This is a genomic window from Paenibacillus sp. PAMC21692 (genome assembly GCF_014303795.1).
In the GTDB taxonomy this organism is placed as follows: Bacteria; Bacillota; Bacilli; order Paenibacillales; family Paenibacillaceae; genus Pristimantibacillus; species Pristimantibacillus agaridevorans.
Map to the genome: position 1 here is coordinate 1087501 of NZ_CP060293.1, position 57671 is coordinate 1145171.

The window sequence follows — 57671 nt, forward strand, 5'->3', positions numbered from 1 at the left end:
GCGTTCCCATACCGAACACGACCGTTAAGCCCTCCAGCGCCGATGGTACTTGGACCGCAGGGTCCTGGGAGAGTAGGACGTCGCCAAGCGGGTATGTTCAATACCTAGTTGTTGCGTTTTTGACGCAGCGGCGAATTTGCACCTTGAAAACTGGATAACGAAAGTAAAAAGAAGATGAAAATCTTCTGCTGAACATCCTTTAGCTGGATTAACAGATGGCTGCAGCAATGCAGTTCGTCGAAAATACTAGGTTAAGCTAGTAAGAGCGCACGGAGGATGCCTAGGCACCAGGAGCCGAAGAAGGACGTGGCGAACAACGATACCGCCTCGGGGAGCCGTAAGCAGGCTTTGATCCGGGGATTTCCGAATGGGGAAACCCAGCTGGAGTAATGTCCAGTTACTCTCAACTGAATACATAGGTTGGGTAGAGGCATACCGGGGGAACTGAAACATCTAAGTACCCCGAGGAAGAGAAAACAAAAGTGATTCCGTCAGTAGCGGCGAGCGAACGCGGATTAGCCCAAACCAAGGAGCTTGCTCCTTGGGGTTGTAGGACATCTCACATGGAGTTACAAAGGAATGGATTAGGCGAAGAGGTCTGGAAAGGCCCGCCATAGCAGGTAAAAGCCCTGTAACCAAAAGTCCATTCTCTCCGAGGTGTATCCTGAGTACGGCGGGACACGTGAAACCCCGTCGGAATCCGGCAGGACCATCTGCCAAGGCTAAATACTCCCTGGTGACCGATAGTGAAGCAGTACCGTGAGGGAAAGGTGAAAAGCACCGCGGGAGCGGAGTGAAAAAGAACCTGAAACCGTGCGCTTACAAGAAGTCAGAGCCCGATCAATGGGTGATGGCGTGCCTTTTGTAGAATGAACCGGCGAGTTACGATTACGTGCAAGGTTAAGGTGGAAAGCCGGAGCCGCAGCGAAAGCGAGTCTGAATAGGGCGTCTTGAGTACGTGGTCGTAGACCCGAAACCGTGTGATCTACCCCTGTCCAGGGTGAAGGTGCGGTAACACGCACTGGAGGCCCGAACCCACGCACGTTGAAAAGTGCGGGGATGAGGTGGGGGTAGCGGAGAAATTCCAATCGAACTCGGAGATAGCTGGTTCTCCCCGAAATAGCTTTAGGGCTAGCCTCGGTTATGAGTGTCGTGGAGGTAGAGCACTGATTGGGTGCGGGGCCCGCCAAGGGTTACCAAGTCTAGTCAAACTCCGAATGCCATTGACATGCTTACCGGGAGTCAGACAGTGAGTGCTAAGATCCATTGTCAAGAGGGAAACAGCCCAGATCATCAGCTAAGGTCCCCAAGTGTGTGTTAAGTGGGAAAGGATGTGGAGTTGCACAGACAACCAGGATGTTGGCTTAGAAGCAGCCACCATTTAAAGAGTGCGTAATAGCTCACTGGTCGAGTGACTCTGCGCCGAAAATGTAACGGGGCTAAACACACCACCGAAGCTATGACATTGCAGCTTGCTGCATTGGGTAGGGGAGCGTTGTATATAGGTTGAAGTTGGACCGTGAGGACTGGTGGACTGTATACAAGTGAGAATGCCGGTATGAGTAACGAAAAGACAAGTGAGAATCTTGTCCGCCGAAAGCCTAAGGGTTCCTGAGGAAGGCTCGTCCACTCAGGGTAAGTCGGGACCTAACGCGAGGCCGAAAGGCGTAGTGGAAGGACAACAGGTTGAAATTCCTGTACCACCGTAAGCCGTTATGAGCAATGGGGTGACACAGAAGGGCAGTGACGCGGACTGATGGAATAGTCCGTCCAAGCAGTGAGGCTAGTCGGTAGGCAAATCCGCCGACTATTAGGCTGGGCTGTGATGGGGAGCGAAAATTGCAGTAGCGAAGGTCATGTACTCCGGCTGTCAAGAAAAGCCTCTAGCCAGGTGATGGTGCCCGTACCGCAAACCGACACAGGTAGGCGAGCAGAGCATGCTAAGGCGCGCGGAAGAACTCTCGTTAAGGAACTCGGCAAAATGACCCCGTAACTTCGGGAGAAGGGGTGCCTCGGTAGGGTGAATAGCCCGAGGGGGCCGCAGTGAAAAGGCCCAATCGACTGTTTAGCAAAAACACAGGTCTGTGCGAAGCCGTAAGGCGAAGTATACGGGCTGACGCCTGCCCGGTGCTGGAAGGTTAAGGGGAGCGGTTAGGGGCAACCCGAAGCTGTGAACCGAAGCCCCAGTAAACGGCGGCCGTAACTATAACGGTCCTAAGGTAGCGAAATTCCTTGTCAGGTAAATTCTGACCCGCACGAATGGCGTAACGAATTGGGCGCTGTCTCAACGAGAGATCCGGTGAAATTTTAATACCTGTGAAGATGCAGGTTACCCGCGACAAGACGGAAAGACCCCATGGAGCTTTACTGCAGCTTGATATTGGACTTTGGTACGATCTGTACAGGATAGGTGGGAGCCTAGGAAGCCGGAGCGCCAGCTTCGGTGGAGGCGCCGTTGGGATACCACCCTGATCGTATCGGAGTTCTAACCTGGTACCGTGAATCCGGTACGGGGACCGTGTCAGGCGGGCAGTTTGACTGGGGCGGTCGCCTCCTAAAATGTAACGGAGGCGCCCAAAGGTTCCCTCAGAATGGTTGGAAATCATTCGAAGAGTGCAAAGGCATAAGGGAGCTTGACTGCGAGACCTACAAGTCGAGCAGGGACGAAAGTCGGGCTTAGTGATCCGGTGGTACCGAATGGAAGGGCCATCGCTCAACGGATAAAAGCTACCCTGGGGATAACAGGCTTATCTCCCCCAAGAGTCCACATCGACGGGGAGGTTTGGCACCTCGATGTCGGCTCATCGCATCCTGGGGCTGAAGTAGGTCCCAAGGGTTGGGCTGTTCGCCCATTAAAGCGGTACGCGAGCTGGGTTCAGAACGTCGTGAGACAGTTCGGTCCCTATCTGTCGCGGGCGTAGGAAATTTGAGAGGAGCTGTCCTTAGTACGAGAGGACCGGGATGGACGTACCGCTGGTGTACCAGTTGTTCCGCCAGGAGCACCGCTGGGTAGCCAAGTACGGACGGGATAAGCGCTGAAAGCATCTAAGCGTGAAGCCCCCCTCAAGATGAGATTTCCCAGTATGTAAGACCCCTTGAAGACGACGAGGTTGATAGGTTCGGGGTGGAAGCACAGCAATGTGTGGAGCTGACGAATACTAATCGGTCGAGGGCTTATCCTAATCGCTTACTTGGTCATACAACCGGTAAGCAAGCTAAAGATTCAGCACACTTTCGTATCCAGTTTTCAGCGTGCAATCCACGCTACGTTTGGTGGCGATGGCGGAGGGGAACCACGCGTTCCCATACCGAACACGACCGTTAAGCCCTCCAGCGCCGATGGTACTTGGACCGCAGGGTCCTGGGAGAGTAGGACGTCGCCAAGCACAAAACGACCTGCCGCAGATTAATGCGGCAGGTTTTTTGTGCGTTCAGGGACGGTTGGATGGAGGCTGTGCCTATCCAACCGTCCCTGGGCGACGTTCCTCTCCCTATAGCTGGGAGAGTGTCCGAACCCTCTGATCGATGCAACTCGACGATGCTGGCCCGGCTTTAGAGGTAGGTTCAGACGCCGACCGGGGATGCGATTGCTTCGAAGCTAATTCACTCCCGGTGCGGAATGGTCATCGCCAAGCAGAAGTTGTCGCTCACGCCGACAACCTGCCAACTAAACACACTAACTTCTGCGACTACGTCGGCGACACCGACATACTGCCTCCAAAAACCTATGATTACTCGAAAATAAGTCGGCGACACCGACATACTTTCTTCTAGATGCATCATTTCCTGCAAATAAGTCTGCGACACCGACCTACAGAGCTCCAAACACACCATTTCTCTTAAATAAGTCGGCGAGACCGGCCTATGGAGCTTCAACCGCACCATGTCCCGCTAATAAGTCGGTGAGACCGACCTACTGAACTCCAAAAGCACCATTTCTCTTAAATAAGTCGGCGACAGCGACTTACTGAGCTCCAAACACACCATTTCTCTTAAATAAGTCGGTGAGACCGACCTACTGAGCTCCAAACGCACCATGTCCCGCTAATAAGTCGGTGAGACCGACCTACTGAACTCCAAAAGCACCATTTCTCTTAAATAAGTCGGCGACAGCGACTTACTGAGCTCCAAACACACCATTTCTCTTAAATAAGTCGGTGAGACCGACCTACTGAGCTCCAAACCCACCATTTCTCTTAAAAAAGTCGGTGAGACCGATTTACTGAGCTCCAAACGCATCATTTCCTGCAAATAAGTCGGTGAGACCGATTTACTGAGCTCCAAACGCATCATTTCCTGCAAATAAGTCGGCGAGACCGGCCTATGGAGCTTCAACCGCACCATTTCTCGCAAATAAGTCGGCCACACCGGCATACTGAACTCCTACCGCACCATTTTCTGCAAATAAGTCGGCGAGACCGACATACTGTCCTCATAAACGTACTCTTCCTATTTCTGGATTTAAGTATATACTTAGATCTGTGTTCCAAACGATACGAAGGAGTAAAGTTACAATGATGGGAAGAACGGGCCTGCTGTTTATTTGTGTATTGTCGCTGTTAATGACTTCATTTTCTCAATTTGATGTGTTCCAATTATTCAATAATAGGGATTGTAGCTTGTCTCGAATCATGATGATGCATATCCAAATTCAAGAGCCCGGCGATCCTATTCAAGCGGAGCATCCGGAGAAATCATTCCGTATGAGTAAAGCTGAATTCAATCGGATACCTTTTGTATGCCCGGATGAAAGTGTAATGATTCTCGCAGATGTACCGGATGGCACGAAGGTGACGTTAGAGGAGTATATGATGACCCGGAAAGGCCGGTTGATTGATAAAGCACAAGCACCTCATACAATAGACATCACATTCCGGGGAGGAAGCGCCGAATTAATATTTAGAAGATACGAATTGCCTGCCGATCCCGAGAAAAGCCAGTTTGATCCCATTGACGTAATGGTCGGCTACAAATGGGTGGACGAGTCGGCTTCGCAGGAATTTGCTTTTGCGGTAAGGAGCAAGGCTTGGTATTTCAAACTTCCCCCTAATGAACGAGCTCAAAGCCCATGCATGCCTCAAGAGCCCAATTGCGATACGGACTTCGGCATGTTACATTAGCGAGTAGTTGAACTTTACATAGATGGAGGGACTGGGATGGAACAGGAAGTACGGATTGAACGACTCGGTTCGGATCGATTTGAAGAGAGCATGGAGCTGTCGCAATTTGCGTTTCAATATGTACGCTCGGAGCAAGAGCTGGAAGCAGCGAGGGAAAGAGTGGACAACCAGCCCTCGGACCGTTGGGCCGTTTACGTTGACGATGCCATTGCCGCGCAGGCAACGGTGCTGGAGCTGCATACCTATATAGCAGGCAAGCCATTCGCGATGGGAGGACTCGCAGGTGTCGCGACTTGGCCGGAGTATCGTCGGCAGGGCTTCGTCGGCAAGCTTCTGCTGCATTCGCTGGAAGCGATGAAGGAGAAGGGGCAGACGATCTCCTTTCTGCATCCGTTTGAATTCGGCTTCTACCGGAAGTTCGGCTGGGAGACGTACACGGAATACAAAACATACACACTGCTGCCGAACCAGTTGCCGCCACGTCTCGTAAGTCCGGGACGGGTGGAACGCGTGAACGGCAACGAGCTTCTTTACGAGGTGTATGAGGCCTACGCTGCCCGATACAACGGCTCGCTCAAGCGAGACGAGAAGTGGTGGAAGCACCGGATCAACGTTCAGAATCCAACGAAAAGGGTTATCTATCGAGATGGAGACGACATCGTCCAAGGGTATCTCATCTATTCGGTCGCGAACAAGGAGCTGAAGATCAAAGAGCTGATCTGCTTAAACGACGAAGCGAGGGACGCGCTATGGAGTTTTATTGCTCAGCATGACTCCATGATCGACAAAGTGACGCTGCAAGCGCCGGTCGACGACCAATTGATCGATCTGCTGCCCGATCCGAGGATCAAACAGGAGGTTATGCCATATTTTATGGCGCGGATCGTGGATCTGAAGGGGTTCGTCGAACAGTATCCGTTCATGCCGGGCGAGGAGTCGCTACGGGTGACGCTGGAGATCACGGACAAGCAGGTTTCTTGGAACGAAGGGACCTTCGAGCTTATCATCGACGAGACAGGGCAAGCGACAATTAACGATGCGACAAGAGGCGAAGCAGAGGGAATGAATGATGAACAATCAGAAAAAGACCTGATCAGAATCGGAATCGGAGCTTTTGCGATGCTGCTGTTAAGTTACCGCACCGGGGCGGAATTGTCGGGTTCCAAGCGCATACATGGATCGGCAGATGCAATAAATCGCTTACAAGCCAGAATACCCGAACGAACAACGTATCTTCCGGATTATTTCTGAAGATTGAGAACTTTCCGTATTCGGAAGATGAGTGGAATAGTGGGATTTATCGCCTCCTGACGAGCCTTGACAGCCCCTACCCCCTCTGCTAATATTGCAATAATATATTTGAGAGGCACTGAAAATAAGGGAGGAAATTACTCGTGTGGGAAACGAAATTCGCTAAAGAAGGGCTTACGTTCGACGACGTATTGCTTGTTCCGCGCAAATCAGAGGTACTGCCTAGAGAAGTCAACATCTCCGCTCGGTTAAGCGCAGGCATCAAGCTTAACATCCCGCTCATCAGCGCAGGCATGGATACCGTTACGGAAGCTGCTTTGGCGATTGCGATCGCTCGTGAAGGCGGAATCGGTATTATTCATAAGAATATGTCCGTAGCACAGCAAGCGGAAGAGGTAGATCGCGTTAAGCGCTCGGAGAGCGGCGTTATCACGAATCCGTTCTCTCTGACTCCCGATCATCATGTGTACGATGCGGAGGAGCTTATGGGCAAATACCGGATCTCCGGCGTACCGATCGTCGATGCAGACAAGAAGCTTGTCGGCATTTTGACGAACCGGGATCTGCGCTTTGTTCATGATTTTTCCATCAAGATCAGCGATGTGATGACCCGCGAGAACCTTGTGACAGCGCCAGTCGGAACAACACTGCAAGAAGCGGAAGGCATTCTGCAGAAGCATAAGATCGAGAAGCTTCCTCTCGTGGACGAGGAGAACACGCTAAAGGGTCTTATTACGATTAAGGATATCGAGAAGGCGATCCAGTTCCCTAACGCGGCAAAAGATTCGCATGGCAGATTGCTGTGCGGCGCAGCCGTCGGTATCTCCAAGGACACGATGGATCGCGCAGAAGCGCTTGTGAACGCGGGCATCGACGTTCTCGTAGTCGACTCGGCTCACGGCCATCATATTAATATTCTTGAAGCGGTACGCAAGCTGCGGGCTCAATACCCGGATCTGACGATCATTGCAGGTAACGTGGCTACCGGCGAAGCGACTCGCGACCTGATCGAAGCCGGCGCATCCGTAGTCAAGGTTGGCATCGGGCCGGGCTCCATCTGTACGACTCGCGTCATCGCGGGTATTGGCGTACCTCAAATTACGGCGATCTATGATTGCGCGACAGTGGCTCGCGAATACAACGTGCCGATTATCGCGGACGGCGGCATCAAGTACTCCGGCGATATTACGAAGGCTATCGCAGCCGGCGCCAGCGCCATCATGATCGGCAGCCTGTTTGCAGGCACGGCCGAAAGCCCGGGCGAGACGGAGATCTTCCAGGGCCGCAGCTTCAAGGTATACCGCGGCATGGGCTCCCTTGGCGCCATGAAGGAAGGCAGCAAGGACCGTTATTTCCAAGAGAACGAGAACAAGCTTGTTCCGGAAGGCATCGAAGGCCGCGTGCCTTACAAGGGACCGCTTGCCGATACGGTTCACCAGCTGCTCGGCGGACTTCGTTCCGGCATGGGCTATTGCGGAACATCTTCACTGGAAGAACTGAAGAACGATACGCAGTTCGTTCGCATTACAGGCTCCGGTCTTCGCGAGAGCCATCCACATGACGTTCAGATCACGAAGGAAGCGCCTAACTACTCCCTGTAAGGGGCGGTTATCGTCGTTCTACGATGTTAGGACGGTCAGCGCATCAACGTATTTATAACTGTTACGAACACCCGTCGAACGGGATTCTAACCAGGCAGCTTGGCCATTATGGCTGAGTTGTCTGGTTTATTTTTGTAATGGCGGTTTAGATGAAGGATTCCTCATTCTGCGGGCTGTAACAGAGGTTTAATTATGACGCTCTCCTATGTTACAATTATGAGCGGATAAACCAATGGGGAAATGGGGATACGAGTGTGAAAGTAATGGGAAGGCCGATTCGGTTGTTGTCTGTCGTCGCTGCTTGCCTTGCAATATGGATCACGGCGTTGTCGCTTGGCGCGTCCACGACGCTTGCCGTCGGGTTCGACAATAGGCCAAGCACGGAAAATTCACTTGGACTTCAAGTTAAGTCCGCTATTCTAATCGAAGCGGAGTCGGGCCAGGTGTTATACGAGGTCAATCCGGATCAACCTTTGCCGATTGCGAGTATGACTAAGCTCATGACGGAGTATATTGTGCTCGAGGAGATCTCTTCGGGTCGCCTGTCCTGGGATCAACCGGTTACGGTAAGTCCTGAGGCTGCCGATACTCATCCATCCGAATCACAAATTTATTTGGCCGCGGGCGATCAGCATACCGTAAAGGAATTATATCTGGCTATGGCCGTCGGTTCGGCCAATGATGCCACGAAGGCATTAGCTACGGTGATTGCGGGCAGTCTGCAAGCTTTCATAGCGAAGATGGAAGAGACAGCGGACAAGCTGGGCTTGGATAGCGCCGTCTTCACTAGCGTGACGGGCTTCGAGGATACGACGGTGATGTCGGCTAGCGATGTCGGCAAGCTGGCGCGCATTATTTTGCTCGAGCATCCGGAGTTTCTGGAATTTTCCAGCATGCAGAGCTACAAGTTCCGTGAGCGCGATAAGGATCCGATGATCAATATTAACTATATGCTGGGATCCAACGTCAATGTGCCAAGCTTCAAGAGTCTGGCGTACGAAGGCGTGGACGGCATGAAGACAGGCTTCATTAATGCGGCGGGTTATAACTTCACAGGCACGGTAAAGCGCGGCGATATGCGCTATATCAGCGTTGTTATGGATACAAGCACGAAGAACACGCGGTTCTATGAGACGGCGAAGCTGTACAATTACGCTTTTGCCACTTTTGAAAAGAAGACGGTGCTTCCTCCCAAGTCGGTGGTAGAAACGATCGAAACGGTCAAGATTAAGAAGGGCGTGCAGAAGTCGATCCCTGTCGTGACGGAGAAGGACATTACGTTTATGGTGCAGAAGGGCGTAGAGCCCGAGATTGCCATGACGAAGTCGGAGCTGACGCCGGAGAGCGAGCTGGTGGCGCCAATCGCCGCCGGGACTAAGGTCGGAACGGTGACGTACACGTACAAGGATAAGCTGACGGGCAACGACCTGAATTATACGGTTAATCTGATTACCGCGGAAGAGGCCGAGAAGGCGGGCTGGTTTAAGCTGTTCTTCCGTGCAATCGGCGAGTTTTTCGCGAATTTGTTCAACAGCATTCTGGATCTGTTCTAATGAACGAGGCTTTTCACTTTGACAAGGCTTAATCCGACCCGCTGGCAAGGAATAAAAGCTTGTCGATTGATCGGCATTCCTGTAAAATAAATGGTTAGTACGCTTCGGCATCATACATCCGGCAAGGATGACAAATAGGAGGAAGAAAACTGATGGAAACAGGCACTTCGCGCGTTAAGCGCGGTATGGCAGAGATGCAAAAAGGCGGCGTTATCATGGACGTCATGAACGCCGAGCAAGCTAAGGTCGCGGAAGCGGCCGGCGCTACGGCAGTCATGGCGCTTGAGCGCGTACCTTCGGATATTCGCGCGGCCGGCGGCGTAGCCCGTATGGCTGACCCGACCATTGTAGAAGAGGTTATGAAAGTTGTTTCTATTCCGGTCATGGCGAAGGCGCGGATCGGTCACATCGTAGAAGCAAGAGTACTGGAATCGATGGGCGTAGACTACATCGACGAGAGCGAAGTACTGACTCCTGCCGACGAAGTGTTCCACATCAGCAAAAACGAATTCACGATTCCGTTCGTTTGCGGAGCGAAGGACCTCGGCGAGGCGCTTCGCCGTATTCAGGAAGGCGCGGCTATGCTACGTACGAAGGGTGAGCCGGGAACAGGCAATATCGTAGAAGCTGTTCGCCATCTTCGTCTGATCAACGGTCAAATCCGCAAAGTACAAGCCCTGTCGAAAGACGAGCTGTACCACGAGGCGAAAGTGCTGGGCGTTCCTTACGAGCTTCTGCTCGGCGTACACGAGAGCGGCAAGTTGCCGGTCGTTAACTTCGCAGCAGGCGGCGTAGCGACGCCATCCGACGCGGCTCTGATGATGGAGCTGGGCGCTGACGGCGTATTCGTAGGCTCCGGTATCTTTAAGTCCGACAGCCCCGAGAAGTTCGCCCGCGCGATCGTCGAGGCAACGACCCACTATCAAGACTACAAGCTGATCGCGGAAGTGTCCAAGAATCTGGGCACGCCGATGAAAGGCATTGAGATCTCCAAGCTGGATGCTGCATCCCGTATGCAGGATCGCGGAATTTAATACTGTAACCGGCCAAGCCATCAGGCTTGGCTGGTTCTATAAAAGTGCGTGTTCAAAAAGGGGATTTTTTGAACAACCTCTAAAAGGAAGGCGAAGAAAGTGATGAAAATCGGCGTACTAGCGCTGCAGGGAGCTGTAGCGGAACATATACGCAGTCTGAAGGCGGCTGGCGCGGAAGCGGTGGCCGTCAAGCGCGCCCAGGAGTTGGACGAGTTGCAGGGCCTCGTCATTCCGGGCGGCGAAAGCACGACGATCGGCAAGCTGATGCGGAAGTATGGTTTCATGGATGCGATCCGCTCCTTCTCTGCGCAAGGCAAGCCCGTATTCGGCACTTGCGCGGGACTCATCGTACTGGCGGATGCCATTGAAGGACAAGAAGAAGCCCATCTCAGACTGATGGATATGACGGTAGCGCGCAATGCGTTCGGCCGTCAGCGCGAGAGCTTCGAGACGGATCTTCCCGTTAAGGGAATCGACGAGACGGTACGCGCCGTCTTCATTCGCGCCCCGCTCATCAAATCGGTCGGACCGGAGGTCGACGTGCTGTCGACGTACAACGGCGAGATCGTAACAGCAAGACAAGGCACGCTGTTGGCGGCCTCGTACCACCCCGAGCTGACGGACGACTACCGTCTGCACGCTTACTTCGTCGATATGGTGAAGGAAGCGGCGGCAGCCGGCTCCAGAGCTTAATCCTAAGTAAGACTTATGCAGCTAGACCCGACTGATAAACGAGACTACTCCTTATGAGGGGAGCAACACAACGTGTTAGATGTTAAAATATTGCGTTCCGACCTGGCCAAGGTGGAACAAGCTTTAAAAAATAGAGGGGCATCGCTTGAGCTCGTGGCCGGCTTTACCGAGCTGGACGTGAAGCGCCGCGAGATGATCGGGGAGACGGAGCAGCTGAAGAACCGACGGAATGTCGTCTCCGCGGAGGTTGCCAAACTGAAGAAGTCGGGCGGCGACGCGGAGGCGCTCATCCTGGAGATGCGCGAGGTAGGCGACCGGATCAAGGCGATCGACGAGGAGCTTCGCGAGATGGACAGCGCGGTCGAGGAGATCCTGCTGAACATTCCGAACATCCCGCACGAAAGCGTGCCGGTAGGCGCTTCGGAAGAAGAGAACGTGGAAGTGCGCCGCATTGGCGAGCTGCCGTCCTTCGGTTTCGAGCCCAAAGCCCATTACGATATCGCCGCCGATCTCGGCATTCTGGACTTTGAGCGCGCGGGCAAGGTAACAGGCTCAAGGTTCACGTTCTACCGCGGACTTGGTGCACGTCTGGAGCGCGCACTGATTAGCTTTATGATGGATCTGCACAGCGACCAGCACGGCTACGAGGAAGTGCTGCCTCCTTATATCGTAAACCGAGACAGCCTGATCGGAACGGGTCAGCTGCCGAAGTTCGAGGAGGACCTGTTCAAGATCAAGGATACGGAATATTACCTGATCCCGACGGCCGAAGTGCCGGTCACGAACATTCACCGCGACGAGATTCTGGACATCCAGGATCTGCCGAAGAATTTCGTGGCGTTCAGCGCATGCTTCCGCTCCGAGGCAGGCGCGGCGGGACGCGATACGCGCGGTCTGATCCGCCAGCATCAATTCAACAAGGTGGAGCTCGTGAAGCTGGTGAAACCCGAAGATTCCTACGACGAGCTTGAGAAGCTCACGAGCGAAGCCGAGAAGGTGCTGCAGCTGTTAGGACTGCCTTACCGCGTGCTGACGCTGTGCTCGGGCGATATGGGCTTTACATCGGCGAAGACTTACGATCTAGAAGTATGGATTCCTAGCGCGAACACATACCGTGAAATTTCCTCATGCTCGAACTTCGAGGACTTCCAGGCGCGCCGCGCGGCGATTCGGTTCCGCAGAGAACCTAAGAGCAAGCCGGAATTCGTGCATACGCTCAACGGCTCCGGCCTGGCGGTAGGACGCACGGTAGCGGCGTTGCTGGAGAATTATCAGCAGGCTGACGGTTCGGTGGCCATTCCTGAAGTGCTTCGTCCTTATATGGGCGGCGTAGCGGTTATTTCGAACGGTTAAGCAAGAAGGCGAGGCCATTCCCCTATTTGGCGGCCTCGGCGGTGAGGGCAGCGTTTATGAAGCTGCTGTCTTGCCGCCGTGGCCACCACTTCACGGGGATAGAATGCCATGGATGTATGACTGGGGCAAAATAGAAGTTGATTATGGATTTTGTCCTGTGGTACAATAGCTTTTGTTACGCTTATACGTGGAGAGGTACCGAAGCGGTCATAACGGGGCGGTCTTGAAAACCGTTAGGGCGCAAGCCCACATGGGTTCGAATCCCATCCTCTCCGCCAGTATGAAAAACAAATTACCAACCGATTCCTGTTCAACAGGGATCGGTTTTTTTCATACTGGCGGGATGGGATTCGAACGGGCCGTTAAGCGAAGATGCCAAAAGGCATGTTCGTAGGCCCAGGCGTGATAGTCGCGTTGCCATGACCGTTTATACGGTCATGGTGCGACGGAGCGAATCCCATCCTCTCCGCCAGTATGAAAAACGTCAACCGATTCCTGTTCAACAGGAATCGGTTTTTTTCATACTGGCGAGATGGGATTCGAACGGGCCGTTAAGCGAAGATGCCAAAAGGCATGTTCGTAAGCCCAGGCGTGATAGTCGCGTTGCCATGACCGGATTATACGGTCATGGCGCGACGGAGCGAATCCCATCCTCTCCGCCAGTATGAAAAATGTCAACCGATTCCTGTTCAACAGGAATCGGTTTTTTTCATACTGGCGAGATGGGATTCGAACGGACCGTTAAGCGAAGATGCCAAAAGGCACGTTCGTAGGCTCAGGCGTGATAGTCGCATTAGCATGACTGTCCATACGGTCATGGTGCGACGGAGCGAATCCCATCCTCTCCGCCAGTATGAAAAACAAATTACCAACCGATTCCTGTTCAACAGGATCGCTTTTTTTCATACTGGCGAGATGGGATTCGAACGGGCCGTTAAGCGAAGATGCCAAAAGGCATGTTCGTAGGCCCAGGCGTGATAGTCGCATTACCATGACCGTTTATCAGCTGTAGGCGTTAAAAACGTCGATGGACCGGAAAGTAACTCTGATTAACGCCCATAAGCGTTAATAACGCTTATGGCTCTCTAAAGTTAAAGCTTTGCAACCACAATGCTAGCAAAGCCAGTTGAACAAATGGTGGAGAAAAAAGGTGGAAAGGGAGCGTGTTTGGCGGCAGATCGCATATTTGAGCTTGCCGATCACCCGTCAGGGTGATCTTGTCCTTTTTCGGCGATCACCCATCAAGATAAGGCAAGACGCTCCGAACCCCTGTTAGGGTGGAACGCAGCGTCTTGCTTTGTTGTTCGGTCATTCCGGCGTGATGGGCGAAAAAGCGGCTGCGGCACATGGATTACTCGGTTTGCATATTTACAGGCCACCGGTTTTATTAGAGAATCTTGAGAGGAGCGTAGTTTTAACGGACATCAAAGTGCAGTCAAGAGACGGGGGCATACATGAAAATCTCAGCCAAAAGAACAAAGCTCTACTATAGTTTTGTGTTATCGCATATTGTCATCTTGCTTATACCGGTCTTTGTCATGTCGGCCATTAATTATTATCATACGAAGACTTTAAGGGAAGAAATAGATACCTCCAATTACTTCAATCTGAGGCAAGCGAAGGATATGATGGATTTGCAGCTCGAAGAGCTGAACAATATCGCCGCCCGGATCTCGATGGACCCCAAGCTTAAGAAGTTTTTCCTGACGCAGGATGCCTATTCGATTGCCGAAGGGGTTACGGAGTTGCGCAAGCATAAGACGAATAGCGTCATTGTGGAGGAGTTGTATCTTTATTTTAAAGGAGAAGACAAGCTGTATTCCTCGCAGGGGGTCAGCTCCTTCCGCACCGTTGCTGGTCGCAACTACGGACTGAATCCGGAAGAAGCGGCGCAGCTCAAAGCGCAGATGGAAGGGGATTTTGCGCCGTTGACCATGACGATCGGCAAGGTGGAGGGGATGAACGGCAATCAGTGGGTTGCGGTATTATATCCAGTTCCGCCTCAAAATGACAGCGCTTACGGAAATGTCCTGTTCCTGATTAAAAGCTCGGTGCTGACGCGGCAATTGGAGAACATTTTAGGTAGCTCCGAAGGGTATGTGTACATTACCGACGACAAAGATCAGGTGCTGGCATCGCAGAATAGCGGCGGATTCCGGATTCTGGAAAGCGATCAGCTGCGACAGGCGGAGCCCGGACGGCATATGTACGAAATCGAATATGAAGGCAATTCCTACTCCATAATCCGGGTTGTATCCGAGCGGATGGGGTGGGCGTATACGCTGGTGTTGCCGACCAAACAATATTTGGTCAGAGTATCCGAATTTCGGTTTCTGATGGTTGTAGCGCTTATTGTCATTGTGCTGACCGGTCTGGCCATTGCATTATATTTGGGGCTGCGCAATTATCGGCCGATTCGGGAGTTGTCGGAATACGCAAAAATATTTGCGGGCAAAGGGTCATGGGGCAAAGGCCAATCCAATGAAATCGGCCATATTAAGGAAACCATCGATGCGGTTGTCCAGAATAACCGACAATTGGAGCAGCAAATGCATGAGCAAAGGAATATGTTGCAGGAGCAGGTTGTTTATAGTCTGCTGACCGGACGTTATCATGACACGCAACAAACGAACGAACCGATTTGGGAGCAAATGTTGGCGGGAGACCGCTACTGTGTGTTTTACCTGACGGTGTCGGAGACGGACCGGGCGAAAAAAGGCCAGGCGATTGAACTGCTGGCGGAGGTGGATCTGACCGGCGGCCTGAAGGGCTACGGGATCGCTTTGACCCATGACCATGCGATCGGCATTATTGTATGCGCTCAGTCACGGGTGGCCGCCACGACGAACACGCAGAAGACGGCTGCTGCTTGTATTTTGCAGCTGCTGCACCAATCCTTGTCGCTGGAGGCCAGCATCAGTATCGGGCAATGGTGCCATGATACGGCGCAGATCAACCGTTCCTTCGTTGAGGCTGCTGTCGCCTCGGAATACCGGATAATCGCAGGGACGGGCAGCATTATCTTTTATGAGAATACCGTAAAAATTCAGAGCAAAAAATACGGCTACCCGCTGAAGGAGCTCGATATTTATATACAGAGCTTGAAACAGGGCAACGACAAGATTGCCTTGGAAACGTTAAGGTCGATTTTTCTATATATGCAGCAGAACACGGTGTCGATTACGATGCTCAGAAGTTTGTGCTTCGATATTATAAACTCCTTCTACAAAGCAGCGCTGGAAGCCGAGGTCGAAACGGATGTGTCAAGCCTGCTGGAATTTAGCGACATTCGGCAATTGGAAACAGAGCTGCTGCTGCGGACGCAGGAGGTATGCGAAGCGATCCGCGTCCGAATGGATACATGGGAAGATCGGCTGGTCCAGACTGCGCTCCAGTATATGAAGGAACAATACCATTCGCCCGATATGAGTCTGGAGCAAGCTGCCGAGCATGTCCATCTTTCCGCCTCTTATTTCGGCAGGTTGTTCAAGGAGCATGCGGGAGATACGTTTACGGAAGTTTTAGGCAAATTACGGCTGGATGCCATCAAGAAGGAATTGGTGCAAACGAACAAAAGCATTAATGCGATTATCGAGGACGCCGGTTATTTAAACGCCTCCAGTTTTATCCGCAAGTTCAAACAGCTTGAAGGGATTACGCCGGGCGAATACCGCAAGCGCAATGCGTTTAAACCGGAGACTCTCCAATCGGATTGATATGAATTTGGACACACAGAAGCCGTTCCCCCGCGGCTTCTGTGTTTTTGCGTGAAATGCATATGCCCGGCGTCGTCGGCATATTTACTTTGTTTCGCCCGCGTCGGTATACTTGCGGTGAAAAGGGGGTGAGACGGAATGATTAAAGCCATACAGAAATATTGGCAACTGTATTTGTTTATAATTCCGACGGTAATCTATTTTCTCGTATTTCATTATTATCCGATGTATGGCGTGCAGATCGCTTTCAAAAATTATGTTGCTACCAAGGGCATATGGGGGAGCGAATGGGTATTTTTCGAGCAGTTCCAGCGGTTCTTCCGCAGCTTTCACTTCTGGACCTTGCTCAAAAATACGCTGGAGATCAACGTATACCAGCTTGTGCTGTTTCCGGTATCGATTATTGTAGCGTTATCCTTTAACGAACTGAGGTCGATTCGTTACAAACGATTTGTGCAAACGGTTACGTATGCGCCGCATTTTATCTCTACCGTTGTAATGTCCGGCATGATCATCACATTTTTGAACCCTTCTACCGGCATCGTAAACAATTTGCTGAACCAGTTGGGCATGGAACCGATTCGTTTCCTGATGGAACCGAGCTGGTTCAAATCGATTTTTGTCCTGACCGGCGAGTGGCAGAACTTGGGCTGGGGCGCGATTATTTATTTGGCGGCATTGTCCGGTATCGATCCACATCAACATGAAGCCGCGGAGATCGACGGCGCCAGCAGACTGCAACGGATATGGCATATCAATTTGCCGGCGATTGCTCCCACCATTATTATTTTGTTCATTCTTAATATGGGCAATTTTATGACGATAGGCTTCGAGAAAATTTATTTGCTGCAAAACGAGTTAAACCTGCCGTCCTCCGATGTCATTCAGACCTATGTCTATCGCGTGGGCCTGTTGCAGGCGCAATACAGCTTTTCTGCCGCTGTAGGTTTATTTAACTCCATCATTAACTTCGTGTTGCTGCTGACCTTTAACTATGTCGCCAGGAAAACGACGGAAACGAGTCTTTGGTAAAGGAGGGCGATCCATGATATCTGAAACGGCACAGGATAAACTATTTCTGCTGGGCAATCGGATTTTCATATTGTTGTTAGTTGTCGTTGTGCTGTATCCGTTGGTCTACATCGTAAGCGCTTCAATAAGCAATCCGCAGCTTGTCAACTCCGGGCAAGTTGTGCTGCTGCCGAAGGAAATTACGTTTGAGGGATATCAGCGCGTTTTTCAAAACCGCGATATTTGGGTGGGCTACAGAAATACGGTGTTTTATACGGTAGCAGGTACATTTATTAACCTGTTGCTGACGCTGCCGTGCGCGTATGCGCTCTCGAGAAAAGGAGTGCCCGCCAAAAATGTGGCCATGGCGTTGTTTGTGTTTACGATGTTTTTCAACGGGGGATTGATTCCCACCTATTTGCTGGTACGCGACCTGAACATTTTGAACACGGTCTGGGCGATTCTGCTGCCGAACGCCGTGGCGGTATGGAATCTTATCGTATCGCGCACCTTCTTCCAGATGAATTTCCCATCCGAACTGGAGGAAGCGTCCCAGATCGACGGGGCATCCCACTTCGTTATCTTCTTCAAAGTGGCGCTGCCATTGTCGATGCCGCTTGTTGCTGTCATGGGGCTGTTCTATGCGGTGGGACATTGGAATCAATATTTTAATGCGATGATCTATTTGTCAGACCGCAATCTGTTTCCGTTGCAGGTGTTTCTGAGGGAAATTCTGGTGTTGCAAGAGATGATGACGCAGATGATGATGGACGGCGTGGACGAGAAAACATTGGCGGAGCAAGCGAGGGTGGCGGATATTATTAAATATGCGGTGATGGTAGTGTCCGCGTTGCCGCTGCTTCTAGTCTATCCCTTCGTCCAACGTTTTTTTGTCAAAGGCATTCTGATCGGTTCGCTTAAGGGCTGAATGTCAGTGAAAATGGTATAACATAAAAAGAGGAGGGCGATTGCAATGAAAAAGCTGCTGTTAATGACGATTGCCGGAACGATGATACTGGCGGGCTGTGCCCAGAATACGCCTGACGGAACAGGTTCGACGGGAGGCAGTACGGATGGATCCGGAAGCGCCGCCAATCAACCGCAGGAAAATTTCCAACAAACCGGTTACCCGATCGTAGACGAGCCGATCACCTTAAAGATGATGGGGCCGAAAGCGGCTATCCATGCGGAATGGAAAGACATGAACTTCTTTAAATATATGGAAGAAAAAACGAATATTCATTTTGAATTCGATACGCCTCCGGCAAGCGGTTATGCCGATAAAAAAAATCTAGTATTTGCAAGCATGGAGCTGCCTGATGTATTTTTTTCTGCAGGATTGACGGCGCTGGAGGAAGTGAACTATGGCAGCCAGGGCATTCTGGTGCCACTGGAGGATTTGATTGACCGGTATGCCCCGAATTTGAAAGCGATTATGGATGAACGTCCGGAGATTCGCAAAAGCATAACGACGCCGGACGGCCATATCTATGCGTTGCCGATGATTTTCGACGCGCCGCGCGCGCAAGTCAACCCGATGCTGTGGATAAACGGCAAATGGTTAGATAAGCTGAATGTGGCTACCCTGCCGAAGACAACCGATGAACTGGTCGATTTGCTGGTCCGCTTTAAGAATGAGGATCCAAACGACAACGGCAAGGCTGACGAAATTCCGGTTTCCGCCACCGATCTGATGACTCTCCGTCATAATTTCCTGCCGGCATTCGGCCTGGTAGAGGAGCAAGGTTTTTATGTGGAGGATGACAAGGTCAGCTATGCCTTGATGGAGGATGGATTCCGGGAGTATTTGCGCTTTATGAACCGACTCTACACGGAGAAGCTGCTCGATCAGGAAGTGATGACGCATACCGCTCAGGAGTTTAATGCCAAAGGCGCCGAGGTTGGCTACGGAATGTTTCCATACGCATTGCCATCGATTCCGCTTGGTCAGACAAACGTAGAGGAAATAATTAATAATCGGGTTCTGCCGCCCCTCACCAGTCCGTTTAACGACACGCCGCTGGCGAAGAAAAACAACACCATTACAAGGGGCACCTTTGCCATTACGAACATAAACAAACATCCGGAAGCGACGATGCGTTGGGTCGACTATTTGTATTCGGAGGAAGGCGCATATACGATATTTCAGGGAGTCGAAGGCGAGAACTGGGAGTGGGTTGACGCGGAGAAAACGCGTTGGGTATTCCTCGGCTCCGAGCAGGAGAGAGGACAAGCCACACCTGATCCGGGTACCGCTCCGCCACAGCATAGGAGAGAAGATATTATTCTGAAGAAAAATGCGGAGGATGAGCGTTACTTCGACCGTCAGCCGCAATTGCTGGAGCCCTACTTGAAAAGTCCTTTCCCGACCGTATACTTTACGCCGGAGGAGCAGACGCGGGTAAGCGCGTTGCAAACGGACATCGAAACGTATTACAAGCAGATGGAAGCCCAATTTATCGTAGGCAGAGCGTCGTTCGACAAATGGGATGAATATGTCTCCACCTTGAAACGGATGGGTATTGAAGACCTGATAGAGCTATATCAAGCGGCCTATGACCGTTGGAATCAATAAAAACAACATCCAATTGAAATAGGAAGAAGGTTGGTTACATATGACTCAATCCATATCAAAGCCGAACGTGATTTGGGTTTTTGGCGACCAACACAGGGCACAGGCATTAAGCTGCAATGGCGACCCCAATGTGCATACGCCGAATATTGACGCGCTTGCAGGTACGGGCGTCAACTTTACCAGGGCAGTATCGGGCTACCCGTTATGCTGCCCAACACGCGGATCGCTTTTGACAAGCATCTATCCTCATGCCTGTGTCCCTGCACATCAGGCGCAATTGCCGCCGGAGCAGCCGACCATTGCCAATGTATTTAATGATGCGGGGTACAAGACGGCGTATTTTGGCAAATGGCATCTGGACGGATTCGATGAGCGCGATGGGCGCGCCTCCCATCACATAGTACCCCCGTCGCGGCGCGGCGGGTTCCAGCATTGGATCGGCTATGAGAACAATAATAGCCAATACGATTGTTGGGTGCATGGAGGCGAAGGCGACTCCGCTTTTCAGTACAGATTGCCAGGCTTCGAGACCGATGAGATGACGAACCTGTTTATCGACTATATTAGGGAGCGGGGCAAAGAGGAAGAAGCGGGCAATGGCACTCCATTTTTTGCTGTCTTGTCGGTACAGCCGCCGCATAATCCTTATTATGCGCCTGAGGGTACGATGCGAAATCACTCCTATGCCAATGTGAAGCTGCGTCCCAATGTACCATCGATTCCGCGTATCGAGCATTCCGCGCGATCCACATTGCCCGGCTACTACGCGATGATCGAAAATTTGGACTGGAATGTGGGCAGGGTGCGCCAGGCATTGTTCGATGCGGGGCTTGCTTTCAACACGCATATTGTCTTTTTCAGCGATCATGGGGATATGCACGGCTCGCACGGCTGCGAGGGCAAAGTAGTTCCGTATGAGGAATCCATTCGCGTTCCGTTTATTATTAGCGGCGAACAGCCGCATTATGAAGGGCGGCGCAATGGGAATGTCACAGCTCCTGTTAATCATGTCGATATTGCGCCCACTACATTGGGGTTATGCGGCATCGAGAAGCCGGACTGGATGCAGGGGACCGATTATTCCCATTATCGGTTGGGTTGGCGCACTCCTTCCGCAGAGCCGGATTCCGCTTTTCTGCAATGTCTGGATGCCAGGGAATCGGCCGCGGAACCGTGGCGGGGCGTGACGACCCGGGACGGATGGAAATACGTCTGTGCGGAGGGACATGCTATCATGCTGTATAACTTGAACGAAGACCCGTATGAGCAAGTCAATCTCGTTTTTCAGGCCCAATACCGTAACAAAAGACGAGAATTAAACGAACGTCTCGCCGCCTGGATTCGAGAGACGGGGGACAGTTTTGCATTGCCGGATTAATGCGTGCATATCTGAAGTTTGCTCCAACCGTCTCAGCCTTTGCGGCTGGACGGTTTTTTTGTATGGCGACGGCGGATAAAAGGGGATGTTCCTTCGCATCTTAACGAGTGTGGAGGTGTTAGATCACAATGGCCAAATCAGACCAGCTTCGCATTGATCCGCAGCAGCTGGCGGACGCTTGGAGCCGCACGCTTCCGGAGACGATGAATGCTTCCGATCGCTGCGAGGTGCATAGGGACGAGTCGGACGCGACGGCATTGCGCGTAACGATTCATTCGGCAGGGCATGCGATGTACGAATTCGATTTCAAGGTGACGTATGTGGATAGTCGCGAGGTGCTTGTCGAGTTAATCGACGTGGAGAAGGACAACGTGTCGATCGACGAGAGACCGGATGCGATTCAGCAATTGATCCATGATTATAAGCGGCATATTCACGAGTGCGCTCAAGCATTGCAGTCATTAACACATGCATAGGAGTGATGGGGTATGTCCAAAGCAAAGGGCTCGGCGGACAAAAATTTGTCTAACGTCGTAGAGGCTCTGGAAGCAGAGCCGGTAAACAGCCATCATGCGCAGCAACTGCAGCAGGATAAAAACGATCGGCGGCATCAAGATTCGCTGAACTTCGATCAGCCGTCAGACTTGAGTCATCCGCGAAGCTAGGAGCTGTTCCAAGCAAGCGGCATTCCAACCTTGCAGGAGGTCAGACCATGTCCAAGCCGGATTCCTATCCTAACCCGGATAGCGTGCCTCATAACCAGAAGAATCGGAAAGACCATAACGAGAGCCTGCAGGCTCCTCTTTCGGGCTCCAAAAAGACGAAGCAGCGCAACCACGTTAGCCATAATAACCCGCAGGGGTAATGCTGCGAGCAGGTTGCGAAACGCTCGAAGAAACGATTGATGAAACGCATGAAGAAACGTTCGAAGGAACGCTTGAAAGAGACATATGCCCGGTTTGGCCATGAATGCCGAATCGGGTTTTTCTTGCGTCATGCGACCATTGACCCAGTGTCTTGGGAACGAATTAAGACCTGTTTGCTTCTAAAGCTTCCAATTTTCGTATAGAATGGAGGTGCTGTGAAAAAAATAGACGGAGGGGAACCATGAAGCTAGTACAACGAATGGGATTTACTGCACTTCTAATTCTTACATTGATCGTGGCAGGCTGCTCGAACAGTGCGCCGCCGAAAGCGGCCATGCAGGCAGCAATGGCCAAAACGACGGAGGCGGATGCCTTCAAGATGTCGATGAACATCCAGCTTGACGAGCTGGAGCTGCCATCGATTCCTGAAGCGGAGGCCAGCGGCCTGCCTGTTGCCAGCCTGACGGGCATGTTCCAGGACGCGACGATTAAGGTAGATGCCACCTACGCGAAAGAGCCCATGCGCATAGATATGAATATGGAATTCGTGCTGCCGGGCATGATGGAGATGAAGCTCGCGATTCCGATGATTATGACCAAAGAAATGCTGTACGTGAAGCCGCCGGAGATTCCGATGCTTCCACTGCCCGAGGAAACCAAAGGCAAGTATGTGGCCATCGACTTGAAGGAGCTGGCTGAGCAGCAGGGTACGGAATTAAACATGGATCCTGCCGCCCAGCAGAAGCTGATTCAGGATCTGTCCAAGACGCTGCTGGACAGCTTCGATGAGAAGACTTACTTTAGCGAAGTAAAAGCGGCGGATGCCGGCTTGCCGGAAGGCGTGAAGGCGGATCAAGTCGTGAAGTTCGCGATTACAGAAGAGAACTATCCTCAAACGGTAGAGACGATCGTGAACGACGTGCTGCCGAAGGTGCTTGATATTCTGCTAGCCAACGAAGGCGCGCTGGAGGCACTGCAAGTGCAGAAGTCCGACCTGGAGCAGGCCAAGGCGGATTGGGAGACGAACAAGACGGAGCTGCTTAACCTTCTCCAGAACGATCTGAAGGTGAATACGCTGGAGATGACAGGCGCGATCAAGGATGATTACATGGTGTATCAGAGCGGCAAGATCAGCATGGAAGTGAACGATGCGGAGAGCGGTCAGAAGGCGAAGTTCGGCGTTTCGTTCAACGGTCAATATTCGGACATCGGCAAGAAGCCGGAATTCGAGGCACTGCCGACCGATACGGTGACGCTTGAGCAACTGATGGGTTTATTCGGAGCTCCGGCTGGCCTGTAAGACGAGAAGCAATCAATTGAAATTCATCGTGTAGAGTTGAAAAAAGTCGTTTCCTCGTGAAACGGCTTTTTTTGTTGTACGGGGGATTCTTGCTCCTGCAACCCGAAAAAATCGGGTTGCAGTAGCCCCGCCAAAAGAATGCAGCCTGGCTCATCTAGTTGTGTATAGGAAAATAGACCCAATTAAGCGAGTCGAATGTCTGTCTTTAGTTCAAAAGTTCCTTTTCTTGAAAATGGATATATAGTCCCGCTAATAAAGGTCTATTATCTTTTATAATAGACAGAACTAGTTCGACAATTTCCTACATAATCCTTGAAAAGGTGATGATAACCTATGATTTCCCCTTTTTTTCGTAAGAAGGGTACCCAGGAGGGACAGGAGGATCGTTCGCAAGAACTAGCAAGTCAGGAGCCTGCTCCCCCAAGCTCCGAGGAAATCTCCGAGACTCCGGTTCAGTCACCCCAGGATTCCATCTTCATTCAGAAGTCCCGTATGGACAAAAAGTCGCTGGATCTCGTGCTTGCGGTAGAACAAATGATTCAGGCCAAACAGCATACGGAGCTCCAGAATAGCGAGCTGCAGGATCGCCTCGCGCACTCTGGCGGACATATCGATCGGTTAAACCGCGATGTAAAGCAATTGACGAGGGTGATCGAGGAGCGGGAGAAGAGCATCCTGGATCTGGAGCAGAAAATCGTCGACAAGAATATGAAGGTCGATCAGGTAGCCGAGGATTACCGCGAGCTGGAGAGACGGATGACGGCCGAGATCGAGGAGCTGAAGAGCGTAATCGAGCTGGAGAAGCAGAAGTACGGCTCGCTGCAGGTCAAACACAATGATGTGCTTGCGGAGAAGAACAAACGCATTCATGAGCTCGAGGAGAAAATTGGCAGACAGGATGTCGAGCATCAGCACTTGAAGCAGAAGTACGAGACGACGCATCAAGAGAAAGTGTATCTGGCCAACATGATCAGCGACTTCACGAACCGGATGTCCGCGCCGATCGGAAGAGAAGGTTGAGGATGAAAAGGGATTCCTTGCGAACGTTAGAGTTATTGTCGGTAGAGGACAAGCAGGGCCGCTACGTCATAAGGATAAGCGTTGACGCAGGCAGCGAGGCCAACGCGCCGAGAGAGCTCGAGCTTCAGCTGGACGAGTTGACTTACCAGGGGCTGGGGAGACTGGCTCCGCTATCGACGGGACGCGCTCGTCTGTCTCCTTATGCGCAATACGATCCGTTTAAGCTTACATACTTAAGTTCAATAGTTAAGATCGGCAAGCACGGCGGCGAATCGTATTACTTCGACTGCTCGGCCGAATATGCATCCATGCTGGAGTCCTTGCGTGCCGGCAAGCTGCCTGAGTCAGAGTCAGAGGTTGCCTGTACCTCTCCTTCGGCAGCGGTTATAGAGGAAGCGGGAAGCAGCAGCTTGTCGCTTGAAGCCATGGCCGCTAAAGTAGGAGCAGTCATAAGAGTCTCCTCTATCCGCCTTCGCCCATACCTGCCTGTTAACATGCGCAGGTATGCGCTGAAGTCGCTTCGTCTCTTAATGCTGACCTGCATGCTTCTCCTTGCTTGGTTCGAGCTGGAGGGTCAGATCTACATCGATGATGCGAAAGCATTAAGCGAGCATCAGACCGTTATCTTCGAAGGAACGGACAACGGGGTTCTGGGGGCCGGAGCAGCAAACGGACATGCCTCTCTGACGGAGGGGGCTAGCGGAGCCGCTTCCTTGGCAACCGTTGGAGCAGGAAGTGGTGGCTCGACGGAAGCGGATTTTACGTCGAATCAAGGGGATTCGGGGTCTGCGGGAACGGGCGATGACAGTTCCGAAACGACCGACCAGAGCGCAACAGAGCCAGTCGGCGACCACTCCGACGTCGAGTCAATCGAGGGCGGGGTGGCTTCCCTAGCTACGGAATTCGAGCATGTAGAAGTAATGACGCTGGATCCAGGCTCTACCGTCTACAGTCTGCCGAAGGGGTACGTCGCATTGACTTTCGACGATGGTCCATCGGATTATACGAAGGCGATCGTCGATCTGCTCCGCGAGCGCGGGGTAGCGGGCACGTTCTTGTTCATAGGGCGCAACGCCGACCGTTATACGGTTGAAGCGGCTTATGCGGCGGAGCAGGGGATGGCGGTCGGCAATCATTCCTGGGATCATAGTAATTTGACCACGAAGGAGATGGATGACATCTCCGCCAACATAGCGAAGGCGAACGAGGTCATTGGAAAACACAGCGATGCGTTGGTATCCGTGTTCCGTCCGCCATATGGCGCTCTGAATGACGACATGGCGATTGCGGCGGAGGAGCTCGGAATGAAGATGCTCATGTGGAACCGCGATCCTAAGGACTGGCAGGCCGCTACCTCGAAGGAGATCATCCGATATTTCAAGACGATCGACGCCTCGGGCGGCATCTACGTCATGCACGAGAAAAAGGCAACGCTGGACGCGCTGCCGGACATCATCGATTATTTGCTGGAGCAGGACCTGAAGTTCGCGGTATTTCAGTAATACGGAAGGGTCAGAATCGGCCGAGAGGCTGTTCTGATCCTTTTTTGCCGTGTTGGGGGTTGAAAAGTAAAAAATAACCCCCATAATGTATGAACATGGCTCATATTCAAGCGGTACGGTTCCCCATACAATAAAGTTGTAAGCGCAATCAAATGAAAGAGGGGGAGTTGTTTTGAAAAAGGTGTTTCGAATGGTAGCGCCAGCGATAGCGGTCATACTGATGATTTCGGGATGCAGCAACGGCAGCGACAATGGTCAAAAGCCGGACCCAACCCAAAATCCGGGTACGGAGCAGAAGAAGGAAGCGGTGATTACCGTTGCGGGGTTTGACGACTTCTGGAAGGGCGAAGATAGCCCGGGCATGGTTATTACCAAGCAATTCAATGAGAAGTACAAGGGTGAGATCAAGGTTGAAGTCAGATATATGCCAACATCGGAGTATAATACCGCGATTCAGGCATCGATCGCCAGCAATGATCTGCCGGATATCTTCCTGAGCCCGCAAGGGATGGACGCACGACAAATCGTGGAGAATGGCTGGGCGGCGCCGCTGGATGAATTCGTTTCCGCCGATTGGAAAAATCAGTTCATGCAAGGTTCCTTCCAGGAAGGCGTGAATATGATCGATGGCAAAACGTACACTTGGCCGTTGCGCGGTCTCAACCATCGCTCGCTGCTGTATTACAACAAAAAGGTGATGCGCGATGCCGGATTGGACCCGGAGAAACCGCCAGGGACATGGGACGAGCTCCGCGAGATGTCCAGAGCGATTACGGAAAAAGGAAACGGCAAGACGTTCGGCCTTGTATTTGCCGGCGGCGAGCCGGTAGCTCTTGATCAAATGATATTGGGGCTTACGGCCTCCAAGGTTCCGACCCAAGGGGATATGCCGGGCTTTAATCTGCAAAACGGCACCTATTTGTTCGACACGCCGGAGTGGATCGGCGCGATCGAGCTGCTGCAGGGAATGAAGCAGGATGGCAGCATCATGCCGGCATCCTACAGCATGAAACCGGCTGAGGCTAACGTGTACTTCGGCGAAAATTTGGCAGCCTTCCTGATTGATCCGCGTCACCGCATGTGGCAGATCAAACGTGATGCGCCGGATGCCGAATTCGGCATTGCAGCCGTGCCTCAACAGGATGGCGAACAGCCTTATTACGGCTATACAGTCGCCAACACGGCAGGTTATATGCTGTCTGCCACATCCGAAAACAAGGAAGCGGCAGGCAAATATATTGAAGAGGCGTTCGCCTCCAAAGAATTTTTCAAAAGCACGATTCAAAGCGGGGCCTCGTTGTCGCCGATTGATGAGCTGAACGCGGACGAATCGTTGTATCCGTATCCGGAATATAAAGTATTCTTCAATATTCATCAAGATACAATGCGCGAGAGTCCGAATTATGCCATCGCCAATCCGGAGACGGCGCTTGTAATTGGCGAGCTCGGCCATATTCGTCAAACCAAAATTAAACCGACGTTTGGCGAACTGTTGTTGAACTTGCTGGTGGATGACAAGTTGGACGCTGCTGCGCTCATGAAGGATTATGCGAGCAAAATGAACAAAGGTCTGCAGGATGCAATCGATAAAGTAAGCGCCACGGGCGTGAAAGTAAGCAGAGACGACTTTACGTTCCCGAATTGGGATCCGTCGAAGGACTATACGCAAAGTGATTATGACGCATTGAAAAAGTAGACAGAAACGTCGGCGGCGCTTTCTTATAAATGGCGAGGAAGCGCTCCGCCGGCGGTTGTACTGCCAGAGGGGAGGTTCATGATGAAGGAAACCGCGGGTTCATCAAAAATGAGCCGAATAAGACGCAAAAAACTGTTTTATTGTTATTTGTTTATTTTACCGCAGTTGGTCCTGTTTCTTGCTTTTACACTGTATCCGATCATCATGAGTTATGTATACAGCTTCTACAACTGGAGCGGGTTTGGGCCGCTAAAGGATTTTATAGGGTTCGAAAACTATGTAGAGACGGTTCGCGATCCGCTCTTCTGGAACGCTTTTAAAAACAGCTTTATCTTTATGTTTTTCCTGGTCATCATTCAATTGCCGTTAGCGCTGTTAATGGCCATCACGCTCAATTCGAATTGGTTAAAGGGAGCTACCCTGTTTCGTACCCTCTACTTCTTGCCGGTTGTTACAACCACCGCGGTCATTGGCGTTGTCATGCGTTTTATCTTCGGTTCTTATAACGGGTTAGTCAATGAAATCCTGATGAAGATCGGAATCATCGGCGCGCCGATCGATTGGCTGGGTTCGATGGATACCGCGTTGGTGATTGTCATTGCCGTAGGGATATGGAAAACCTTCGGGATGAAGATGGTCTACTGGTTAGCCGCGCTGCAATCCTTGCCCAAGGAGCTTTATGAAGCTGCCAAGGTGGATGGGGCCAGCGCTGTGCAATCCTTCCGCTATATTACGATCCCGCTGCTGCTGCCGGTAGGAAGCGTGATTCTGCTGCTATCGACGGTTAACGCGCTTCATGTATTTGATCTTGTGAAATCAATGACAAACGGCGGTCCTGCATTCAGCACCGATATGGTTGATTTATATATTTATCGTTATGCATTCGAAGGCATGGGCATGCCAAGATCCGGATTTGCGTCCGCGGCAGGCATATTCTATGGGATTGCGATCTTGTTCATTTCATTGATATTAGGTATTTTGGTTAAACGTTCAGGCGGCAAGAAGGCCGCGCATTAAGGTCGCAAGGAGGGAAGCCGTTATGCTGTACGCCCAGAAAAAACGAATCGGCAAAGCGCTTGTATATATTATATTGAGTCTGATCGGAATCATCTGGATCTATCCGTTCGTGTGGATGATTGCCGCTTCGTTGAAAACAAACACGGAGTATATTACGAAAGGTTTTAGCTTGCTGCCGGAAAAACTGCAATTCGAAAACTATGCAAGGGCATGGGATACAGCCAATTTCTCCACCTATTTTCTTAATACAACCATTATTACGGTTTCCGTAGTAGCGATTGTGATCGCGGTTTGCGCGATGACAGGGTATGCGCTAGGCCGCTACAAGTTCCCGGGCAGAATTGTGTTTATGTCCGCGATTACGGCTACGATGTTTATGCCAAAGGGATATACGATCATTCCCATATACGTTTTCATTAATGCGCTCGGGTTGAATAATACGCTGGCGGGCATTATATTGGCAGAGGTTGGCGGCGCGCATGTCTTGTTTATTTTATTGTTTACCGCACATTTCAGCGGCTTGCCGAAGGAGCTTGAAGAAGCGGCGGAAATCGACGGCGCAGGATTTATCCGAACCTTCGTGCAAGTGATGTTGCCGCTGTCGAAGCCGATTTTTGCCACAACCGCCATTTTGCAATTTATGTGGGCGTGGAATTCATTCCTGCTGCCGCTGGTCTTTACGCTTAATAAGCCGGAGCTGCGCACGCTTGGTGTCGGCATGTACCAATTCGTAGGCGAGCATAGTATAGATTGGACAGGCATGGCGGCCGCCGCAACGATTTCGTTGCTTCCCATTATCATTATCTTCATCGTGTTCCAGCGTTATTTCGTAGAAGGCGTTGCCGGAGCGGTGAAAGGTTAAGTAGAATCGGCACGGCATGGAGAGGAATCCGGGTATATGAAGCTGCTCATCAAAAAAACCGCAATCTTCCGCAATATGAATATGCGCAATAAGCTGCTGATCATCTTTATTATGATCGGGCTTGTACCCGTATTGTTTTTTGCCGCCTTCTTCTTTCAACAGTCGAAGTCGGCATTCGAAGAGGAGTTGGGGAAATATACGCTGGAAATTTCCAAGCAGGTGGGCGGCAGACTCGATGCATTTGTGCAGGAAATGGAACGGGTGAGCAATATTATTCGCTTCAATTCGGATGTGCAGACGATTTTATACGAATGGACGGAGGAACGAACGGCATCGTCGATCTATGCCGAGCGCAACGTACGCAGTCTTTTCGAAAATATCGGCAACTTCCGCGAGGACTTCAAAGGTATATTCATGGTGACGGATCACGGTTTGCTTGTCTATAACGGGACAGGCGATGTAGCCAAACTTCATTATAATTTCCACGATGATCCCTGGTATCAGTCGGTGAAGGAGCAGACCCATTTCAGGCTGAATAAGGCTCATCCGCAAACGTATGTGAAAGGAGAAGAGGTCGTAACCTTCTCCGCCCGCATAACGGATAACCGCGAGTTCAAGACAAAGGGAACGCTGCTCATCGACTTCTCGCCTCAGACCATCAAGAGCATGAGCGAAAATATTCAGCTCGGCAGTTCCGGGCATGTATGGATGATGACAGCCGATGGCGAGCCGATATTGCCGTCGCAGACGCTGCCGGATTGGCTGAAGGACGAAGAGCTGTTTAAGAAAGTGCAGCAGGAGTCATCCGGATTTATCCAGTTCGACTATGCGGGCGTGCAAATGTTGGCCGGTTTCTATACCTCCTCGGAGACAGGCTGGAAAATCATCGGTTCGGTTCCGTTCGAGGAGCTGGCTTCCGGACTGTACGGCATTCGTACCTTTATCGTTATTTTGGCTATTGCGGCGCTGGTCGTAATTTTGTTGCTGGCAACAGCGCTGAGCCGAATGATCACCAAACCGCTTAAAGTGATGGAACATCGTATGGCGGAAGTCGGCAAGGGGAATTTCGAGACGGGGTTGCCTGTTATGACCCGGGATGAAATAGGGCGGCTCAGCATCAGTTTCAATCGGATGATCACCGAGCTGCACCGGATGAATAACGAGGTGTTTCAATCCCAGCTCAGGGAGTATCAACAGCAAATCCAGCTCCAAAATTCGGAGATGAGGGCGCTGCAAGCCCAGATCAACCCCCATTTCCTATACAACACGCTCAACACCATTGCTTGCATTGCGGAAGTCTATGATCGGGAAGAGATTTCGGAGGTCAGCCATTCCTTGTCGCGCATGCTGCAATACAGTATTACCGGCGGTTCCACGGCAACGGTCGAGGAAGAACTAACCCATTTGTTGTCCTATATGAGTATCGTCAATGTTCGTTTTCCGATGAAATTTACGTTGGAGCTGCAGGCAGATCCCGAGATTAGGCGAATGAGCTTTATGAAGCTGATCTTCCAACCTCTCGTCGAAAATGCGGTTAATCACGGCTTCCCCGGTCTGGATCAGGGACATATTCGCGTGGAGGCCAAGATGGATGGCGATGCGGTCATCTTTACCTTCGCAGACGATGGTATCGGCATTGCCAAGGAGAGGCTTAATCAGATTCGGGCCGAGCTGCGGCAGAAGGAAGGGGAAGGCGGGACGGCTTCCGATCATATCGGATTGCGTAATGTCTACTATCGCTTAAACATGCTGTACGGCGACCGATTTAGTATGACGATTTGGAGCAAACCCGGGGAAGGAACGCGCATTGTAATCCGCCTAGAAGGAGGAGCGGCAGATGTTACGGACATTGATCGTAGATGATGAATTTTGGATGCTGGAAGGTTTGAAGAAGGTCATTAAACGGGATTGTCCCCAGTTTACAGTGACTGCTGCCGCCAGAGATGGCGCACAGGCGCTGGAATGGCTGGAGCGGGAAAGCTTTGATCTGGTCATTACCGATATTCGGATGCCAAAGATGGACGGACTGCAGCTGCTGCAGGAGATGAGAGCGCTCGGAAAGACGATTCCCGTACTCATCTTCTCCGCTTATAGCGACTTCGACTATGCGAAACAGGCGATTCATTACGGAGCCTTCGATTATATCTTGAAGCCGATTAATCGCAGCGAGATTCGCGCGGCATTAAATCGAATCGAGACGATGCTGACGGCGCAGGGGCATCAGAGGGAAGCGCTTGTAGCGGTTACGCCGGAGCAGCCGCTGCAAGGCAAACAAGTGATTGAAGCCATGCAGAAGCTGATTCAAAGCGAATATATGCATGATTTGTCGATCGTCGCCATTGCGGACAAGCTGGGCTACAATTCGGCGTATTTAAGCCGGTTGTTCAAGCAGGAGAGCGGAGTGGGGTTTTTGCAATATTTGACGGAATATCGCTTGAATGTTGCCGTTCAGCTCATGGAGAACAGAGGTTTCAGCATAACGGAAATAGCCAGACAGGTGGGTTATGCGGATTATAAACACTTTCGCAAAGTGTTCAAGCAATATAAAGGAACGTCGCCCAGCGAATATATCGAAAAATAAGTGGTGAGAGCCGATGTGGAAAAAACCGTCGATGACGCCGCCTTCGGAGAGACCTTGTTTGTTTCTTCGGAAATCCGATCTTGCGCTGTTGCGGAAGCGGCTGCAGCATGCGGATATGGGGAGTATGTGGGATCGAATGAAGGCGTTTGCTCCCCTGCGGGGGGAAGATTGGCTGCAACTGTCGATGCGAAGCACGCTCGACATCATCTATGCAATTGAATCGTATGCGCTGCAATATGTAGTGCTGGAAGAACGTTCAATCGGATTAAAAGCCAAAAAACTGGCGTTGATTGCGTCGCGTCGCGCTTTCAATCCCAATTTGCAGGATATTTCACGAGAAATCGGACGTCTGATGATTGCGATCGCGTTAGTATATGACTGGTGCAATGCGCTGCTTGACGAGGATGAGAAAAAAGGATTGGTTATCGAGTTGAAAAGACTCGCTTCGCTCCTGGAATGCGGATATCCGCCGATACATGAAGGGGCTTTTGTCGGACATACAAGCGAATGGATGCTAATGCGCGATATGATGGCCGCCGGCATTGCGATTTACGAAGATGACCCTGAGATATACGACTACGCCGCAGGTCGCTTTCTGGAGGAGTTCGTTCCCGCGCGCAACTTCTTTTATCCATCGGGCTGGCATCATCAGGGAGACAACTATGGCAGCTATCGTTACCAGGCAGAGCTGTTCGCCACGTGGATTTTCGGTAGAATGGGGCATGCCCAAGTATTTGATCCCCGTCAGGAGCGGGTCGGCTATCAGTGGATTTACGCCCGTCGCCCCGACGGCAAGCTGCTGCGTGATGGGGATGCCGATAATCCGTTGTATGCGGAAAATGAATATATAAAGCTGTTCCCGCTCGTTTATTTAATGGCAGGCAACTATTATGGCAACGGGTATTTCCTGGAGCAGCAGCGGATCGAGCATCCGGTCATTCCGGACATGTATTTGCTGTTTGCTATTTTGTTTCATAATCCCGAGCTCGGCACGAAGCCGATAAGCGAGTTGCCGCTTACCCGATATTTTGAGGAGCCGGCAGGGATTATGATCGCACGCACGGGCTGGAATGAGGGGGCAGTTATCGACAAACAATCCTCTGCCGCGCTTGTGGAGATGAAAATCGGGATGTATCAATACAATAATCATCAGCATCTGGACGCGGGAGCCTTTCAAATTTATTACAAAGGTTATTTGGCGATCGATTCGGGTATTTACAAAGGTTCCTCGGGCAAATACCAATCGCCGCATAATAAATATTATTTCAAGCGGACGGTCGCGCATAATGCCATGCTCGTGTATGATCCGGGCGAGCTGCAGGAGCAGCCGTACATTGTGGACGGCAAGCTGACCTGGCCGAATGTAATGGATGGCGGGCAGCGCTGGCCCGGAGCGGGCAAACCTCCGCAAAACATGGAGGAGCTGCTTGGCGGCGAATACGAGCGAGGCAAGGTGCTTGCGCACAGCTTCGGCCCCGATCGGCAAGAACCCGATTATTCCTATTTGAAAGGCGATCTGACCAAGGCTTATTCGAAGAAGGTACGCCATTATACACGTTCATTTGTTTGTCTAAACCTGAAACAAGCCGGAGTGCCCGCCGTTCTGATCGTATTCGATGCGGTGGAGGCGGCTGGCAAGCTCTTTGAGAAGGCATGGCTCTTGCACAGCATCGAGAAGCCCGAGATATCGGGGAAGCGGACCGTCATCGCTCGCAGCGAGGATGGCTACGGCGGAGAGCTGGCGGTGGATACGCTGCTGCCGAAGCAAGCGGCGATTGAACCTGTTGGCGGGGAGGGACGTCAATTCGAGTCGCGCGGCGTCCATTATGCAAATGATTTTGCGGCAACGGTCGAGCAAGGCGCCTGGCGCATAGAAGTGAGGCCGAAGGAAGCGGCGGAACGGGATTTGTTCCTGCACGCGATACAGATCAAGGATCATGACGGCGAGCAGGCTGCCGAAGCAAGACTGGTTGAAGCGGTAGAGACGGGAGAAGCAAAGCAAGGCGGAGCAGTAAAGAATCCGGGAGACGCCGTTGGCGTTCAGGTGCAGGGCTGGCTTGTGTTTTTCAGCCGAAGCGGGTTGTTATTGGATGGGAAGCTGACAATCGCCGCCGATGAGTCAGGAAGCAGGCGCAAAATACTCGTTACGGATATAGCAAACGGAATATGGCGTGTACACAGCCGATCGACTGATGGCAAGCAACGGAGCGAACAGGTGGAAGTGTCGAAGGGCGTATTGCTTACGGAAGCTGCGGCAGGGGTTGTGCAGCTCGAAAGGATGGGAGCAGATGGAGAAGCAAGGTGAGCAAGACGGTCGGGACACGCCGGGCACATATGGCAAGCAATCGCGAGATGTGCATGGCAAGGAGGGAGCGCCGGGCAAACTCGCCAAGCCGCATGTGGTTGTCATTATGGCGGATCAACTGCGCTACGATGTCGTGAACGAGCGTTATATGCCGAATGTAAGCAGGCTGAAGGAGGAGAGCGCCTCGTTCGAGAGAGCTTACTGCGCTTCCCCGCTTTGCGTGCCGGCAAGAGGGGCGTTCTTTAGCGGACTATATCCGAATGTCAACGGTTCGCTTATCAATCCTTGGGAGCCGCTCGAGGCCGAGTATGGTTATGTGCGACCGGGAACCGCCAATATGTACAGCATGATGGAAGAGGGATGGGATAGCTGGCATACGGGTAAACAGCATTTCAACAGAAAGGATATTCAGCAAAGCTGCTCCAGGACGCATTGGCATACGCTGGAGGATCATTATGGCGACTTCTTGAAGCAATATGGCAAGCGGCACCCGGGCGGCCCCGCTTTCAAAGGCATCGTGCCCGAGATGGTGGCGGGAACCACAACGCGGATTAAACGGTATTCGATTCCAACTACGGGCTGCTACGAGGAAGGACTCGACTATTTTTATGACGGATATATTGCCAAAACCTCGCTGGATGCGATTCGCGGCCGGGATCGCGGCAAGCCGCTGCTGCTGAATGCGATGTTTGTCGCGCCGCATCCGCCGCTGGATGTGCCGGAGCCATGGTACTCGATGTACAAGGACGAGCCGATTCCGGACAATGTGGCGTTGTGGTCATACGGGCAATCGCCGCTTCAGCTTTATAATCTGACCGGAGCCATCGGCAACGGTTATACGAAGGAGCAGTGGCGGTCCGTCTGGCAGGTCTATTTAGGTCTGGTATCGCTGCTGGATCATTGCGTGGGGCTCCTCATCGACGAGCTGAAGGCTCAGGGGATTTACGATGAAACGTTAGTGATTTTTACAAGCGATCATGGCGAAATGCTCGGCTCGCATCGGCTATATCAGAAAATGTGCATGTACGAGGAGTCGGTACGGACGCCGTTGTTCATGAAATTTCCGGCGGACAGCCGCGTAGCCCCGCTAACGGTAGAAGCACCGGTCAGCGCCGTAGATATAATGCCGACGCTAGCCGATTATTTGCAGCTTGACGGAGAGGCGTCATTCTCAGGAGAGTCCTTGCTGCGGCTTTTAAGAAGCGAGCGGCAAGAAGCGGATGATGCGCCCGGGGATTCCTTGATGAATAGAGATCTTTTTATACAATTTGACGGCAATGGAGCGAGAGGCAACTTCCAACGCAGCGTGGTGCGCGGAGCGCGCAAGCTTATTGTGGATATGTTTAAGAATGAGCTGTTTCTTGAATTGTACGATGTCGTGGAAGATCCGCAGGAGCAGCGCAATTTGGCAATTGAGCAGGCGTATGAAGAGGAAATCCGGTCTCTGCTTGGCAGCTTGGCGAGGCATATGGAAGCAACAAACGATTTGTTGAAACTTCCGCCCGATGCGTACGAATCTTTTATTGCAAGCTATAGTGCTTTTATCAAACGCCCTTAGGAGAGAGGGGGGAAGCCCTTATGCTGGACATCCTGCGGCATTGCTGCGATTTGCTTGTTGAGGAACAGGTGCGGGATGTATGGAACGGCAGCTTGGGCGGTATTTGGTGTACGGGCTGTCAGACCGTTCATGGCCGCAGCGGAGATGCGATTTTCCCGCTCTATTATTTATATTCGATCAGCAAAGAAGAGAAATACAGAGATGCGGCACGCTCTCTGTTTCGTTATATCATAGCCGCCCAGGAGGGAGACGGAGCTTGGCGCAATGAGCCGGAAGCCGATTGGAAAGGAACGACGGTTTTCCAGCTGCTTGCCTTATGTCATGCCTACGATCAACTGACGGATCAAGAAGATGGCGAGGCGCTTAAACCCGTCATTGCCAAAGCGGCGGCTTGGGTATCCGCAACGTTCGGGGATGGCGGCGATACCAATGTCAATTATTATTTGTCCTCTGCGTTGGCTTTGCTGCTTTCGGATAGAATCTTGGGCAAACCCGAATACGGCGGGCAAGCCAAGCGGCTTATGCATGGATGCATCGACACCAGGCTCAGCCGTGACGGATGGTTGTTTGGCGAGAAGACGAGAATGCGCCCTTTTACGCAAATGACAAGTACGGTCGATATCGGCTATAACCTCGATATGAGTCTCGGGGTCATGGCGGAATACGCCAAACTCACGGGCGATCCCAAGGTCATGTCGGCCGCTCTGCTTGCGCTTGCCAAACATATGGAGATGGTTTATCCCGACGGATCGATTGACAACTCCTTTGGAAGCCGCAATTACAAATGGACGCTGTTCGGCAGCAAAACGGCGCATGGTTCCCAGATGGCCTTTATGCTGCTGGCTGACAAAAATGCCGCCTTTTATCGGGCGGCTCGGCTCCATACGAATTATTTGGCAAGCTGCATTCGTTCTGCCGATGGACGGTTCGGTTATGGTCCGATGCATGAGCAGTTGTTCGAACATGGCTGTATCCATCCCACCATTAATCGTGCAGATGCGCTGGCTGTAGCGTTGGCCTACGGCGCTGAATCCGGGCAGCGGGAACATGAGGACAGGGATGATACGCGGGACCAGGTGAAGCTTCCTTCCGAAATCTTGTTCGGCGCCAAGTCATACAAGGAGCTGGCGGTCCATCAATTGCGATCGCATGAATGGATGGCAACGATCAGTTGCTCAGCGGTTCGCAATGCCCCGACCGGAGGGACAGTCGGTTACTTATGGCATCGGGCCGTCGGCGCTGTGCAGCTGGGCGGGATGACCGTGTATCGGCAGTACGAGGAGTTTAATATGCCGAAAGCAATGCCGGGCATGGAAGAGCCGATTGCGCCAAGAATTGAGGTTTCCCGGGAAGGTAGATTGTACAGCAATCTGTACGAACATGATGCCTATGCGAAGGCTGCCGCAGTAAACAATGCGGACAGCCGCGAGAATGAGAATGGGGCTGCCGGGGCTGCAGCCGTTGTTCACGGCAAGCTCAAGGCCATGGACGAAGGCAGCTGCTATGATTGCGCCGCTTTCTACAGGATTGATTATGAATTGGAAGGCGACGACTTCATCAAGCGGTATGAAATCGATGTGCGTCTTGCTTGCGACAATATCGCGATCGTGGAGCCGATTGTAACGGATCGCGCAGCCGTTGCTCAGGCGGACGGACGCATTCAAGTGGAGGTTCTGCATCAACGCCAATTGATGCTGAGGGCGTCAGGCCATTCATTTGTATTGGATCCGGGGTCATTGGCGAGGCGTACCGTCTCTATTTTCCCATCGGTCATAACGGTGCCGCTGCGTTGGAATACAGGCAAGGTCGCGCCTGGAATCTATCGATTTCAAATCAAAATGCGAATCAAATAAAGAGATTACGCGAGAGGAGGGTCAGGATGTTGGACAAGCAGCAATGGGCGCAAGACGCATGGCGGCGTACGGCGGGCAAGATTAAAGCAATGAGCGAGACGATCGGAGTCGGCTTCCCTCATGCGAGTCTGGCGGGCAAGTATGATCGAACCGCGGCAAGCGCCTGGACATCGGGATTCTGGCCGGGTCTGCTATGGCTTGCTTACAGAGAAGAAGGCGACGAGAGCTTGAAGCGGCTTGCGCAGACATGCGAAGCGGCGCAGGATGAGGCGCTTGACGAATTTGCAAAGCTGCATCACGACGTAGGTTTCATGTGGTGTCTGAGCGCTGTAGCCAGCTACAAACTTACGGGGGATGAACAGTCCAAGCAACGCGCCTTAAAGGCGGCGTCCATTCTGGCCGGGCGCTTTAATCCGCAAGGCAACTTCATACGGGCATGGAACAGCTATGTGTGGCGGAATGAAAAACATAACGAAGGTTGGGCGATTATTGACTGCATGATGAATATTAGCCTGCTGTTCTGGGCGACGGAAGAAACCGGAGATGCGAGGTACAGGCATATTGCGGTGCGCCATGCCGATACGGTGCTGGGCCAGTTTATACGACCGGATGGTTCCGTACATCATATCGTATGTTTTAATGCGGAGACCGGCGAACGCGAGTCGGCATTAGGCGGTCAAGGTTATTCGCCGGACTCGGCCTGGGCCAGAGGCGTATCCTGGGCGATATACGGGATGGCGATTTGTTATCGTTATACGGGCCAAGAGCGATATTTGCGGGCGAGCCAGCAGACCGCGCATTATTTTATGGCCAATCTGCCCGAAGATGGTATTCCCTATTGGGATTTCAGACTTCCCGATTACACAGATGCTCCTCGCGATGCGTCGGCCGCGGCGATTGCCGCCAGCGGCATGCTGCTCCTTGCGCGTCTATTGCCGGCGGATCAAGGCGGGATGTATGAACGATGCGCGCTGCGATTGTTGCAAGCGATTGATACGCAGTGCGCCGCCTATGGAGCGGAGGATGAAGCCATTGTGAGGCATGCGACAGGCAACTTCCCAACCGGGAAAAATATCGACACGCCGCTCATCTATGGCGATTATTTTTATGCGGAGGCTTTGACCGGATTGCTCGGCAGCCGTCAACTATTTTGGTAGAGCTCTCTATGGGGGAGCGAGGGAGGAATTACGATGAGAATTGTTTATTTGGATATCGATTCGCTGCGTCCCGACCATATGGGCTGCTACGGGTACAACCGAAATACAACACCCAACCTGGATCAAATAGCGGCAGAAGGCGTTCGCTTCGATCAGGTATATACGGCCGCTTCTCCCTGTGCGCCTTCGAGAGCCAGCTTCATGTCGGGTCGCTTCGGCATTAATCACGGGGTGCTGACCCACTGGGGGGCAGGCTGTCATTACGAATATCCGCAAGGCGACGGGCATAGCAAGGAATATCCGTTCCTGCCGCGTCTGCTCCGGGAGGCGGACTACCGCACGATTACCTTTTCTTCTTTCGGCGATCGTCACCATGCCTGGTGGTATTTCGCGGGTTGGAATGAAATTCATACGCACACGCTGAAAGGCGGCAACGAAGATGCCCATGAGGTGAACGCCGCGGTGCTGCCTTGGGTGAAGGCGCATGGCGCCGAGGACAACTACTTCCTGCATATTCAGTATTGGGATGCGCATTCCAGGTACACCTATCCTGAGCAATATGCGGAGCAATTTGCCAATGAGCCCGCGCCCGTCTTTCCGACGGAGGAAGATATTAAGCGCCATCGTCAGGATACGCATCCCCGGTCGGCGACTTTCCTGCATTGGAGCGATGAATACAGCAAAATTCCGAAGCGGACGATGCCGCTGGAGATTGCGGGCCGCCAGGACTACGAGAAGCTGATTAACGGCTATGACGGCGGTATTTCCTATTTGGACGAGCATATCGGTCAGTTAATGGACGCTTTTCGCGAACTGGGCGTGCTGGATGATGTCTGTTTTATTGTCAGCGCGGATCATGCGGAGTCGTTCGGCGAGCAGGGCGTTTATTTGGAACATGGCATGGCAACGGAGGCCGTTCATCATATTCCGTTAATCATGAAATTTCCGGGATTGAGCAAAACGGGGCATGTGGATAAGGGGCTGCATTATAACGTTGATGTTGTGGCCACCATAGCCGATTTGGCGGGGCTGCCGAAGCCGGCAGGCTGGGACGGCCGATCGCTCCTGCCGGCGCTGACGGGCGGTCAGGCGGAGAAGCGAGAATTCCTCGTGCTGGAGCATGGTCTTTATGCTTGTCAACGGGCGGTAAGAACAAGAGAGTGGCATTACATCCGCACTTATCATGAAGGTTTTTATCAGTTGGAGCCGGACATTTTATACGATTTGGAGAGAGATCCTTATCAGCGCAATAATGTCGCCAGCGAGCATCCCGATGTCGTACGGCAGCTTGGCGCGCAGCTTGAAGGGTGGATTGCGGAACAAATGGCGGGCAATCTCATGAAGGACGATCCCATGATGGAGATTATAGAGGACGGAGGTCCGTTCCGGTATTTGAAGCCGCACGATTGGGCGGGAAGATTGGAGCGGGCGGGACGCAAGGAAGAAGCTGCCGCTGTTCTCGGGCGCTAAGAGGCGCACCATTTCATTTTGATAAAGAGGAGAATGGATATGCAAACGTATTGGGGAGATATTCACAATCATTGCGGAATCAGTTACGGTTTCGGCAGCTTGGAGAATGCATTGAAGGCGGCGAAGGGACAGCTCGACTTTTGCGCGATTATCGGACATGCTTCCTGGTATGATATGCCCGAGCGCCGCGCTCCGCTTGAATTTCTCGTAGATTTCCATACGAATGGTTTTGCGAAGCTGGCGGGTCACTGGGATCAGGTCAGAGAAGTCGTGAAGCAATTCAACCAAGATCACGAATTTGTTACTTTCCAGGGTTATGAGGCTCATTCCAGCGAATTTGGCGATCATCATTATGTATCGCCCGACGATGATTTGCCGCTTGTCAAAGGCAAGTCGCCGGCGGATATTATCGAGCAGCTGAAGCCGCGCCGCGTCATCGCTGTTCCGCATCATGTCGGGTACACACCGGGCTATCGCGGCGGCAACTGGGAATCGTTTAATACCTCCATCAGCCCTATCGTAGAGGTTGTATCCAAACATGGCTGCGGCATGTCGGTAAACAGCCCGTTTCCTTATTATCATGATATGGGGCCTCGCGATTCCAAAAGCACCATATACGCGGCGATTGCCCGCAAGCATCGGATGGGTTTTGTCGGCTCGACGGATCATCATGCCGGTTATCCTGGCTCTTACGGCGATGGCCGTATGGCTGTAGTGGCCGCGGAGAAAACGAGAGAAGGGATTTGGGAGGCGATTCAAGCCCGCCGCACTTATGCCGTCAGCGGAGATAAAATCGATTGCCGGTTTACGCTCAACGGCGCTCATATGGGCAGCGAGATTGCGGCGGGGGCGGAGGCAAGAGATATTCGGCTTGATCTGACGGCATGCGATCGGATCGATAAAATCGTTATTTTCAAAAACCTGCGTCCGTGGAAAGTCGTAACCGGCTGGGATATGCTGAACCACCCTTCCGTTAGCGGCTCAACGTATAAAGTAAAAGTAGAGATGGGCTGGGGAGATAATAAAGCGGGCTTCCTGTGGAATGCGGATGTGAAGGTAAGCGGCGGCAGCCTGCGCTCTGTCGAAACCTGCTTCCGCGGCAGAAGTGTGCTTGCTCCGACCCCGGAGCTGAAGGATGATCCTGAATTGAACGCGCTTGGCAATGCCGTTCACAGTCAGTCCGATTCTCATGTGAGCTGGTCTTGTCTAACGGTTAAGAACCCGACAACGCTCCATCCGCACACAGGCGGCGTTATTCTGGAAATCGACGGCGATTTGAACACTCGGCTTGAGCTGGAGGCTAACGGCATTTCCATCGCAACCACGATTCATGAGCTGTTGAGCGGCAATATTACGCGCCACAAGCATAGCTTTAATTCGGAAGCGGTTGTCATTCATCCCGCCATCCCTGTCGCCCAATATGCGTTTAGCGGCAGCTTCACGGATTCCGAGCAGGAAGATGAGTGCGACGTTTATCATGTTGAAGTTCAACAAGAGAACGGACAATGCGCCTGGATTTCGCCGATTTATGTTGTTTAAGCCTTCGCGGTCCAATAATAAAGCCAGAGCTGATTGTATCAGTCTCTGGCTTGTTTGTTGTGGTTATGGATAAAAACTGGCGGCCCCGAGATGAATCGAACATCCGACACCACGTTTAGGAAACGTGTGCTCTATCCGCTGAGCTACGGGGCCACAGCAAGTAACATTATAACACCGGAGCCTTTGGTGGCGCAACTTAGAACTGTTCAAGAGGTTTAGTTTTGTTTTTGAAAAGATGCATTGCTCTCTGTATGTATCAAGCGCAGAAGCTCGACAAGGTCATGAAGCCGTTTCAACTGCGAGGCATACTGTCTTGCATCCTCTCCACGTTTGATCGCGATTGCCTCGCGGATAAGCCCATGCCAACGTTCGGGCAATTGCGTAAGACCATACTCCCCGGCAGCGATCTTGCTCGTCACGTCATGCTCCCGGATGGTGTGAAATTGCCGCAACATGCCAAGCGTGCACCATTCTACTGCAAAATCCAATTGTTCGACTGGCACAGTATGCTCGTTCATATCAGACGAATGCATGTTTTGTTCCAATCGGGAAATCCAACCAGACCAGTAGGAATTCATATTTTCAATCACGTATTGGATAAGTTCTTCAGATGATATTTCATAATCGAAGGACAAGCGCTGACCATGCACACAGATGCCATGTCTTTGAAGAATCCACCATGTGATCGGATTTAGATCCCCATCTCCATCCGAGTGCATTTTTTTATCGAAATAGGTGGGGACGGGCGGGATTTCTCCGACGGACTTTCCAGCATCCTCTTGTCGGATGTAGGCTCCCATTATATCTAATCCGAAAAGAGTCGGTTCAACCTCCTTGTGCGCATCCTCAATTAATCGAATGTCGGATGGCGTTAACTTTCGATTAACGAATACGAGAAAATCAATATCGCTTGAGCCCTCAATAAAAGCATTTAGAGCAGTCGAGCCATAAACATACACAGATACTACGGTATCCGGTATGCGATTTTGGAGCGATTCGTATAACTTTCGCACAGCCCTCTCAACAACTTCTGGTAATATTCCAGCCATTTCGATATCTCGCCTCCTTGATTCGAAGTATTGAACTTACCCTCCTTATGATAAATGTATTCTGATTATAAAAAAGAGAAAAAATAATTCATCTATTTCTGATTTTTTATAATTATTTTTATCTGACGATCTTTGCTCTTTTGATAAAAAACCCAATCATCAAACCGGTTTCGGCAACGGTCTAAAATGAGCGAGGTTGAAAAAAAATCCGTTATCCGATATATTTATACCTAGATATCCGATGTATTGGATTGAGCATGAACAGGAGAGGAATGAAGGGGGGAAGGCTCTATGGCTATCAATAAGGAATTAATGAAGGGCAGCACGGTTATTCTTATTCTGACGCTGCTGGATCGGAAGGATATGTACGGCTACGAGATGACGAAGGAGATCGAGAGAAGCTCGGCCGGCGTCTTCACGTTTAAGGAAGGCACGTTGTATCCCATCCTCCATACGCTGGAAGCGGAGCGTCAGGTAGAGGCGTACTGGAGCGAGGAAGGCGGCCGCAAACGGAAGTATTACCGCATTACGGACGAAGGGCGATCGCAGCTTAAAGAGAAACGCGCGGAATGGACGCTCTTCCGAACGTCGGTCGACCGGGTGATCGGGGAGGGAGGCGTATGACGATGGCCAGGTCCATCTTGATGAATCCTGCCGTCGCCGCCTACCTGGATACCGTCTGCTCGCAAGTGAAGGAGAAGGCAGTGCACGATGATATTCGACTTGAGATTGCGGGGCATTTGGAGGAGCTCGTGAGCGAGAAGCTGGAGAGTGGACTTAAGACAGAGGAAGCCGTTGCTGAGGCACTGAAAGCGATGGGTAACCCCATAGAAATCGGAAAAGGCCTGCATGCCGCGCATCGGCCTAGAACGGACTGGAATCTACTTGGTCTTATATTGATTATGGTTGTGCTTGCGGTTATATCCTTGGTGGCGGTTCATGCATCGGATGAGCGCTTATACAGATCGGGTTCTGTATTCGTCTTTGGCGCATGCGGAATAATTGCCATGGTAGCCATTATGTTCGTTAATTATCGCCGCTTGCTTCGCTTTTCCTGGCCGCTTTATTGGGGAACTGTAATATTAATGGCGTTGACTCAACTCTACGGTGTAGAGATTAATGGTTCGACTCAATGGATTGTGATAGCTAGCATCGGATTCAACGTCTTCCATGCTTCTCCATATCTGCTTCTAATCGCGATTGCCGGAATTCTGCATCTGGAGAAGAAGAGAGATGTTCATGGCAAAGGAATTGATCGAATAACGGTACTGGTTCGGAATGGGATTGTGCTGGCTATGATTCCCATTTCGCTGTATATTATAACATCTTCTATGGCACATATGCTTATCTATGTTCTTAGTGTATCGGTATTATTGTTGCTTAGCGGACACTGGAGGCTGTTGCTGGCAACTGGCGTTTCCGGGACGGTTCTATTCACGGTATGGCAAATGCTTAATCCCGACTTCCATAACTTGCTGTGGGGAAGAGTCAATGCCTATATACATAAAAATCCTGATGCGATTTACCAGACTGTAAAGTCCGTGGAGGCCATCCGATCCGGGGGGCTGTGGGGGCAAGGGCTGGACAAGGACGTCGTTATCCCGTACGCCACATCCGACATGTTGTTTTCTTATTTGGTCCACAGTTTCGGATGGGTATTCGGCGCCGTCATCATCGTTTCCAGCTTGTTGATGACGATTAGGCTGTTTAAGGTTGGCAAGAAGCTTCGCGACGATTATGCGAATAAGCTGGTCATCGCAGTAATGGCCGTCTTGATGGTTCGGATGTTTTGGAATATTCTCATGTGTTTAGGTTGGATTCCGGTAATAGGGATGGAGATGCCCCTCCTTCTCTGGCATTCGTCGGGCACTGTAATCGAATTCGCTGCACTTGGCTTGGTGCTCGGCGCATATAGAAGGAAAGACATGGTAGGCAGCGTTGCGTATCCTGGATCAATAAAGATTTAGTTTTCTAGACGTTCCGCTACTAACGGACATGACCGACTGTATTTTGGTGAAATAGGCTGCGCAACAATCTTAACGGACAGAGGAGACTCTATTTGCTGAAAAATGAGGCGACAACCCTCCTTGCGGCAAGAATAAGGTTTCCTGTGTCCGTTACGCGCTTCAAGCTAAAGTTTGGGGCCGAATAGTGCCCCGTGTGTCCGTTAGCCGCCCCGCCCTTACCATCGGCCCCCGCCTCTCTCGCCCATCCCAACGCTGAGAAGTGAAACAGTGCTAAGCATGGGTGCGGTCTCCAAGCTTGTTGTCCACCGCGTGCAGCGCCATGGACGCCATTGCGTCAAAGCGCCCCACACAAGCGGCCCACGAATCTGCACATTCAAAGCTACCCACTTACCCGGTTGCCTCTTCCCGCGGCTTCGCAGGGTCGCAGTCGGGGGCGGCAATCTGTCCGCTCTCTGATAGTTTGAGCAAGTAATAACATTCTTCGCGGTACATATGATGCGGCATGAGGGGGTCGATGCGGCTGAGCAGCTCTTCGCTTAGCTCCAGCTCCTCGATTTCCTTCAGGAAAGTCATGAACACCTTCATCTCAAGATCAACGTCGGCATGAAACCTCTTGAGCGCCGGATACTGCTCCCTAAGCGTGCGGAAGTAACCGACCAATTCGATAGCTTTCAGATAATAGTCGTTAAAATGTTTTTCGAACTTCTGGCTTTTCTCGATCAATCGTTTCTCGACGAGATCGAGTTCGGCGGCGATCGCTCCTGCGTGTCCGGCCGCGTCGGGCAGCCATAACAGGTCATGATGCAGCGACGGGAATACGGGGACGCCCTTGCCCTCCCGCAACGAGATCAGTATTCGCAGATACTCCTCCAGCTCGTTGACCATGTGATTGATGAAGGTGGGGGACAGAGCGATACTGACTTGGCCGAGCAGCAACCGGTCCAGCAGATTCAGCTTGAACGTCCGAAGCTCTGTAGTTGCCTCTAGCGCGCGGTTGGTCAAATCTTCGGAAGCATCCGAGGCCATTGCATTCCGCGCTTGCTTCAATAACTGATCGAACACGAATATGAACTGCGACGCCTTTCGAATATCTTGAAGCTCCTTGGGGGACAACGCATTATAGATAAACCTTGAGTGATCGCCCAATATTTGCAGCCAAAACATATGCTCGAACCTGGCTTTCTCATCCATAGAATCCGTGCCCTCCATACCGTTATCGTATATTCCAAGCTTATGGGAGGAAGGGCTTGTACTATGCAATGGATTGTTATTCAAATTTGCCGATAGCCCATGAAAGCCCTCTACTTGAGGGTTTTTATTCGTCTGTACGCTATAAATGGTATGCCGTTTTAAAAATCGTCCGTCCGCTGCTAGCGTCTTATATGCTCAGTTTCCTGAGAAATGCCCAAGCAAATCAAGTTTTGGCCGTATTCTTCTACCACGCCGGATGATACCTTTTGGATAGGCACCGGGTATATCCGAAAACGGGAAAGGAGGCGCCATCACGATTTGATCGTCACATGGGAGCGAGCACCGCTCGAAGATTGACGAACGACCGAAACGATAATTGAATGGGGGGAAACTGTATTGAAGGCCGATATATTCGTTCAGACTGAACTGGGCCGGGGGTCCCGAACCGGAGTCAACCGTACATTCCGGAAAATGCTGTCTCACTGGCAGCTTTACTTGATCCTGCTCCCTCCGCTGCTGTATGTGATCGTCTTCCACTATATACCGATGTACGGCATACAGCTTGCTTTCAAACAATTCCAGGCGACGAGCGGGATTACCGGCAGTCCGTGGGTCGGACTGAAACATTTTGAACAGTTCTTCAGTTCGCCTTCCAGCTGGAGAATCATCCGCAATACGATCGGCATCAGCCTGTATTCGATCGCGGCGGGATTTGCGTTTCCAATCATGCTTGCCATCGCGTTGAACGAAGTGCGGGCGAGATTTTTCAAGAAAACGGTGCAGATGATCACTTATGCGCCCTATTTTATTTCGACGGTGGTACTCGTCGGCATGCTGATGCAGGTTCTCGATCCGCGGGCCGGCATAATCAATCAGGTTATCACGCTATTCGGCGGAGATCCGGTCAACCTGATGGGCAAGGCGGAATACTTCAAATCCATCTACGTGTGGACCACGATCTGGCAAGGAACCGGTTATTCGGCCGTTATTTATTTGGCCGCTTTGTCGGGCGTGAGCAAGGATCTGCAGGAAGCCTGCGTCATCGACGGGGCGTCCAAACTCAGGCGGATCTGGCACGTCGATTTGCCTTCCATCCGTCCGACCATCGTGATTCTGCTGGTTCTAAGCTTCGGGAGCGTGATGAACGTCGGCTTCGAGATGATTTTTCTCATGCAGAACAGCTTGAATCTGGCCACATCCGAAATCATTTCGACTTATGTGTACAAGGTTGGTTTGATCAATGCGAATTTCAGCTTCTCCACGGCAATCGGTTTATTTAATTCCGTTATCAATCTGTTCCTCCTGGTGTCGGCGAACTACTTGGCCCGGAAGTTTACCGATAACAGCCTGTGGTGAGAAAAGGAGGGGATACGATGACGATATATCCGAATCGGCTGATTAAGGAATCGCCCGGAGACCGGGTATTCAATGTGGCAACGCACCTGTACCTGTGGATCATTTTTGTTCTGGTCGCCTATCCGTTGATTTACGTGGTAAGCGCTTCCTTTAGCGCGCCGAGCGCGGTGATCTCGGGAAAGGTTTGGCTCTGGCCAGTAGAGCCGACATTAAACGGTTACGAGGCCGTATTTAAGAACAAGCAGCTGGTCAGCGGCTTTGCCAACTCGATCTTCTACATGGTGGCCGGCACGCTGATCAATCTGGTGATGACCGTTATGGCAGCGTTTCCCTTATCAAGGAAGGAGCTTACCGGACGAAACCTCTTTATGGCGATCTTCGTGTTCACAATGCTCTTCTCCGGGGGTCTCATTCCGAACTTTTTACTGGTCAGGGACCTGGGCATGCTCGATACGAGGTGGGCGATGCTTCTGCCGGTGGCCTTGTCGGTGTGGAACGTGATCATCACCAGAACCTATTTTCAGGCCACTATTCCGGACGAGCTATACGAGGCGGCATCGATGGACGGCTGCAACGATTTTCGCTTCCTTCTCCGTATGGCGCTTCCGCTATCTGCGCCGATCTTGGCCGTCATAGCGCTGTATTACGGGGTCGGGCACTGGAACAGTTATTTCAACGCGCTGATCTATCTGAAATCGCCGGATCTTCAGCCGCTTCAAATTATTTTGCGCAACATCCTGGTTCTGAATCAGTTGGACCCGACGATGATGCAGGATTTCGAGGCGTTGCAGCGCAAGCAGGGCCTGGTCGACATCGTCAAATATGCCGTCATCGTCGTTGCGAGCGTGCCGGTGCTGCTCATTTACCCGTTCGTGCAGAAGTACTTTGTGCGTGGAATCATGATCGGCGCCATCAAAGGCTAATGGCAAGCAAGCGCGGGAAGCGCGGGAGGATGCGAGGGTTGCAAATCTGTTAGACTTAGCTGCATGCTAAGGGTAGGAAGGATCATCGAACGGAAAAAGAAACGGGAGGCATACCATGAAAAAAATGGTCAAAACGTTAATCTTCAGTCTTTTCTGTCTGTCACTTATTCTTGCAGGATGTACAAATAGTAAGGGGAACGGCGACCAGGCGGGCAGCCCGAACGCCTCGAACGGCGGAAACGCGGGCAATGCCGGAGAAAATGCGGTTTCCGAACCGGGCAGTTACCCGATCGTCAAAGATAAAATCACATTGCGGGTCATGGCTGCACAGATTCCTCAGGTGATCGATTTCAATACAAACGAGTTTACGAAATGGTATGAAGAGAGAACGAATATCCATGTCGAATGGGAAATCGTCCCTCCGGGCAACGTCAAAGAAAAGCTGAATCTCGTTCTGGCGAGCGGCGACTATCCGGACATCTTTCTCGGACTGGGCGTCGACGATGTCATCGAGGCCCAATATGGCGTGGGTCAGCAGGTTTTCCGGCCGCTTGACGGCTTGATAGAGCAGAATATGGCTGCTTTCAAGGACGTTCTGCAAAAGCATCCGGCCGTTAAGGGTAGAATTACCGCCACGGATGGAAATATTTATTCGCTACCTACCTGGAACGATTGCTTCCACTGCGGCTTTGCCCAAAAAATGTGGATCAATCAAGAGTGGCTCGATAATCTGGGACTTCAGATGCCGACGACAACGGACGAATTTTATCAGGTGATGAAGGCCTTTAAGGAAAAGGATCCGAACGGCAACGGCAAAGCCGACGAAATTCCGCTGGCCGGCGCGACCGACGGCTGGTACACGACGATCGAAGGATTTCTAATGAGTTCGTTTATCCTCCATCCGGGGATGTACAATCCGCTGAAGATGATCGTACAAGACGGAAAGGTCATGTCGATCGTCAATACGCCTGAATATAAAGAGGGACTCGCATACCTGAATAAGCTTTACGCCGAGGGGCTGATCTATCAGCCTTCGTTCACTCAGAAGATCGACCAACTGAAGTCGATCGCCGCCAACGAGGATAGCGTGATCCTCGGCGCCTTCCCGACCGGGGCGAGCGTAGGCGTGATCGATTCTGCCACTAATCAGGAACGATACAAGCAATATGTTACTGTACCTCCGCTTGAAGGGCCGGACGGAACGAGACAGGCTGCATTCTTCCAGTTCGACGCGGCGCAAGGCGGCGATTTGCTCATCTCTTCCAGCTCCAAATATCCGGAAGCGGCCATTCGCTGGGCGGACGGCTTGTATGAATTCGAGACGCAATACCGGATGATCAGCGGGCCGAAGGATATCGGTTGGACAACCCCGGATCCGGGTGCCGTGGGGCTGAACGGGGAACCGGCGTTGTTGAAACGTTTGAAGCCTTATACCAATGAACCGCAAAATGACGGCTGGATGCATGCGGGAGTCGAATATGCGCCGGCCGAATGGCGACTGGGCGAACAGATTGAGCTCAATGCGGATCTTTTCTCGCCGGAAGGTCTCGAAAGGCTGCTTTATGAGGAGACGGCAAAAAATTATCAACCTTATGCACCGGAAAACACGACGGTCATGCCGCCAGTCAAACTGCTAGCGGAAGAAAACGACGAGCTTCAAACGATCCGGATCGAGCTGGAGAACTATATCAACGAATCGAGCGTTCGCTTTATTACCGGCGATTTGAAGCCTGAAGCAGATTGGGACAACTACGTGCAGAGTCTGGATAATATCGGTCTCAAACGATTTGTCGAGATCAGTCAAAGGGCTTACGATCGGCAATACGCGGGCAAATAAGCCATCCGAGGCGATAAGACCGTCATAACTTCGTTATGGCGGCCTTACGTCCGTCCGCAAGATAGTAATGCCTAAAGGCATGTGCTATACTTCTTTGATAACGCTTTCGCAAGTGCAGGGGGGATTCGATGTCGTTTCTAAAGAAAAGACGCAGGCATGCCACTTTGACCAAACTGATCCTTTCCTATTTGCTTGTACTCGTGATTCCGTTGCTGATCGGAAGCTATGTTTATAAGGAAACCGTCCAACTTGCGCGGGAGGAGGCGCTCCGCTCCAATCAATCCCTTCTGGAGCAAGCGCGGGCGATCGTGGACGAACGGCTGAACGAGCTGGACGCCATCTCCAAGTATATCGCGATGGACCGCAAGATCATCTCCCTCATGAACGTCGAGCGAATCGCGGAAGGCTCAAACGATTACTACAAGGTCTGGGACATCCTGAGCACGAATCCCAAGTACAATTTAACAAATAAATTTATTGTCGATTATTTCGTCTTCTTCAAAGATAACGGGCTTGTTCTTTCGTCGGATCGGTCCTATATCGGTCCGGAAGAGTTCGAGAAGAGCCTGTACCGGAATCAAGGCGTCAGTCACCCTGATTGGGACAGCGTCCTGTGGGAGAACCGTCACCAGAACCGATACGTCTCCGGCGGGCAGGTTACGATCGATGGCATGAGCCATCGCGTCATTTATTATCTGCAGTCGATTCCGTGGGAGTACAGCAGTAATCCCAAGGGGGCGCTGATGATTCTGATCGACGAATCCGCCATTCAGAACCTGCTGTCCAAGATCAACCTCGGAAGCAGCGGGATGATATTCGTCGAGAATCAGGATGGGGGCATCATTACGCAATTGACGGGAGACCAGACGGTCATCCGCCCGTCCGGCATTGCGGCGGACAGCCTGCAGGCCGGAACCTACGACTCGCCTTCCGGGGAGGAGTTTATCGTGTCCCGCTCGTTGTCGACCGTCAGCGGCTGGAAATACGTTTCCGTCGTTCCGTCGAGACTGGTGATGTCCAAGGTGGACTATATCCGCAACGTTACCTTTGCCGTACTGCTGATCACTCTTACGCTCGGCGTCGTCACGGCATGCATGCTGGCCTATAGGAACTACAAGCCGGTCAAACATCTGGTCGGCAGAATCAAGGAGCTTTTCGGAACGGACAACGACAGAAGCATGAGCGAGTATGATTATCTAGACAGCAGGATCTCGGAATTGTACCGCAACAATCGGAGCATGCGCGACCAGATGCTTCGAACGACATTTTTCGAGCGGCTGCTGAACGGCGGTTTTGACGATCACGGCGAAGATTCGTTTCCGGTTCATGTAGAAGGCGAACGCTTCGGCGTCATGCTGGCGCGGATTGTGCCGGGCAAGGATAAGTCGGACAGCCGGACGGCGGAACAAATGAACAAACTGATGCTCCTCGTAAAAGATGAGCTGTGTACCGAAGCCAATGTCCCCTATTATAAGGATGACCTGAACGATAACCGAATCGTGATCGTCGTTGCCTTCGGAGAGGGCGATCCGGCGTCGATGAAGAAGATCGTCGAACGTTTTGAAGAGAAAGTCCGGAACAAGCTGTCCGCCGACATTCACTTCTCCGCCGGAGCGGTGTACCCGGGATTGCAGAATGTAAGCATTTCGTTCGATGAGGCCAAGCAGGCGCTCGAATACGCCCGCTATGCGAAGAACGCAAAAGCCTATATGCCTTTTAGCGAAGTGCCGAACGAGAACCAGAAGTGCTACTACCCTATCGAAATGGAACTGAAGCTCATCAGCAACGTCAAGAGCGGCGACGAAGCGGAAGTTCGCAAAATCATCCGCAAAATCAGCGAGGAAAACTTCGTGAACCGAAAGTTGACGCCCGGGATGATCGAGCAGCTCATCCATGCGCTTAAGGGAACCGTCGTCCGGAGTCTCGGTCCGAATGAAATGGAACCGCAGATCGCCCGATTGCTGGAGAAAGTTCATCGGTTGGATCGGATCGAGGACATTTTCGAGGCTATTCTGGAGTCTCATTTGTTATTATGCAACGCGCTGACCGAACAGAAGAATCAGGATAAAGCAAAGTTGAGGGAGCAACTCGCCGAGTTTGTCGAGAGATCCTATATGCGGGAGGATTTTGTTCTGAATGAGCTTGCGTCCCGCTTTCATTTTTCCGAGACGCACATGTACCAGCTGTTCAAGGAGCTGATGAACGCCACATTCTCCGATTATCTTGAAAACACGCGGATTCGGCGCGCGTGCGAGTTGCTGAACGGGGAGGAATCTACGATCCGGGACGTAGCCAAGGCGGTCGGATACAGCAGCGATCAAACGTTCCGGCGAGCATTCAAGCGAGTAATGGGAGTCGCTCCCACGGATTATATAAAAGCCACTAAAGTGTTTGATGGGACATCAACATCATGAACGATTCTTAGAGGGAGTAGGTTTAACGAATGAACAAGTTGGCTTCCAGGCAAGTACATTTGGATTTTCATACTTCCGAGTTTATATCGGGAGTCGGCGCAAAATTCGATGCAACGCAATTCCAGGATGCGTTGAGAGCGGGGCATGTAAACTCCATAACGATTTTCGCCAAATGCCATCACAGCTGGAGTTATTATCCGACCACAGCGGGGCGGATGCATCCGACGCTCGATTTCGACCTGACCGGAGCGATGATGAACGCCGCGCATGAAATCGGCGTCAAGGCGCCGGTCTATCTTACGGTCGGCTGGTCGGCGGGGGATGCGGCCGATTTACCGGAATGCGTAGCGCGGCAGCAGGATGGCCGGATTCAGATGATCGGCGGAGAGCCGGATGCGTCGCCTTCCGATAAGCGGCCGATCGTCTCTTGGAAGTTCATGTGCCCGAGCGGCAGCTATGCCGACTTGATTTACGCGCAAACCCGCGAAGTGTGCGAACGTTATCCGGAGCTGGACGGTCTTTTTTACGATATTTGCTTCCAACCTCTAGGTTGTTGGTGTGCAAATTGTCTTGCCGGCATGGAGGAACAGGGGCTGAACCCGGCCGTTGAACAAGATGCGCGCAGCTATCATACCCTCAAATGGATGCGTTTCACATCGACCTGCACAGCCATTCTGAGAGAGTTTCACCCGGCTGCGTCCATTTTCTTTAACGGCGGCGCGGAGTTGAATCACAAGGAATGGCATGGCGTCCACACTCATATCGAGATGGAAGACTTGCCGACGACGTGGGGCGGATACGATAAGATGCCCGTGCGGGCCAAATATTTTGCCGCCCTTGGGCGTCAATATCTTGGAATGACCGGAAAATTCCACACGATGTGGGGCGAGTTCGGCGGGTTTAAGAGCCCGGAAGCGCTTCGCTACGAGATTGCTTCGATGATGATGTACGGCGCCCGCTGCAGCATAGGCGATCAGATGCATCCGAGCGGTCTTATGGATATGGAGACTTATCGTACGATCGGCGAAGCTTACCGCTACGCGGAACAGATCGAGGAATGGTGCTTCGAGGTCGAGGAGACGGCCACGCTGGGCGTGGTTTTATCCAACCAATCGGAAGCGGATGAAGGTCTGACCAAAATGCTGCTCGAATGCCAACTCGACTTCGACATCGCGGACCCGGAACAGGGATTGGATCGATTCGAGACGCTGATCCTGCCGGATTCCGTCGCGTTAAGCGAGGAGTCGGCCTTGCAAATTCAAAGTTATGTCGACCGGGGCGGAAGTTTGCTTCTCACGGGCACCAGCGGCTTGAATCCGGGAAAAACTCATTTTCAGATCGATGTCGGCGCCGCCTATCAAGGGCCCTCCTTATACGAGAACGACTATGTGCTTGCAGGCGAACAATTAAATGCCGGCATCGTGTCGAGTCCGTTTTTGTTCTATGAGGGCGCGGAGCAGGTTAGCGTCAAAGATGCGGAGGTTCTGGCCACGATCCACGAACCGTACTTCAACAGGACGTACGGACATTATTGCTCGCATCAGAATACGCCCTATCGTTTGGAACCGGCCGATTACCCGGCCGCCATCCGCAAAGGCAACATCATTTACGTGGCTCATCCGATCTGCACGATGTACTTCCGACATGGCGCCAAATATCATCGCGACTATCTGATGAACGCCTTGAATCTGGTTTACCGCAAGCCTGTCATGAGAGTAAACTTGCCCAGTTGCGGTCGGGCCCGATTCGTCTACCAGCCTTCCCGGAAGCGATACATTCTGCACCTGACGTATGCCGCGCCGATTCAACGCGGCAGGACGAGCGTAATCGAGGACATGCCGCCGATTTACGACGTCGCCGTAGAGCTGACCGTCAAATCAAGTGTACAACGTGCGACATTAATTCTCCAAGGCGAATCCATCCCGTTTGTGCAATCCGGCGACGCCGTGAAGCTGACGATTCCCAAGGTTCACGGACATCAAATGGTCGTTTTAGACGTGAAGGATATTCAATTTGAAGCCTAGGGGCTTTTAGCGCTAGCGCTTGCCAACGAAGGGCCGCAATAAGCGTTTTCGGCGAGAAAAAAACTCCGACGTCTCAAGAGACGCCGGAGTTTTTTACTTGTTTGCCCGATAACAGGATCGACTTCTCCACCAGCACCTGCATGGCATCGACGCTGACCTCGGCCGCATGGCGGCTCAGCTTGATGCACGATAGCTCGGTGCAGGCGAGAATGACGCAATGGCAGCCATGCGCGGTGACCAGCTCGTCGATGAGCTCCTCCAGCTCTTCGGGCGAGAAGTCCATGTTGCTCTTTACATTTTCGTAGATGATCTTCATGCTTTTCGTCTGAATGCGTTCGTCATGCTCGTACAAATTCATGCCGTATTGCTCGCACACCTTGGCATAGATCCCGCTGCGAATCGTGCCGTTCGTGGCGAGAATGCCAATTCGGCTGCCGGCGCCGAACCGGTCGTGAATGAGCTTGATCGTCTCTTCCACCATATTAATGATGGGGATGCTCGTCATGGCCTGCATTTTGTCGTAGAAATAATGGGATGTATTGCATGGTATCGCGATATGGGAGACGCCAGCCAGCTCCAGCAGCCTCAGATCCTTCGTTATGGCTTCCAGGAACAGCTCGTCCTTGCCTTCGAGGATGACGGCAGTGCGATCCGGAGCGGTAGCGTGGTTTAAGATAATCATGTCGAGATGCTCCTGATCGCGGTCGGCGGCCGTGTTCTCGATCACCTTGTCGAAGAAGACGGCAGTGGCCTTGGGTCCCATCCCCCCGATTACGCCTAAGCTTTTCTGTTCCATATATGTGATAACCTGCTCTTCCTCCGTAATAGTGCCATTCTTAAGCCCGGCTGCTCATGATTTCTCCGACGATCTCCGCTTCGTTAAACGGAATCTCGGTCTTGCCTATCACTTGCGTCGTCTCGTGGCCCTTGCCGGCAATGAGAATGACGTCGCCTTTTCGGCTCATGGCGATCGCGTATTCGATCGCTTCGCGGCGATCGACGATGCCCCGATACTCGCCTCCCGCCGATGCGACGGCCTCGGATACTTCGGCGATAATGGCATCGGGATCCTGATTTTTCGGATTGTCCGAAGTGACAACGCAGAAGTCCGCAAATTGTGCCGCCACTTTGCCCATGGCCCCGCGCTTGCCGCTGCCATCCTTGCCGGGCGCGGCGTAGACGCCGAATACGAGAATCAGCCGTCTTTCGGTAAAGGGACGCAACGTCGTCAGCGCCTTCTCCAGACTATCCTCCGTATGGGCAAAATCGATCACGATCTTGATATCGTCGTCCCGATAAGCCACCTCAAGCCGTCCCTTGATACGCTGTACGGCCCGAATGCCCGCCGCAATCTGCCCCAGTCCGATGCCCCGGCAATAAGCGGCGGCAACAGCCGCGAGGCTGTTGTACACATAGATTAACCCCGGCAGATTGACGCGGATATCGACTCTTCCGACGGGTGTGTGGGCGACATAAGTTGTGTGGTCGGCTTCGTACTGTATGTTCGTGGCGTAGACGTCCGGCAAGGCGGACTCATCGAATCCCGCGGACGGGATGTCCGGGACTACGCCGTACGTGAGCAACTGGGCGTTGTGATGGCGAACCTTGTCCGAGAGGCGACGTCCGTACTCGTCATCGATATTGACGACATTGTAGTCGCTCGTCAGGTCAAACAGCATGGCCTTGGCCTCGTAATATTCTTCCATCGTGCGGTGCAGCTCCAGATGATCCGGCGTCAGGTTCGTAAAGACGCCGATGCGGAAGCGGGAAGCCGCCGCCCGCTGCAGACTCAAGGCATGCGAGGATACCTCCATGACGCAGGTGTCTACGCCGGCATGCGCCATGTCCGAGAACATATGCTGCAAATGCAGCGATTCCGGCGTTGTTGGCGTCGTCGATTTCGTAGCCAGAGGCGTGTCGCCAATCATGGCGCCAATCGTACCGATTACGCCGACGGTGGCGCGCGCTTCTTCGAGAATCGACTTTACGAAATAAGTTGTGGACGTTTTTCCGTTCGTTCCCGTAATGCCGATCAAGCTGAGCTTCTCCGAAGGGTTGTCGTAGAAACGCGCGGAAGCAAGCGCCAGCGCCCGGCGAGTATCCGTCACCTTAACGACCACGATGGAGGAAGGCAGGCCGGACAGTTCGACCTCGCGCTCCACGAGGATGGCCGCAGCCCCGTTCTCGGCAGCTTTGGATATATAGCGATGGCCATCGACGGTAAAGCCGGTTATCGCGACGAACAGCCCGGACTCGGCAACCTCGCGGGAATCGAAGGCTATCGACGATACATTCACGACGTTCGGCTCACCCTGCAGAGCGACATAGTCCAGCTCTTCTATTAAGGCACGAAGCAGCATGCGATCAGCCCCTTTACTTATTAGCTTATTGAACTAGCAGTCGAATCATGACATCCGCTAGTGTTACTTTGTCACACTGTTTCAAATATTTATGTAAGGTGTACATATGCTCATCAAGCCGAGAACGATCACAACACCTTGATTAGCTTGCAAGGCTTAATCATTGAGAAAGGAGATGAACGCAGTAATCTCTTCTTGTCCTATATGAAGACATTTTACTGCAACAATTCTTAGATTACAATTGCGTCTGGAGGCCGTTAGCTGCAACAGGGAACGAATAGGCCTAAAGTTCTAGTAAAAGGAAAAAAAGGAACCCGTCTGTCGAATCATGCCTGAAAATTATTGCCATTCGTCGACAAGATTTTACAAACTCTTTGGTTGGGACAGAGTATAATGGTACTATTCCTCACGAAGTCTGCCAGATAAGGAGTGTGCCTCGAAGCGATTATGGATAAACAACATCTGCTAACTCAGTTGCAATCGCTAAGGCTCAAGCTTCATGAAATTGCCGAGGCGCGGGGGAGTTTGACAGACCCGGC

General features: G+C 52.0%; 41 protein-coding genes, 2 tRNA genes and 3 rRNA genes (2 of these 46 only partly in view). 41 read left to right on the top strand and 5 right to left on the bottom strand.

From position 1 onward, the window contains the following. The 33 genes from rrf (H7F31_RS04380) to H7F31_RS04540 form a co-directional block, all read left to right on the top strand. A 5S ribosomal RNA gene (gene rrf / locus H7F31_RS04380) occupies nt 1–89 on the top strand (it extends 28 nt beyond the left edge of the window). 160 nt (nt 90–249) lie between these two features. Next, a 23S ribosomal RNA gene (locus H7F31_RS04385) occupies nt 250–3182 on the top strand. Between the two features lie 87 nt (nt 3183–3269). Continuing rightward, nucleotides 3270–3386, top strand: a 5S ribosomal RNA gene (rrf, locus tag H7F31_RS04390). A gap of 1128 nt (nt 3387–4514) precedes the next feature. Continuing rightward, on the top strand, nt 4515–5120 hold the full coding sequence (locus tag H7F31_RS04395) for a hypothetical protein (RefSeq protein ID WP_187103187.1): 606 nt from the start codon (nt 4515–4517) through the stop codon (nt 5118–5120). A gap of 36 nt (nt 5121–5156) precedes the next feature. Continuing rightward, a complete protein-coding gene (gene eis / locus H7F31_RS04400) occupies nt 5157–6371 on the top strand; it encodes a GNAT family N-acetyltransferase (protein WP_187103188.1) in 1215 nt (404 codons plus the stop codon). 143 nt (nt 6372–6514) lie between these two features. Continuing rightward, nucleotides 6515–7972 (top strand): IMP dehydrogenase, encoded by a 1458-nt coding sequence (gene guaB / locus H7F31_RS04405; protein WP_187103189.1) that lies wholly within the window; start codon nt 6515–6517, stop codon nt 7970–7972. 263 nt (nt 7973–8235) lie between these two features. Continuing rightward, the gene (locus H7F31_RS04410) at nt 8236–9525 is read left to right on the top strand and encodes a D-alanyl-D-alanine carboxypeptidase family protein (RefSeq protein WP_261800474.1); all 1290 of its coding nucleotides are present in this window, start codon (nt 8236–8238) and stop codon (nt 9523–9525) included. 149 nt (nt 9526–9674) lie between these two features. Then, the gene (gene pdxS / locus H7F31_RS04415; RefSeq protein ID WP_218781650.1) at nt 9675–10559 is read left to right on the top strand and encodes a pyridoxal 5'-phosphate synthase lyase subunit PdxS; all 885 of its coding nucleotides are present in this window, start codon (nt 9675–9677) and stop codon (nt 10557–10559) included. 102 nt (nt 10560–10661) lie between these two features. Continuing rightward, the gene (gene pdxT, locus H7F31_RS04420; protein WP_187105205.1) at nt 10662–11252 is read left to right on the top strand and encodes a pyridoxal 5'-phosphate synthase glutaminase subunit PdxT; all 591 of its coding nucleotides are present in this window, start codon (nt 10662–10664) and stop codon (nt 11250–11252) included. Nucleotides 11253–11324: 72 nt separating this feature from the next. Further along, entirely contained in the window at nt 11325–12605 is a 1281-nt protein-coding gene (serS, locus tag H7F31_RS04425; RefSeq protein ID WP_187103191.1) for a serine--tRNA ligase, read from the top strand. Between the two features lie 189 nt (nt 12606–12794). Then, nucleotides 12795–12883 (top strand) — tRNA-Ser (locus H7F31_RS04430). Nucleotides 12884–14059: 1176 nt separating this feature from the next. Next, on the top strand, nt 14060–16321 hold the full coding sequence (locus tag H7F31_RS04435; protein ID WP_187103192.1) for an AraC family transcriptional regulator: 2262 nt from the start codon (nt 14060–14062) through the stop codon (nt 16319–16321). Nucleotides 16322–16459: 138 nt separating this feature from the next. Beyond that, entirely contained in the window at nt 16460–17353 is an 894-nt protein-coding gene (locus H7F31_RS04440) for an ABC transporter permease (protein WP_187103193.1), read from the top strand. 13 nt (nt 17354–17366) lie between these two features. Next, nucleotides 17367–18260: a carbohydrate ABC transporter permease gene (locus H7F31_RS04445; protein WP_187103194.1), complete on the top strand. Its 894-nt coding sequence runs from the start codon at nt 17367–17369 to the stop codon at nt 18258–18260. Between the two features lie 45 nt (nt 18261–18305). Continuing rightward, nucleotides 18306–19907, top strand: coding sequence for an extracellular solute-binding protein (locus tag H7F31_RS04450; protein WP_187103195.1), 1602 nt, complete (start codon nt 18306–18308; stop codon nt 19905–19907). A 40-nt stretch (nt 19908–19947) separates the two neighbouring features. Further along, on the top strand, nt 19948–21285 hold the full coding sequence (locus tag H7F31_RS04455) for a sulfatase family protein (protein ID WP_187103196.1): 1338 nt from the start codon (nt 19948–19950) through the stop codon (nt 21283–21285). A 128-nt stretch (nt 21286–21413) separates the two neighbouring features. Beyond that, complete coding sequence (locus tag H7F31_RS04460; protein ID WP_108991716.1) at nt 21414–21761, top strand: hypothetical protein; 348 nt, start codon at nt 21414–21416, stop codon at nt 21759–21761. A gap of 12 nt (nt 21762–21773) precedes the next feature. Beyond that, nucleotides 21774–21950 (top strand): hypothetical protein, encoded by a 177-nt coding sequence (locus tag H7F31_RS04465; protein ID WP_187103197.1) that lies wholly within the window; start codon nt 21774–21776, stop codon nt 21948–21950. 47 nt (nt 21951–21997) lie between these two features. Then, nucleotides 21998–22150 (top strand): small acid-soluble spore protein P, encoded by a 153-nt coding sequence (locus tag H7F31_RS04470; protein WP_108991715.1) that lies wholly within the window; start codon nt 21998–22000, stop codon nt 22148–22150. A 242-nt stretch (nt 22151–22392) separates the two neighbouring features. Further along, nucleotides 22393–23451, top strand: a complete 1059-nt coding sequence (locus H7F31_RS04475; protein WP_187103198.1) for a hypothetical protein — start codon at nt 22393–22395, stop codon at nt 23449–23451. Nucleotides 23452–23784: 333 nt separating this feature from the next. Further along, nucleotides 23785–24471, top strand: a complete 687-nt coding sequence (locus H7F31_RS04480) for a hypothetical protein (protein WP_187103199.1) — start codon at nt 23785–23787, stop codon at nt 24469–24471. Nucleotides 24472–24473: 2 nt separating this feature from the next. Next, nucleotides 24474–25973 (top strand): polysaccharide deacetylase family protein, encoded by a 1500-nt coding sequence (locus tag H7F31_RS04485; protein ID WP_187103200.1) that lies wholly within the window; start codon nt 24474–24476, stop codon nt 25971–25973. A gap of 181 nt (nt 25974–26154) precedes the next feature. Continuing rightward, on the top strand, nt 26155–27669 hold the full coding sequence (locus H7F31_RS04490) for an ABC transporter substrate-binding protein (RefSeq protein ID WP_261800475.1): 1515 nt from the start codon (nt 26155–26157) through the stop codon (nt 27667–27669). A gap of 78 nt (nt 27670–27747) precedes the next feature. Then, nucleotides 27748–28686, top strand: coding sequence for a carbohydrate ABC transporter permease (locus H7F31_RS04495; RefSeq protein ID WP_187103202.1), 939 nt, complete (start codon nt 27748–27750; stop codon nt 28684–28686). Nucleotides 28687–28708: 22 nt separating this feature from the next. Beyond that, entirely contained in the window at nt 28709–29548 is an 840-nt protein-coding gene (locus H7F31_RS04500) for a carbohydrate ABC transporter permease (protein WP_108994927.1), read from the top strand. 36 nt (nt 29549–29584) lie between these two features. After that, nucleotides 29585–31411, top strand: coding sequence for a cache domain-containing sensor histidine kinase (locus H7F31_RS04505; protein ID WP_187103203.1), 1827 nt, complete (start codon nt 29585–29587; stop codon nt 31409–31411). Beyond that, nucleotides 31386–32129, top strand: a complete 744-nt coding sequence (locus H7F31_RS04510; RefSeq protein ID WP_187103204.1) for a response regulator transcription factor — start codon at nt 31386–31388, stop codon at nt 32127–32129. The genes H7F31_RS04505 and H7F31_RS04510 overlap by 26 nt, the downstream gene beginning before the upstream one ends. Before the next feature lie 13 nt (nt 32130–32142). Beyond that, on the top strand, nt 32143–34434 hold the full coding sequence (gene hepB, locus H7F31_RS04515) for a heparin/heparin-sulfate lyase HepB (protein WP_187103205.1): 2292 nt from the start codon (nt 32143–32145) through the stop codon (nt 34432–34434). Further along, nucleotides 34418–35992: a sulfatase-like hydrolase/transferase gene (locus H7F31_RS04520; RefSeq protein ID WP_187103206.1), complete on the top strand. Its 1575-nt coding sequence runs from the start codon at nt 34418–34420 to the stop codon at nt 35990–35992. Before hepB ends, H7F31_RS04520 begins: the two co-directional genes overlap by 17 nt. Nucleotides 35993–36012: 20 nt before the next feature. After that, nucleotides 36013–37845 carry an ulvan lysase-like protein gene (locus tag H7F31_RS04525; RefSeq protein WP_187103207.1) on the top strand — a complete coding sequence of 611 codons (1833 nt, stop codon included), beginning with the start codon at nt 36013–36015 and terminating at the stop codon, nt 37843–37845. 26 nt (nt 37846–37871) lie between these two features. Next, entirely contained in the window at nt 37872–39002 is a 1131-nt protein-coding gene (locus H7F31_RS04530) for a glycoside hydrolase family 88 protein (RefSeq protein ID WP_187103208.1), read from the top strand. Nucleotides 39003–39035: 33 nt separating this feature from the next. Then, entirely contained in the window at nt 39036–40472 is a 1437-nt protein-coding gene (locus tag H7F31_RS04535) for a sulfatase family protein (RefSeq protein ID WP_187103209.1), read from the top strand. Between the two features lie 39 nt (nt 40473–40511). Next, the gene (locus H7F31_RS04540) at nt 40512–42011 is read left to right on the top strand and encodes a DUF3604 domain-containing protein (RefSeq protein ID WP_187103210.1); all 1500 of its coding nucleotides are present in this window, start codon (nt 40512–40514) and stop codon (nt 42009–42011) included. Nucleotides 42012–42088: 77 nt separating this feature from the next. On the opposite strand, the gene H7F31_RS04545 is transcribed toward H7F31_RS04540, so the two are convergent. Further along, a tRNA-Arg gene (locus H7F31_RS04545) sits at nt 42089–42164 on the bottom strand. A gap of 62 nt (nt 42165–42226) precedes the next feature. After that, nucleotides 42227–43060: an aminoglycoside adenylyltransferase domain-containing protein gene (locus H7F31_RS04550; RefSeq protein ID WP_187103211.1), complete on the bottom strand. Its 834-nt coding sequence runs from the start codon at nt 43058–43060 to the stop codon at nt 42227–42229. Between the two features lie 291 nt (nt 43061–43351). Here H7F31_RS04550 and H7F31_RS04555 point away from each other — a divergent pair, with 291 nt between their 5' ends. After that, entirely contained in the window at nt 43352–43684 is a 333-nt protein-coding gene (locus H7F31_RS04555; protein WP_087569987.1) for a PadR family transcriptional regulator, read from the top strand. Between the two features lie 2 nt (nt 43685–43686). Then, nucleotides 43687–45027 carry an FtsW/RodA/SpoVE family cell cycle protein gene (locus H7F31_RS04560; RefSeq protein WP_187103212.1) on the top strand — a complete coding sequence of 447 codons (1341 nt, stop codon included), beginning with the start codon at nt 43687–43689 and terminating at the stop codon, nt 45025–45027. 387 nt (nt 45028–45414) lie between these two features. Here the strand turns inward: H7F31_RS04560 and H7F31_RS04565 are convergent, their stop codons facing one another. Beyond that, on the bottom strand, nt 45415–46218 hold the full coding sequence (locus tag H7F31_RS04565) for a DUF2935 domain-containing protein (RefSeq protein WP_187103213.1): 804 nt from the start codon (nt 46216–46218) through the stop codon (nt 45415–45417). A 396-nt stretch (nt 46219–46614) separates the two neighbouring features. Here H7F31_RS04565 and H7F31_RS04570 point away from each other — a divergent pair, with 396 nt between their 5' ends. The 5 genes from H7F31_RS04570 to H7F31_RS04590 all read left to right on the top strand — a co-directional run bounded on the left by H7F31_RS04570 (nt 46615) and on the right by H7F31_RS04590 (nt 54772). Further along, nucleotides 46615–47574 carry an ABC transporter permease gene (locus H7F31_RS04570; RefSeq protein WP_256975818.1) on the top strand — a complete coding sequence of 320 codons (960 nt, stop codon included), beginning with the start codon at nt 46615–46617 and terminating at the stop codon, nt 47572–47574. A gap of 17 nt (nt 47575–47591) precedes the next feature. Next, nucleotides 47592–48497, top strand: coding sequence for a carbohydrate ABC transporter permease (locus tag H7F31_RS04575; RefSeq protein WP_187103214.1), 906 nt, complete (start codon nt 47592–47594; stop codon nt 48495–48497). A 115-nt stretch (nt 48498–48612) separates the two neighbouring features. Further along, on the top strand, nt 48613–50334 hold the full coding sequence (locus H7F31_RS04580) for an ABC transporter substrate-binding protein (RefSeq protein ID WP_187103215.1): 1722 nt from the start codon (nt 48613–48615) through the stop codon (nt 50332–50334). A 128-nt stretch (nt 50335–50462) separates the two neighbouring features. Then, the gene (locus H7F31_RS04585) at nt 50463–52748 is read left to right on the top strand and encodes a helix-turn-helix domain-containing protein (protein WP_187103216.1); all 2286 of its coding nucleotides are present in this window, start codon (nt 50463–50465) and stop codon (nt 52746–52748) included. Between the two features lie 29 nt (nt 52749–52777). After that, on the top strand, nt 52778–54772 hold the full coding sequence (locus H7F31_RS04590; protein WP_187103217.1) for an alpha-amylase family protein: 1995 nt from the start codon (nt 52778–52780) through the stop codon (nt 54770–54772). Between the two features lie 73 nt (nt 54773–54845). Here the strand turns inward: H7F31_RS04590 and H7F31_RS04595 are convergent, their stop codons facing one another. Continuing rightward, a complete protein-coding gene (locus H7F31_RS04595) occupies nt 54846–55568 on the bottom strand; it encodes a cysteate racemase (RefSeq protein ID WP_187103218.1) in 723 nt (240 codons plus the stop codon). A gap of 40 nt (nt 55569–55608) precedes the next feature. Beyond that, nucleotides 55609–57132 carry a UDP-N-acetylmuramoyl-L-alanyl-D-glutamate--2,6-diaminopimelate ligase gene (locus H7F31_RS04600; RefSeq protein ID WP_187103219.1) on the bottom strand — a complete coding sequence of 508 codons (1524 nt, stop codon included), beginning with the start codon at nt 57130–57132 and terminating at the stop codon, nt 55609–55611. A 447-nt stretch (nt 57133–57579) separates the two neighbouring features. Between H7F31_RS04600 and H7F31_RS04605 the strand changes: the two genes are divergently transcribed. Beyond that, nucleotides 57580–57671 carry the 5' end (the start) of an aspartyl-phosphate phosphatase Spo0E family protein gene (locus H7F31_RS04605; RefSeq protein ID WP_087569978.1) on the top strand. 106 nt of this gene lie beyond the right edge of the window, so the window shows 92 of its 198 coding nt (coding positions 1–92); it begins with the start codon at nt 57580–57582; its stop codon lies beyond the right edge, outside the window.

Bases quoted from the DNA above. Each gene is read 5' to 3' on its own strand.
- H7F31_RS04460 (WP_108991716.1), top strand. From the start codon at position 21,414: ATGGCCAAATCAGACCAGCTTCGCATTGATCCGCAGCAGCTGGCGGAC.
- H7F31_RS04530 (WP_187103208.1), top strand. From the start codon at position 37,872: ATGTTGGACAAGCAGCAATGGGCGCAAGACGCATGGCGGCGTACGGCG.
- H7F31_RS04580 (WP_187103215.1), top strand. From the start codon at position 48,613: ATGAAAAAAATGGTCAAAACGTTAATCTTCAGTCTTTTCTGTCTGTCA.
- H7F31_RS04475 (WP_187103198.1), top strand. From the start codon at position 22,393: ATGAAGCTAGTACAACGAATGGGATTTACTGCACTTCTAATTCTTACA.
- H7F31_RS04410 (WP_261800474.1), top strand. From the start codon at position 8,236: ATGGGAAGGCCGATTCGGTTGTTGTCTGTCGTCGCTGCTTGCCTTGCA.
- H7F31_RS04525 (WP_187103207.1), top strand. From the start codon at position 36,013: ATGCTGGACATCCTGCGGCATTGCTGCGATTTGCTTGTTGAGGAACAG.
- H7F31_RS04575 (WP_187103214.1), top strand. From the start codon at position 47,592: ATGACGATATATCCGAATCGGCTGATTAAGGAATCGCCCGGAGACCGG.
- H7F31_RS04520 (WP_187103206.1), top strand. From the start codon at position 34,418: ATGGAGAAGCAAGGTGAGCAAGACGGTCGGGACACGCCGGGCACATAT.
- H7F31_RS04600 (WP_187103219.1), bottom strand. From the start codon at position 57,132: ATGCTGCTTCGTGCCTTAATAGAAGAGCTGGACTATGTCGCTCTGCAG.
- H7F31_RS04555 (WP_087569987.1), top strand. From the start codon at position 43,352: ATGGCTATCAATAAGGAATTAATGAAGGGCAGCACGGTTATTCTTATT.
- H7F31_RS04485 (WP_187103200.1), top strand. From the start codon at position 24,474: ATGAAAAGGGATTCCTTGCGAACGTTAGAGTTATTGTCGGTAGAGGAC.
- H7F31_RS04585 (WP_187103216.1), top strand. From the start codon at position 50,463: ATGTCGTTTCTAAAGAAAAGACGCAGGCATGCCACTTTGACCAAACTG.
- eis (WP_187103188.1), top strand. From the start codon at position 5,157: ATGGAACAGGAAGTACGGATTGAACGACTCGGTTCGGATCGATTTGAA.
- H7F31_RS04455 (WP_187103196.1), top strand. From the start codon at position 19,948: ATGACTCAATCCATATCAAAGCCGAACGTGATTTGGGTTTTTGGCGAC.
- H7F31_RS04505 (WP_187103203.1), top strand. From the start codon at position 29,585: ATGAAGCTGCTCATCAAAAAAACCGCAATCTTCCGCAATATGAATATG.
- H7F31_RS04535 (WP_187103209.1), top strand. From the start codon at position 39,036: ATGAGAATTGTTTATTTGGATATCGATTCGCTGCGTCCCGACCATATG.
- H7F31_RS04470 (WP_108991715.1), top strand. From the start codon at position 21,998: ATGTCCAAGCCGGATTCCTATCCTAACCCGGATAGCGTGCCTCATAAC.
- H7F31_RS04550 (WP_187103211.1), bottom strand. From the start codon at position 43,060: ATGGCTGGAATATTACCAGAAGTTGTTGAGAGGGCTGTGCGAAAGTTA.
- H7F31_RS04595 (WP_187103218.1), bottom strand. From the start codon at position 55,568: ATGGAACAGAAAAGCTTAGGCGTAATCGGGGGGATGGGACCCAAGGCC.
- H7F31_RS04435 (WP_187103192.1), top strand. From the start codon at position 14,060: ATGAAAATCTCAGCCAAAAGAACAAAGCTCTACTATAGTTTTGTGTTA.
- H7F31_RS04495 (WP_187103202.1), top strand. From the start codon at position 27,748: ATGATGAAGGAAACCGCGGGTTCATCAAAAATGAGCCGAATAAGACGC.
- H7F31_RS04465 (WP_187103197.1), top strand. From the start codon at position 21,774: ATGTCCAAAGCAAAGGGCTCGGCGGACAAAAATTTGTCTAACGTCGTA.
- H7F31_RS04450 (WP_187103195.1), top strand. From the start codon at position 18,306: ATGAAAAAGCTGCTGTTAATGACGATTGCCGGAACGATGATACTGGCG.
- pdxT (WP_187105205.1), top strand. From the start codon at position 10,662: ATGAAAATCGGCGTACTAGCGCTGCAGGGAGCTGTAGCGGAACATATA.
- H7F31_RS04560 (WP_187103212.1), top strand. From the start codon at position 43,687: ATGGCCAGGTCCATCTTGATGAATCCTGCCGTCGCCGCCTACCTGGAT.
- H7F31_RS04395 (WP_187103187.1), top strand. From the start codon at position 4,515: ATGATGGGAAGAACGGGCCTGCTGTTTATTTGTGTATTGTCGCTGTTA.
- H7F31_RS04500 (WP_108994927.1), top strand. From the start codon at position 28,709: ATGCTGTACGCCCAGAAAAAACGAATCGGCAAAGCGCTTGTATATATT.
- H7F31_RS04445 (WP_187103194.1), top strand. From the start codon at position 17,367: ATGATATCTGAAACGGCACAGGATAAACTATTTCTGCTGGGCAATCGG.
- H7F31_RS04510 (WP_187103204.1), top strand. From the start codon at position 31,386: ATGTTACGGACATTGATCGTAGATGATGAATTTTGGATGCTGGAAGGT.
- H7F31_RS04480 (WP_187103199.1), top strand. From the start codon at position 23,785: ATGATTTCCCCTTTTTTTCGTAAGAAGGGTACCCAGGAGGGACAGGAG.
- hepB (WP_187103205.1), top strand. From the start codon at position 32,143: ATGTGGAAAAAACCGTCGATGACGCCGCCTTCGGAGAGACCTTGTTTG.
- H7F31_RS04440 (WP_187103193.1), top strand. From the start codon at position 16,460: ATGATTAAAGCCATACAGAAATATTGGCAACTGTATTTGTTTATAATT.
- H7F31_RS04565 (WP_187103213.1), bottom strand. From the start codon at position 46,218: ATGGATGAGAAAGCCAGGTTCGAGCATATGTTTTGGCTGCAAATATTG.
- H7F31_RS04590 (WP_187103217.1), top strand. From the start codon at position 52,778: ATGAACAAGTTGGCTTCCAGGCAAGTACATTTGGATTTTCATACTTCC.
- H7F31_RS04540 (WP_187103210.1), top strand. From the start codon at position 40,512: ATGCAAACGTATTGGGGAGATATTCACAATCATTGCGGAATCAGTTAC.